The following is a 45,472-nucleotide window of genomic DNA, read 5'->3' as shown; positions in this document are numbered from 1 at the left end:
GCCGCCCGCGCCCGCCGCAAGCGTCAGGTGGCGCGCAACCGCCTGATCTTCTGTGCCGTCTGCCTTGTGCTGATCGCCGCGGTGGGCTTCGGCGTGTTCAAGCTGGTGGGCGTTCTCACCGACGGGAAGGAGAACAGCGGCGCCTCGGGCCAGAGCACCAGCCAGACCACCAGTTCCTCCGGCTCCGCTTCCACCTCTTCCAGCGAACCGGCCAGCGAGCCCGCCAGTGAGCCCGCTTCCTCCGGCGAGACCGTCACCCCCGCCACCGACGGCGACTGGCGGCTGACCCTGGTGAACAACAACGTGGCCCTGCCGGAGGACTGGCAGATCACCACCAAGGTGGCCGAGGCCTCCACCCAGAAGGAGCTGGCGGACGAAGCCGCCGACGCCTACATGCAGATGAAGCAGGCCGCCGCCGTGGACGGGGTGGAGCTGCTGCTCTGCTCGGGCTACCGCACGGTGGAATACCAGCAGAACCTCTTTGACCAGGAAAAGCAGAAATGGCTGGACCAGGGCATGTCTGAGGAGGAAGCCTACGACAAGGCCAAGACGGTGGTGGCCGTGCCCGGCTATTCCGAGCACAATTCCGGCCTCGCGGCGGACATCGTCACCCCCGACCACCAGACCCTGGACTCCGCCTTTGCAAATACCGACGCAGCCAAGTGGCTGTTCGAGCACGCGCCGGAATACGGCTTCATCCTGCGCTATCCCGAGGACAAGCAGGCCATCACCGGCATCATCTACGAGCCCTGGCACTACCGCTATGTGGGTGTGGAGAACGCGAAAGCCATCACCGAGAGCGGCAAGTGCCTGGAAGAATACCTGGACGGGCTTTCCGCCTGACCGAAAAGGAGACCTATGAGCTTACACACCGAATCCATCGCCCCCGGCGTGCAGCTGCACACCCTGCCGGCGGATAAATTCAACCGCTGCCGCCTTTCCATCCACTTCCGCTTCGCCGCCGCCCGGCCCGCGGCCACCGACCACGCCCTGCTGCCGCTGGTGCTGGAGCGGGGCTATTCCGCCTGCCCGGATATGACCGCCCTCTCCCGCAAGCTGGCCAGGCTCTACGGCGCGGACCTCACCGTGGCCACCTTCATGCAGGGCGCCTGCCGGGTGCTGAGCGTCAGCGTCACCGGCATCAAGGACGAGTTCGCCCTGGAAGGAGAGCACCTCTCCGCCGAGTACGCGGCGCTTGCCTTCGGCGTGGCCTTTGAGCCCTATTTTGAGAACGGCGCGTTTTCCGCCGAGGCGGTGAACATCGAAAAGGCCACCCTGGCCCGCCAGCTGGAGAGCGAGATCAACGACAAGCGCCTTTACTGCGTGCGGCAGGCCCAGCGCCGCTTCTTTGGGGATTCTGCGGCGGGCGTCGCCCGGGACGGCTATCTTGAGGACCTGCCCGCCGTCACCCCCGCCAGCCTCACCGCAGCCTACAAGGACATCCTGCGCACCGCCTCCATCGACGTGATGGTGCTGGGCATGGACGAGGCCGCCGTGCGGGCAAAGCTGGCTTCGGCGCTGGAAGGGCTGCGCCGCGAACCGGCCCCGCTGCCCTCGTTCCTGGCCATGCCCGCCGTTCCGACGCAGCATTTTGAGGAAAAGCTGGACCTTGTGCAGGCAAAGCTGTGCATGCTGTTCACCATGGGCCGCCCGGCGGACCCGGAAGAACTGGACGCCTACCGCATGGCCATGTGCGTGTTCGGAGGCCTGCCCTCCAGCCGCCTGTTTTTGAACGTGCGGGAAAAGCAGAGCCTCTGCTACTACTGCGCCAGCCGCATCACCGCCGCCTCCGGCTGCATGATGGTGGACAGCGGCGTGGAGCCCGCCAATGCCAAAAAGGCCGAGGCGGCCATCCTGGCGGAGCTTGAAAAACTGCTGGAGGGCCCCATCGCCCCCGAAGAGCTGGAAAACGCCCGCCTTGCCCTTGCCAGCAGCATGGCCGGCGTGGGCGACAGTCTGGCAAGCATGGAGAACTGGTATTTCGGCGAGATCATGCGGGGCGGCCGTGTCAGCACCCCCGAAGAGGCCGCCGCCCGGCTGGAGACCATCGGGGCGGACAAGGTGCGGGACATCCTGTGCCGGTTCACCCTGTCGGTGAGCTATCTTGTGACCCAAAAGGAGGAGACCCATGGCTGAGAACTTTGAAGCCGTGCGCCGCGCCGTCGGCTGCCAGAGCGCCGTGCTGGAAAGCGGCCTCACCGTGCTGGTGCGCCCCATGCCGGGTTACAGCAGCACCTACGCCATCTACGGCACCCGTTTCGGGTCCATCGACCTGGACTTTGAGGTGGATGGAAAGACCGTCCATCTGCCCGCCGGCACCGCCCATTTTCTGGAGCACAAGATGTTCGAGAGCGAGGAGGGCGACGCCTTCGCCCGCTTTGCCAAGACCGGCGCTTCCGCCAACGCCTACACCAGCTTCGACAAGACCTGCTACCTCTTTTCCGCCACCGACAAGGTGGACGAAAACCTGGACATCCTCCTGAGCATGGTGAACGAGCCCTACTTCACCGAGGCCACCATCCAAAAGGAACAGGGCATCATCGGCCAGGAGATAAAGATGTACGACGACAGCCCCGACTGGCGGGTGATGACCGCCATCTTCGGCTGCCTGTATCAGAACCACCCCATCCGCCACGACATCGCCGGCACGGTGGAGAGCATCGCCTCCATCACGCCGGACATGCTCTACGACAGCTGCCGCGCCTTCTATAACCCCGGCAACATGGTGCTGGCGGTGGCGGGCAACGTGACCATGGAGCAGGTGCTGGCCGCCTGCGAGCGGGCGAAACTGCCCGCCCGCCCCGGCAGCGTGCGGCGCATCGAAGCCGACGAGCCCGCGGCCATCGCCCGGCCCGAGGCCCGCTTTTCCATGCAGGTGGCAAAGCCCTGCCTTGGCGTGGGCTTCAAGGAGGCCCCGGTGCGCGGGGTGAAGTTCGAGGTCATCTGCGACATGCTCACCGAGGTCATCTGCGGCGGCATGACCCCCCTCTACCGCACCCTCTACGACCAGAATCTGGTGAACCCCGGCTTTGACGGCGAGTTCCTGGCGCTGGACGGCCTGTGCTGCTTCATGTTCACCGGCGAGACCGACCAGCCGGAAAAGGTGCGGGACATGCTGCTGGCCGAGATCGAGCGGCTGCGCACCGAAGGGGTGGACGAGGAACTGTTCACCCTGTGCAAGAACCAGCTCTACGGCGAGATGGTGCAGGACCTGGAGAGCACCGAGAGCGCGGCCTCGCTTCTGGCGGGCAGCTTTTTGCGGGGCTGCCGGCCGGGCGAGGAACTGGAAGCCCTTGCCAGCGTGACCAAACAGGACCTGGACGACGCCTTGCAGACCATGCTTCGTCCGGAGCGAAGCGCCACCGTGATGGTGGACCCCGCCTGAGGGCAGAAAAGGAGAAACAGCTTATGATGACGAATCTGGTCCAGTTCCCCCGTCTGGGGCTGGAGCTTGAAATTGACCGGGTGGCCTTTACCCTGGGCGGCCTGAACATCTATTGGTACGGCATCATCATCGCCGCGGGCCTGCTGCTGGCGCTGGTGTTCGCCTTCCACTACGCGGCGGACTTCGGCGTGGACGCCGACCGCCTGGTGGACGTGGTTCTGGTGGGCACGGTGTGCGCCATCATCTGCGCCCGGGCCTACTATGTGGCCTTCGCTCCCTTCAAATACGACTCCATCTGGGACATGATCAACCTGCGGGACGGCGGCATCGCCATCTACGGCGCGGTGATCGGCGCGGCGGTGTTCGGCGGCCTTGCCTGCAAGTGGCGCAAGGTGCCCATCCTGCCCACCTTCGATCTGGTGGCCATGGGCTTCCTCATCGGCCAGGGCATGGGCCGCTGGGGCAACTTCTTCAATCAGGAGGCCTTCGGCACCAACACCAACTCCCTCTTCGGCATGTACAGCCAGGGCACCCACGACTATCTGGCCCGCTGGCAGAGCCAGCTGGCGGCGGAGGGCGTCATGGTGGACCCCTCCATGCCGGTGCACCCCACCTTCCTCTACGAGAGCGTCTGGTGCTTCGTGGGCTTCTTCGCCCTGTGGGCCTTCATGAAAAAGCGCCGCTTCAACGGCCAGATCGCCCTGCTCTACGCCGTGTGGTACGGCGCGGGCCGCTTCTGGATCGAGGGCCTGCGCACCGACTCTCTGCTCATCCCCGGCTTGGGGCTGCGGGTGAGCCAGGTGGTTGCCCTTGTGTGCGTGGTGGCGGGCCTTGTGCTGCTGGCCGTGCTGGGCAAAAAGTACAAGAACGTTCCCTTTGAGGTGCAGCTGGCGGTGAGCGGCGACACCCTCAAACAGGCAAAGGCCGCCGGCCTCACCGACGAGCAGGTGGCCTCCATCGCCGGCAAGCTGCCGGTGGGCGCGTCCCACGCGGCCTTCGCGGCCCAGACCGCCCAGATCGCCCAGACCAACTGGGAAGCCCGGGCCGCCGCGCTGGCCCAGACAGCCCCGGCTGAGGAAGCCGCCCCGGCGGAAGAGACCGCCCCGGCAGCCGAACAGCAGGAGACAGCGGAAGAATAACCACCCGAACGAAAGGGGGAAAAACGCCATGGCGGCGCAGATCATCAGCGGAAAAACTCTGGCAGCCCAGGTCAAGCAGCAAGTGGCCGAAGAGGTGGCCCGGCTCAAAGGGCAGGGGATAACCCCCTGCCTCGCGGTGATGCTGGTGGGCAACGACCCGGCCAGTGAGGTGTATGTGCGGGGCAAGCAGAACGACTGCCATGAGTGCGGCATCGAAAGCCGCCTTGTGCGCATGGACGAAAGCGCCACCCAGGCCGAGGTGCTGGAGCAGCTGGGCCTTCTGGCAAACGACCCGTCGGTGCACGGGGTGCTGGTGCAGCTGCCGCTGCCCGCCCACATTGACGAGCAGGCGGTCATCGCCGCCATCCCCCCCGAAAAGGACGTGGACGGCTTCACCCCGGTGAACGTGGGGCGGCTGACCATCGGCCAGCAGTGCTTTCTGCCCTGCACCCCCGCCGGCTGCATCGAGATGCTGAAAGCCGCCGGCGTTTCCATGGAGGGCAAGCGCGCGGTGGTGGTGGGCCGCAGCAACATCGTGGGCAAACCCGCCGCGCTGCTGCTTCTGCGGGAAAACGCCACCGTCACCGTCTGCCACTCCCGCACCAAAGACCTTGCGAAGATCTGCGCCGAAGCGGACATCCTTGTGGCCGCCATCGGAAAGGCGAAGTTCATCACCGGCGACATGGTCAAGCCCGGCGCGGCGGTGATCGACGTGGGCATCAACCGCGGCGCGGACGGCAAGCTCTGCGGCGACGTGGACTTTGAAGCCGCCGCCGAAAAAGCCGCCTTCATCACGCCGGTGCCCGGCGGCGTGGGCCTGATGACCCGGGCCATGCTGCTGTGCAACACGGTGCAGGCCGCCCGCATGGCCGCCGGGCGCTGAAAAATCGCCCCATCCCGCCGGGCCTTTGCCCGGGAAAGGACTGAACCACATGGAAAAACGCATCGCCATCTGCCCCGGCAGTTTTGACCCCATCACCAAGGGTCACCTGGACATCATCCGCCGTGCGGCGAACCTCTTTGACGAGGTGATCGTCCTCATCATGGTGAACTACACCAAGACCAACACCGCCTTCACCGCCGCCGAGCGGGTGGAGATGGCCCGCCGGGTCACCTCTGACATCCCCAATGTGCGGGTGGACTACTACGCCGGCCTGCTGGCGGATTACGCCCGGCAGCAGGGGGCCTGCACGCTGGTGAAGGGCCTGCGCGCGGTGACCGACTTCGAGTACGAGTTCCAGATGGCTCTCACCAACAAAAAGCTCTATCCCAATCTGGAAACGCTCTTCCTCACCACCGACATCCAGTACATGTACCTGTCCAGCTCGGTGGTGCGGCAGGTGGCCAGCTTTGGCGGCGACATCTCCGAGTTCGTCTGCCCGGAACTTCTGGAGGACATCCAAAAGCGCCTTGCCCCGGCTCCCGGGGTGCTGCCCAACGCCTGAGAACGCATAAAAATGCCGGCGGCTTCTCCCTGAACGGGGAAAAGCCGCCGGCTCTTTTTTGTTCCGCGGGTCAGTCCAGCGCCTCGGCGATGAAGCCGCCGCCCATCACCGCGTCGCCGCCATAGAACACGGCGCTCTGGCCGGGGGCGGGGGCGCGGGCAGGCTCGTCGAACCGCACCAGTGTCTCGCCGTCGAAGGTGCAGCCCACCGGCGCGGCGGCGCTGCGCACCTTCACTTCGTAATGCCCGGCGGGCAGGGGCGCGCCGTCGGGGGTGCACACATCCGAAAGACGCATGCCGCCGAAGAATTCCTCACCGGCCCAGCCCAGGGCCACGTCGCCGTTCTCCCGGATGGCCTTCACAAAAGCGGGCTTGCCCAAAGCGAGGCCTAGCCCCTTGCGCTGGCCCAGGGTGTAGCGCAGCACCCCCTTGTGGGGGCCCAGGTCCGCGCCGTCCGGGGCGATGAAATGCCCTTCTTTGCCCGCAAGGCCCCGGCCCTCGATGAAGGCCGCGTAGTCCCCGTCGGGGATGAAGCAGATCTCCATGCTGTCCGGCGCGTCGGCGCAGGGGAGAGCGGCCTCCCGGGCCATTTCCCGAACATCCTCTTTTTCAAACTCGCCCAACGGCAGGCACAGCCGGCTCAGGATGTCCTGCCCCAGCCGGTAGAGCATGTAGCTCTGGTCCCGGGCGGTGCTCACCGCTTTGCAGACGGTGTAGACCCCGTCGCCCCGGTCCTCCACCCGGGCGTAGTGGCCGGTGGCGATGAAGCGGCAGCCCAGCTTGTCCGCCTCGGCCGCCAGCAATTTGAACTTCACCGCAGGATTGCACAAAACGCAGGGGTTGGGGGTGCGCCCGGCGCAGTAGGCCGCGCAGAAGGGCTCCACCACTTCTTTCTCAAAGGCCTCGCCCGCGTCGATCACCGTCAGCGGCACGCCCAGCGCCGCCGCGGCCTTTTGGGCCTCGGCCACCGCCTTGTCGTGGGTGGGGGAGAAGCGGATGACCGCCCCCTGCACCTCAAAGCCCTGCTGGCGCAGCACATTCACGCAGACGGCGCTGTCCACTCCGCCGGAAAGCCCCACCAGCACCTTGTCCGCCGCCTCAAAGGTGGAAAACCCGTTGCCGGGCAAAAACGCATCGCTCATTGCTCAAAACTCCTTGATTCTTTTTCAGGCCTGCCGCCCGCCGAATTTTTTGCTCTCGGCCACCGCCAGCCGGTCGCACCGCTCATTCTCGGGGTGGCCGGCGTGGCCCTTGATCCACTTGTAGTGGATGACGTGGCCCTCGGTCAGATTCAGCAGTTTCTCCCACAGGTCGGGGTTCAAAGCGGGGGATTTGTCCGCCTTTTTCCAGCCCCGGGCGCGCCAGCCCTTGGCCCAGCCCTTTTCCAGGCCGTCGATGACATATTTGGAATCGCTGCACAGGGTGATCTCGCAGGGCTCCTTCAGCTGTTCCAGCGCCGCAATGAGGGCCGTCAGCTCCATGCGGTTGTTGGTGGTCTCGGCTTCGCCGCCGCTCAGCTCCTTTTCGTGCTGCTTGTAGCGCAGCACCGCGCCCCAGCCCCCCGGGCCGGGATTGCCGCTGCAGGCGCCGTCGGTGAAAATTTCGATCTGTTTCATGGGCTCCTCCGTCCTGCTGCCCCGCGGAGGCGGGGCGGATGCTCTTATTATACCCGCTTTGGCCCCGGTGGGCAAGGCCGGACGGCAGGCATTCCGCGGCGCTTTTTTGTCTATACTGTCGTGAGGCAGCCCACCCTTTTTGTTGACAATAACCGATATTCGGCTGTATAATAAACGTAACTTTAAGCATCTGCTTAAAACCCGAGTGCGTTACAAAAAAAGGGCCCGGTCGCATTGAACAAATGGACTTTTCGTGCCCGGCGGCGCTGCCGCGAGACCCACCCGAACCCCATCAGAGGGCTACATACGCCCATTCACCCCGCGCCTTGCCCCGGCCCGCGTTCCGCGGCGGCCCGGGCATCTTTCGCGCACCATTTTACGGAGGAAATTTATGAATCAACCCAATCCCGAAAAGAACGCCCGCAAACCCAGAGCGCCCCGCGTCCCCAAAGCCGCGGCCCAGTCAAAGCCCGAAGCGGGCAAGAACGGCAAGGCAAAGCCCGCCCCCAAGGCGGCCCAGCCCGCCGAGAACCGCCCGGCGGACAATGCCCGCCGCAAGCCTTTTTACAGCCGCACCCGCCGGCCCCAGCAAAAGCAGAAGAACGGCCCCGCCGCCACCCCCATGCACATCATCCCGCTGGGAGGCCTTGGCGAAGTGGGCAAAAACATCACCCTGTACGAGTGCCAGGGCGACATGCTCATGGTGGACTGCGGCCTCGTCTTCCCGGACAGCGACATGTTCGGCATCGACCTTGTCATCCCCGACTTCACCTATGTGGTGCAGAATAAAGACAAGATCAAGGGCGTCATCATCACCCACGGCCACGAGGACCACATCGGCGCGCTGCCCTATCTGCTCAAGCAGGTGAACCTGCCGGTGTATGCCACCCGGCTGACCATCGGCCTCATCAAGAACAAGCTGGAGGAGCACGGCCTGCTGGGCCGCACCAAGCTGGTGGAGATCACCCCCCGGCGCAAGTTCAAGCTGGGCTGCTTTACCATCGACCCCATCCATGTGAACCACTCCATCCCCGACGCGGTGGCCTTCGCCATCGAGTGCCCGGCGGGCGTGGTCATCCAGACCGGCGACTTCAAGATCGACTACACCCCCCTCTCCGGCGGGCCCACCGATCTGGCCGCCTTTGCGGAATACGGCGCCAAGGGCGTGCTGGCTCTGCTCAGTGATTCCACCAACGCCGAGCGCCCCGGCTTCACCGCCACCGAGAAGAAGGTGGCCCAGAGCTTTGCGAACCTGTTCCGCCGGGCGGACAAACAGCGCATCATCATCGCCACCTTCGCCTCCAACCTCTACCGCATCCAGCAGATCATCGACCTGGCGGTGGAGAACGGCCGCAAGGTGGCAGTGAGCGGCCGCAGCATGGCCAACAACACCCAGATGGCCCTGGAGCTGGGCTACCTGCACGCCCCCGAAGGGGTGCTCATCGACATCGAGCAGCTGAACAAGTATCCGCCGGAAAAGATCGTGCTCATCACCACCGGCAGCCAGGGCGAGCCGCTGAGCGCGCTCTCCCGCATGGCTTCTTCCAGTCACCGCAACGTGCATGTGGGCCCCGGGGATTTCATCATCATCTCCGCCACCCCCATCCCCGGCAATGAGAAGATGGTCACCAAGGTGGTGAACGGCCTGCTTTTGCTGGGCGCGGAGGTCATTTATGAATCCATGTACGACGTGCATGTTTCCGGCCACGCCTGCCAGGAGGAGCAGAAGCTCATCCTCACCCTCACCGCGCCCAAGTTCTTTTTGCCGGTGCACGGCGAGTACAAGCAGCTGAAAAAGCACGCCATGACCGCCGAGAGCCTGGGCATCCCGGCCAAGAACATCCACATCGCCGAGATCGGCCAGGACATCCGCCTGTCCGCCGACGGGCTGGAGACCTGCGAGCCGGTGCCTGCCGGCGCGGTGATGGTGGACGGCCTGGGCGTGGGCGACGTGGGCAACGTGGTCCTGCGGGACCGCCGCCACCTCTCCCAGGACGGTCTGGTCATCGTGGTGGCCACCGTCTCCGCCGACGGCCAGCTGCTGGCCGGGCCGGACCTGGTCAGCCGCGGCTTCGTGTATGTGCGCGAGAGCGAGGAGCTGATGGACGAGGCCCGCAAGCTGGTCATCCAGTGCTTCGAGCGCTGCCGCGCCGAGCGCACCCACGACTGGAACAGCGTCAAGACCCGCGTGCGGGAGACGCTCTCCGCCTATATCTACCGGCGCACCAAGCGCAGCCCCATGATCCTTCCCATTCTGATGGAAGTCTGACCCTTTCCCCCAAGGAGGCGAATGTCCCATGCGTGACCGACCCCGTCTTACCCTGGAACTTGTCTGTGCGGCACTGCTGGCGCTGTGCTGCGTGCTCAGCGCCGTTCTGGCGGTGCTGGAGCCGGCCAGCCTTCTGGTGCTGGTGCCCGCCCTGGTGCTTATCGCCGTCGCCCTCATCCTGGGCGGGCGACATATCCGCCGGGCGGTCTGCCGGGCCGTCAGCTGCACCAAATTCGAGGGCAGCGAGCTGCAGCTGAGCCTTGAGTCGCTGCATCTGCCCGCGGCGCTGCTCAGCGGCAAGACGATGGTGTGGTACAACGACGCCTTCCGCCAGCGGCTGCTGGCAGGGGAGGACGCCTTCCTCCAGCCGGTGAGCCGGGCTCTGCCCGGCCTGGACCTGCGTCAGTGCGCCGAGGAAAAAGGCCAGAACCTGGAGCGGGCGGGCCGGCGCTACACCGCCTTTTCCGCCCCCGGCGCGGGCGGCTACGCCATTTTGTATCTGACCGACGACACCGAGCTGAAAAACGCCGCCGCCGAATACGCCGCCAGCCGCCCGGCCTACCTCATCATCGAGGTGGACGGCTACCAGGAGCTGGTGGCCGACCTGCGGGACTCCGAGCGCAGCCATGTGATGGAGGCGCTCAACCGCACGCTGGAACAGTACTTTGCCCGCACCAACGGCTTTTTGCGCCGGGTGTCGGTCTCCCGCTACATCGCCGTGGTGGAAGAGCGCCACATGAAGGAGATCGTGGCCGCCCGCTTCGATTTGCTGGACAAGGTCCGCTCCCTGAACGAAGGGGTGCAGCTGACCCTCTCCATCGGCGTGGGGCGGGGCGGCGGCTGCCTCAAAGAGTGCCAGCAGATGGCCCAGCAGTCGCTGGACATGGCCCTGGGCCGCGGCGGCGATCAGGCGGCGGTGAAGACCCCCGACGGATTCGAGTTTTACGGCGGCGTGACCCGCAGTGTGGAAAAGCGCAGCCGGGTCAAGAGCCGCATCCTGGCCAACGCCCTGGTGGACCTGGTGCGTCAGGCGGACAGCGTGGTCATCATGGGCCACCGCATGTCCGATCTGGACGCCCTGGGCGCCGCGGTGGGCGTGCTGCGCATCTGCAAAGGGCTGGATGTGCCCGCCGTCATCGCGGTGCGCCGCAAGGCCACCCTGGCGGCCAACCTCATCGAAGAGTTTGAGAAGGCGGGCTTCGGCGAGGATTTCATCGAGCCGGAAAAGGCCGCCGAACTGGTCACCGAAAGCACCCTGCTGGTGGTGGTGGACACTCACATCACGAACCTGGTGGAAAGCCGCGAACTGCTGGAAAAATGCGGTCAGGTGGCGGTCATCGACCACCACCGCAAGGCCGTGGGCCACATCGAGACCCCGGTGCTCTTCTGCCACGAGCCCTACGCCTCCTCCACCTGCGAGCTGGTGTGCGAGCTTTTGCAGTATGTGCCCGGCGAAGCGACCAATCCCACCCCGCTGGAGGCCCAGGCCATGCTGGCGGGCATCATGCTGGACACCCGCAGCTTTGCCCTTCACACCGGCGTGCGCACCTTTGAGGCCGCGGCCTACCTGCGGCGGATGGGCGCGGTCACCGAGGAGGTGCGGCTGCTCTTCAACTCCTCGCTGGAGGAATACACCGTCAAATCCAACCTGGTGGAGAGCGCCCGGCTGTACATGGGGTGCGCTGTGTCGGTGTCCGGCGAGCTGCCTTCCGGCATGGCGGTGGCGGTGCCCCAGGCCGCCAACGACCTGCTCACCATCAACGGCGTGGGCGCCAGCTTCGTGGCGGTGCAAAAAGGGGACGGGGTGAACATCTCCGCCCGCAGCATGGGCAAGGTGAACGTGCAGGTGATTCTGGAGCAGCTGGGCGGCGGCGGTCACATGACCATGGCCGGCGCGCAGCTGAAGAACGTCAGCCTGGACCACGCCGAGCAGATGCTCTGCGACGCCATTGCCGACTATCGCCGCCAGCAGCAGGCCAGCGCAAAAAATCAGCAGCCGGCGCAGCTGTAAAGGCCGCCCGCCTGCTCACATAAAAGGAGAAAACGAACCATGAAGGTCATTCTGAAACAGGACGTCAAAACCATCGGCAAAAAAGACGAGATCCATGAAGTGTCGGACGGCTACGCCCGCAACTTCCTGTTCCCCCGGGGCCTTGCCGCCCCGGCGGACGCCTCCGCTGTGAACATGGCCCGCACCAAGAGCGAGGCCCGGGAGCACCACGCCGCCGAGGCCCTGGCCGCGGCGCAGGCCCTGGCGGACAAGGTGAAGGACAAGACCGTCACCCTCAAGGCCAAGGGCGGCGCCTCCGGGCGGCTGTTCGGCAAGGTCACCGCCAAGGACGTGGCCGAAGCGCTGAGCAAGGTGGCCGAGACCGAGATCGACAAGCGGAAGGTGGAGCTGGAGCGGGACATCAAGGACTTCGGCACCTATTCCGCCACTGTGAAGCTGCACCCCGGCGTGAGCGCGGCGTTCAAGGTGAAGGTGGAGGAACTGTAAGCAGGCGGGCCCCGCGCCCGCGCAAGGCAAAAGCCGCCCCGCGCAGAGACGGGGCAAAGGATGAGGACTCATGCAGGATTTTACTTCCGTTGATCTTGAATCGCTGGGCGTCGCAAAGCCCTACAGCATGGAAGCCGAGCAGTCGGTGCTGGGCGCCGCGCTGCTGGAGAGCGAGTCTGTTCTGCCGGAACTGGTGGAGGCCTTGCGCCCGGAGATGTTCTATGTCCGCCAGAACGGCGAGATCTTCTCTGAGATGGTGCGGCTGTTCACCGCCGGCGAGCGGGTGGACCTGGTCACCCTGCTGGACGCGGTGGTGGCCGCCGGCGTGTTCGAAAGCCCCGACGCCGCCAAGGTGTATCTGGCGCGGCTGGGCGAGACGGTGCCCAGCATCAGCAACGTGGGGGCCTATGCCCGCATCGTGCAGGAAAAGTTTGTCTCCCGCCAGGTGCTGGAAGTGGCCCAGAGCATCCTGCAGCAGAGCGGCGAGGCCCCCAGCGCCGAGCTGCTTTTGGAGAACGCCGAGCAGAAACTTTATGAGATCCGCTCCGGCCGCGAGCAGAACAGCCTGACCAAACTCTCTTCCGCCCTGGTGGAGACCCTGGGCACCCTGCAGAAGATCACCGGGCCGGACAAGTCAAAATACGCGGGCATCCCCACCGGGTTTACTTATCTGGACACCATCCTCACCGGCCTGGGCCGTTCGGACCTGGTCATCCTGGCGGCCCGCCCCGGCATGGGCAAGACCAGCTTTGCCTTGAACATCGCCACCAATGTGGCCAAAAAGCAGCGGGTGCCGGTGGCTATCTTCAGCCTGGAGATGAGCAAGGAGCAGCTGACCAACCGCATCCTCTCCGCCGAGGCGGGCGTGGACAGCCACGCCTTCCGTTCCGGCGCGCTGGGCGACGCCGAGTGGGACGACCTGGCCCACGCCTCGGAGATCCTCCACGACGTGCCCATCTATATGGACGACACCTCCGGCATCACCATCCCCGAGGTCAAGGCCAAGATCCGCCGGGTCAACCAGGACCCCTCCCGCCCGCCCATCGGCCTGGTGGTCATCGACTACCTTCAGCTGATGACCAGCGGCAGGCGCACCGAGAACCGGGTGCAGGAGATCAGCGACATCACCCGAAACCTCAAGATCATGGCCAAAGAGCTGAACGTGCCGGTCATCGCTTTGAGCCAGCTGTCCCGCGCGGCGGAAAAGGCCAGCGGCCGGTCGGACCACCGGCCCCAGCTTTCCGACCTGCGCGACTCCGGCTCCATCGAGCAGGACGCCGACATCGTGCTGTTTTTGTACCGGGAGGGCTACTACGCCTCCATGAGCGGCCAGAGCCTGGAGGAGTCCGACGCCTCCACCGCCGAGTGCATCATCGCAAAGAACCGCCACGGCGAGACCGGCAAGGTGGACCTTGCCTGGGACGGCGCTCACACCCGGTTCATGAATGTGGATTATAACCATGGAACGATTTGAGGAAAGGGTGCTGGCAGCCTGCAAAGAGCTGCTGGCGCCCGGCGACAGGGTCATTGCGGCGGTCTCCGGCGGGGCCGACTCCATGGCCCTGTTGCAGTTTCTGCTGGAATATAAAGACGCTTTGGGCGTGGGGGTGGAGGCGGTTCATGTGGACCACCGCATGCGCGCGGATTCCGCCCGGGACGCCGCCTTCGTGGCGGAGTTCTGCAAAAAGAACGGCGTGCCCCTTCACGCCTTTGCCGCCGCCGCGCCGCCGGCCCGCCCCAGCGAGGAGTGGTGCCGCGAGCTCCGCTACGGCTTTTTCGAGACGCTGGCGGGCCCCGGCGTGAAGATCGCCACCGCCCACACCCTCTCCGACCAGGCCGAGACGCTGCTTCTGCGCCTTGCCCGGGGGGCCGGAGTGCGGGGGGCGGCGGGCATCCCCGCCGTGCGGGGATGCTACGTGCGGCCCATGCTGGGCGTCGCCAAGGCCGAGACGGAGGACTTCTGCCGCCGCCGGGGGCTCGCCTGGGTCACCGACGAGAGCAATTTTTCCGACGACTACGCCCGCAACCGGCTGCGCCGCCACGCCATGCCCGCCATCGAGGCGGCCTGCCCCGGGGCCGAAGCGGCTTTTGGGGAATTCTGCGCCCGCATGGGCCAGCTTGCGCAATATTTGCGCGGGCAGGGGGAACACTTGCTGATGAGCGCCGCCGCCGGCCCCGACGCCTGGCGGCTGGACGCGCTGGCCGCCGCCCCGCAGGCCGAGAGGGAAGAGGCCCTGCGCATCCTGGTGGAGGCCGAGCGGCCCCTGCGCAAGGGGGACATCCCGCGGCTGCGGGCGCTTGTGGAGCGCCGCGCAGGGGCGGTGCAGCTCACCGGCAGGGCGCTGCTGGCCGTGCGGGGCGAAGTGCTGGAACGCCGCCGCGTTGCGGAACACGCCGCCTTCGAACCGGTGACGGCGGCCCCCGGCGAATACCGGCTGCCCGGCGGCTTCGGGCTGCGGCTGCGGCTGGTGGAAGGGGACGATTGTGAAGAAACTATAAAATTTGCCCGAACTGCAAAAAAAACCTTCGACAATTGCGCAGATTATGATAAAATAGGCAGTAGCCTCTGTCTGCGCACCCGCCGGCCGGGGGACGTGTTCCGTCCCGCGGGGCGGAACGTGGACAAAACGCTGAAAAAACTGTTCAACGAAAAAAAGGTGCCGCCCTCCCGGCGCGGCGCGCTGCCGCTTCTGGCGGCGGGCGGCCGGGTGGTGTGGCTCTGGGGCGAGGGGTTCGCCCACGGCCTGCGGCCGGACGAAAGGACCCGGCGGCTGCTGGTGGCCGAGCCCTTTGACCGTGAACATGGGGAGGAAGAGGAATGAGCCAGAGAGACGACATCCTCAAGGTGCTGCTCAGCGAGGAGCAGCTGAAAGAAAAATGCGCCGAAATGGGCGCGCAGATCACCCGTGACTACGCCGGCAAGAACCTTCTGCTGGTCACCGTGCTCAAGGGGGCCGTGGTGTACATGGCCGACCTGATGCGCTGCATCGACCGGCCCTGCGCCATCGATTTCATGGTGGTCTCCAGCTACGGCAGCGGCACCAAGACCAGCGGCGTGGTGAAGATCGTGAAGGACCTGGACCAGGATCTTTCCGGCAAGGACCTCCTCATCGTGGAGGACATTCTGGACTCCGGCATGACCCTCTCCTACCTCAAGGGCCTTCTGCAGGGGCGCAACCCCGCCAGCATCCGCATCGCCACCCTGCTGGATAAGCCCAGCCGGCGCAAGGTGGACCTCGTGGCCGACTATGTGGGCTTTGAGGTGCCGGACGAGTTCGTGGTGGGCTACGGCCTGGATTACGATGAGCAGTACCGCAACCTGCCCTTTGTGGGGGTGCTCAAGCCCCACGTCTACGGCGGTTGACCAAAATGAAACGCGGGGGAAAGACCCCTGCGGATAGGAGATGAGCTTTTGCAGCACAGACCAAAATTCAACGGCGTCTACATCGCCGTGCTGCTGGCGCTGGCCCTGCTGGCGTTCAACCTGTGGACCACCTTCTCCACCGCTTCCAGCGGGGCGAGCATGCCCTACTCCAAGGTGGTGGACTACTTCGAGGCCAACCAGGTGGTGGGCTTCGAGATGGACCTGAACACCGGCAACCTGCGCCTGGCCCTGAAAGAGGGCGAGGTGCCTCTGCCGGAGGGCGTGAAGGAGGCCGCCGCCGAGCAGCAGCAGGCCCTTGACACCACCCAGGGCCTGCTCAGCGCCATGATGGGCAGCCAGCAGACCACCCAGGACATCCTTCCCACCGGGGAAGGCATCTACCACATCACCTACCGGCTGCCCTATCCGGGCATGTTCGTGAACTACGTGCAGGACTACATCGACCAGTACAACGAGGCGAACCCCTCGTCGCCCATGGTCTATGACTACATCGCGGCCCGGGCCGAGGTGCCCTGGTTCGACATCCTGCTGATGGTCATGCTGGTGGGCAGCATGGTGTTCGTGTTCTACACCATGTACCGCGGCAGCCAGGGCGGCGGCATCATGAACGTGGGCCGCGCCAAGGTCAAGGACCAGACCGAGGACAAGCGCAAGACCACCTTTGCCGACGTGGCCGGCGCCGACGAGGAGAAGAACGAGCTGGAAGAGATCGTCCAGTTTTTGAAAAACCCCGGCCAGTTCAACAGCCTGGGCGCCCGCATCCCCCACGGCGTGCTGCTGGTGGGCCCTCCGGGCACCGGCAAAACGCTGCTGGCCCGGGCCTGCGCCGGCGAGGCCGGCGTGCCCTTCTACTCCATCTCCGGCTCCGACTTCGTGGAGATGTATGTGGGCGTGGGCGCTTCCCGCGTGCGCGACCTCTTTGACAAGGCCAAAAAGACCGCCCCCAGCATCATCTTCATCGATGAGATCGACGCCGTGGGCCGCCAGCGCGGCACCGGCCTCGGCGGCGGCCACGACGAGCGGGAGCAGACCCTGAACCAGATGCTGGTGGAGATGGACGGCTTCGGCGCCAACGAGGGCGTCATCGTCATCGCCGCCACCAACCGCGCCGACATCCTGGACCACGCCCTGCTGCGTCCCGGCCGTTTTGACCGTCAGGTGTATGTGGGCCTGCCGGACATCAAGGGCCGCGAGGAAATTCTGAAGGTGCACACCCGCCACAAGCCCCTCGCTCCCGACGTGAACCTCAAGACCATCGCCCGCACCACCGTGGGCTTCTCCGGCGCCGACCTGGAGAACCTGGTGAACGAGGCGGCCCTGCTGGCCGCCCGCCGGGGCAAGAAGGCCATCACCGAGCAGGAGATCGAGGAGGCCAGCATCAAGGTGGTGGCCGGCCCCGAGAAAAAGAGCCGCGTGGTCACCGAGAAGGAAAAGCGCCTTACCGCCTACCACGAGGCGGGCCATGCCATCACCCATTACTACTGCAAGACCGCCGACCCGGTGCATGAGATCTCCATCATCCCCCGCGGCATGGCCGGCGGCTACACCATGAGCCTGCCCGAAAAGGACCAGAGCTACGTCACCAAGACCCAGATGCAGGAGCAGATCGTCACCCTGCTGGGCGGCCGCGTGGCCGAGCTGCTGGTGCTGGACGACATCTCCACCGGCGCTTCCAACGACCTGGAGCGGGCCACCAAGACCGCCCGGTCCATGGTCACCCGCTACGGCTTCTCCGAGCGGATGGGCCCCGTGGTCTACGGCTCCGACCCGGGCGAGACCTTCCTGGGCCGTGACTTCACCCAGGGCCGCGGCTATTCCGAGACCATCGCCGCCGAGATCGACAGCGAGATCCGCGACATCGTGGACGAGGCCTTCGAGACCGCCCGCCGCATGCTCACCGAGCACCGCGACCAGCTGGAAGTGGTGGCCCAGGCCCTGATGCGCCGCGAAAAGCTCAGCGGCGAGGAGTTCAAGACCCTGATGGAGGGCGGCCAGCTGCCCGAGGAAGCGGCGAAGCCTGCCGCCCCCGCCGCGGCCGAGGAGCCCGCCCAGCCTCAGGCTCCTGAAGCGCCGCAGCCCGTGAAGACTGCCGAGCCTGCTCAGAGCGCTGAGCCCGCCGAACCCGCACAGAGCGCCGAGCCCGCCCAGACCCCGGACGACGAGCCCCGGGCCTGACGCGGATTTCGCGCAACGGTATGGAAAGGAGCGATCCTTCATGGAAGAAAATTTTGACCTGTTGGCCCAGTCCCGCGCCAACTACTTCACCAAGGGCAGCCCGGTGCAGTTCGTCAAAGTGGAGCTGCTCAAGGGCGACGTGACCGGCGACATCGCCGTCTGCCTGTCCTTCAAGAACATCTCCGCCGCCCGCCTCACCCAGCTGCAGATCACCTTCAAGTGCAAGGACCGCAGCGGCGCGGTGGTCTGCCAGGACCAGTTCGTCTACGAAGACCTGAACGCCGCCCACGGCGAGGTCTTCGGCGCGGACGACGCGGTGTATATCAGCTCTTCGCCCATCGGCAGCGTGGAGGTGGAGCTGGGCACGGCCCGCTTCGCCGACGGCAGCTCCGTGGACCTGACCGGCTATCCCCGGGTGCGTCTGGCTCCGCCCAAAAAGCTGCCCGCCGAGCTGGCCGCAAAGCTGTGCGAGCGCACCCACAAAGAGGGCCTCACCGTGGTGCCTCAGGTGCTGGACGAGGGCTGGTACTGCGCCTGCGGCGCATTCCATCCCCGCGAGGAGGACGGCGTGTGGTGCAGCGAGTGCGGCTCTGACCGCATCCTGCTCCAGAACACCCTGTCCAGCCTGCTGCAGGGCGGCTCCAGCGAGCCTGTCACCGACGACGAGCCCACCCGCATGGTGCCGCCCGTCCGCCAGGAGGAGCCCACCCGCACCGTGCCGCCCATCTCGGGGCGCCCCGTGGCCGCCGAGCCTCTGGACGAGGAGGACGACGACGTGATCGTGGCTCCGCCCCGCCGCGCTGCCCGCCCCGCCGAGCAGGCGCAGCCCTCCCGCAGCCGCTACCAGGCCCGGGAGCAGTACGAGGAACAGTATGAGGAGCAGTACGACCAGGGCGAGGAAGATCCCCGCGACGTCATCGCCGGGCGCATCATCCGCTGGGCGCCTCCCATCACCGCTGTGCTGTGCGCCATCATCGCCGCTGTGGGCTTCCTGCTCACCCTGTGACACAAACCAAAAATAAAGCCGCGGTCCCTTCGCAAAGCGCAAGGGGCCGCGGCTTTTCCATCCCTTGACATTTTGTGGTCGGGCGTGGTTAAATAAATTTGTATGCGCAAAATATAGAAGAACGACCCCGCCTTGTGCCGGGGCAAAGAGGAGAGAACGGTTTGGCAAAAAAACAGGAATACTCAAACGAGAGCATCGTCAGCCTCAAGGGCGCCGACCGGGTGCGCAAACGCCCGGCAGTCATCTTCGGCTCCGACGGGGTGGAGGGCTGCGCCCACGCCATCTTCGAGATCCTCTCCAACTCCATCGACGAGGCCCGGGAGGGCTACGGTACCCGCATCACCCTCACCCGCTTCAAGGATGGCAGCATCCAGGTGGAGGACGGCGGCCGCGGCATCCCGGTGGACTACAACCCCAAGGAGGACCGCTACAACTGGGAGCTGGTCTTCTGCGAGATGTACGCCGGCGGCAAATACACCGCGGGCGAGGATAACTATGAATACTCCCTGGGCCTGAACGGCCTGGGTCTTTGCGCCACCCAGTACGCCAGCGAGTGGATGACCGCCGACGTCTGGCGGGACGGCTTCCACTACCACATCGACTTCAAAAAGGGCGAGCCGGTGGGCGGTTTGAAAAAGGAGCCCGCCACCCGCCGCAAGACCGGCACCACCATCCGCTGGAAGCCGGACGCCGAGGTGTTCACCGATGTGAACGTGCCCGCCGAATACTTTGCCGACACCATGAAGCGGCAGGCGGTGGTGAACGCCGGCCTGGAACTGGTGCTGGTGGACGAGACCGGCCCGGAAAAGACCACCACCACCTTCTGCTACCAGAAGGGCATCGAGGACTATGTGAACGAAATTGCCGGTCTGGACGGCCTGACCCCGGTGGTCTACTGCGAGTCTACCGCCATGGCCCGCGACCGGGAGGACCAGCCGGAATACAAGGTCAAGATGAGCGCGGCCTTCTGCTTTTCCAACAAGAACCAGCTGCTGGAATACTACCACAACTCCAGCTGGCTGGAGCACGGCGGCAGCCCCGACCGTGCGGTGCGCACCGCCTTTGTGAACCAGATCGACGCATTCCTGAAGGCGAAGAGCATGTACAAGAAGGGCGAGAGCAAGATCACCTTCGCCGACGTGCAGGACTGCCTCATCTACGTTTCCAGCAGCTTCTCCACCCGCACCAGCTACGAAAACCAGACCAAGAAGGCCATCACCAACAAGGGCGTGGCCCAGGTGATGACCGAGTTTTTGAAGCACAACCTGGAAGTCTATTTCCTGGAAAAGCCCGACGAGGCCCAGAAACTCTGCCAGCAGGTGCTCATCAACAAGCAGAGCCGCGAGCACGCCGAAAAGACCCGCCAGTCCATCAAAAAGACCATGGTCAGCCAGATGGACATCGCCAACCGGGTGCAGAAATTCGTGGACTGCCGCACCAAGGACCCCGCCCGGCGCGAATTGTACATCGTGGAGGGCGATTCCGCCATGGGCGCGGTCAAGACCAGCCGCGATTCCGAGTACCAGGCCATCATGCCGGTGCGCGGCAAGATTCTGAACTGTCTCAAGGCGGACTATGACCGCATCTTCAAAAGCGACATCATCACCGACCTCATCAAGGTGCTGGGCTGCGGCGTGGAGCTGGGCGGCAAGAGCAAAAAGGACCTTGCCACCTTCAATCTGGACAACCTGCGCTTCAATAAAGTGGTCATCTGCACCGACGCCGACGTGGACGGCTACCAGATCCGCACCCTCATCCTCACCATGATCTACCGGCTGGTGCCCACCCTCATCAAGGAGGGTTATGTCTACATCGCCGAAAGCCCCCTGTACGAAATCAACACCAAGGCCCGCACCTACTTCGCCTACACCGAGCCGGAGAAGGCCAGCATCCTTTCCCGCATCGGCGAGAAGGAGAAGTACACCATCCAGCGCTCCAAGGGCCTTGGCGAAAACGACCCCGAGATGATGTGGCTCACCACCATGAACCCGGAGAGCCGCCGCCTCATCAAGGTGGAGCCGGAGGACGCCGAGCGCACCGCCGCCGTGTTCGACCTGCTGCTGGGCGACAACCTCGCCGGCCGCAAGGAGCACATCGCCGAGCACGGGGCCGAGTATCTGGACGAACTGGATTTGTCCTGACGGCAGATTTGTGAGGTAAGACAAGAATGGCAAAAAAACAGACGAAAAAATCAGCGCCCGCCCGGCCCCAGCTGGGCGATAACGTGGAGATCCCCGGCGCCGGCGTGGTGGTGCGCTCGCCCATCACCGAAACGCTGGAACAAAACTACATGCCCTACGCCATGAGCGTCATCGTCAGCCGCGCGCTGCCGGAGATCGACGGCTTCAAGCCCGCCCACCGCAAGCTGCTCTACACCATGTACGAGATGGGCCTGCTCAAGGGCGCGCGCACCAAAAGCGCCAACATCGTGGGCAGCACCATGCACCTGAACCCCCACGGCGACGCCGCCATCTACGACACCATGGTGCGCATGGGCCGTGGCAACGAGAGCCTGCTGGTGCCCTTTGTGGATTCCAAGGGCAACTTCGGCAAGGCCTACAGCCGGGATATGGCCTGCGCCGCCAGCCGCTACACCGAGGCAAAGCTGGAGCCGGTGTGCGAGGAGCTCTTCCGCGACATCGACAAGGACACGGTGGAATTTGTGCCCAACTACGACGGCACCACCACCGAGCCCACCCTGCTGCCGGTGACCTTCCCCACCATCCTGGCCAACAACACCCTGGGCATCGCCGTGGGCATGGCCTCCAACATCTGCTCCTTCAACCTGGCCGAGCTGTGCGAGTCCACCATCGCCCTGATGAAGGACGAGAGCCACGACCTGCTCACCACCCTGCCCGCGCCGGACTTCGTGGGCGGCGGCGAGATCCTCTACAACGAGGACGAACTGCGCAAAATTTACGAGACCGGCCGGGGCAGCGTGCGGGTGCGCGCCATCTGGAACTACGAAAAAGACGGCAACATGATCGAGATCACCCGCATCCCGCCCACCACCACCGTGGAGGCGGTGATGGACAAAATTGCCGAGCTGGTGAAGGGCGGTAAGGTCAAAGAGATCAGCGACATGCGCGACGAGACCGACCTGAACGGCCTCAAGCTGACCATCGACCTCAAGCGCGGCCAGGACCCGGACAAGCTGATGCAGAAGCTTTTCCGCCTCACCCCCCTGGAGGACAGCTTCGCCTGCAACTTCAACGTGCTGGTGAGCGGTCAGCCCCGGGTGATGGGCGTGCGGGAGATCCTCACCGAGTGGGTGGCCTTCCGCGCCGAATGCGTGCGCCGGCGCACCTGGTTCGACCTCAAGGGCAAGGAAAAGCGGATGCATCTGCTGAAGGGCCTGGAGGCCATCCTGCTGGACATCGACAAGGCCATCTCCATCGTCCGCGAGACCGAGGAAGAGGAGGAAGTCGTCCCCAACCTGATGATCGGCTTCGGCATCGACCAGGTGCAGGCGGAGTACGTGGCGGAGATAAAACTGCGCCACCTCAACCGGGAGTACATCCTCAAGCGCACCAAAGAAATTGAAGAGCTGGCGGCGGAGATCGAGCGCCTGGGCGACATCCTGAAAAGCCCGGCCAAGATCCGCCGCATCATCATGGACGAGCTGGCCGCCGTGTCCAAAAAGTACGGCCAGCCCCGCCGCTGCCCCATCCTCTACGACGCCCCCGAAGCCGAGGAGGCCGTGGAGGAGGACACCATGCCGGACTACCCCGTCACCGTGTTCTTCACCCGGGAGGGTTACTTCAAAAAAATCACCCCCCAGTCGCTGCGCATGAGCGGCGAGCAGAAGCTGAAGGAAGGGGACGAGATCAGCTGGCAGTGCGAGACCCACAACACCGTCTGGCTGCTCTTCTTCACCAACCGGCATCAGGTCTACAAGTGCCGCGCCGGCGACTTTGCCGACACCAAGGCCAGCGTCCTGGGCGACTTCGTTGCCGTGAAGCTGGGCATGGAGGAAGGGGAGACCCCCATCTTTCTGGCGGTCACCGACGACTATAAGGGCCACATGCTCTTCTTCTTCGCCAACGGCAAGTGCGCCCGGGTGCCCCTTTCCAGCTACGCCACCAAGCAGAATCGCAAAAAGCTCCTCAACGCCTACAGCGACAAGGAGCCCCTGGCGGCCATGCTGCAATTGCCGGAGAGCGAGGAGCTGGCGGTGCGCACCAGCGCCGGGCGGCTCTTGCTGGTGCACTCCACCCAGATCAGCGAAAAGACCACCCGCGATTCGGCGGGCGTGTCGGTCATCACCCTGAAAAAGAACCAGACCATCGAGAGCGTCAAACCCGCCTCTTCCATGGAGCTGGCCAATCCCCACCGCTACCGGGTGCGCACCCTGCCCGCCGCCGGTGCGCTGCTGCGGGAGGAAGACCTGGCCGAGCAGCTGCAGCTCACTTTCTGAAAGCGGCCGCGGCCCAAGAATTTCCTTGCATTTTGCCGGGTCTTGTGCTATGATGTTCATTGCATAAAAGCGTGTAACAAAAGCTAAGGAGCGTTTATAGTATGAGTGTTATCGAGATCGTTTGCGGCGTCGTGCTGATGTTCGTGGCTGTGGCCATCATCTATCTCACCCTGGCGCAGGAGTCCAAGGGCAAGGGCCTGTCCGGCGCGATCATGGGCGAAGGCGGCATGATGGAAGCCGGCCGCACCCGCCGCAAGGACGCCAAGCTGGCCAAGGCCACCCGCATCCTGGGCGTTGTGTTCCTGGTGGTCATCCTGCTGGTGAGCGTCATCAGCGTCATGGAGTAAATCCGTAGTTTCAAGGGGGTTCGCAGACGGCGGGCCCCCTTTTTCTGAATCGTCCCTGTGTGGGGCATGGGGGAGAGTATATGTCCATTCGATCAAAAGTGCTGCGGGAGCTGGAAAAACGCCCCCGCCGGCTGGGAGAACTGAAAAGCATGCTGGGCAACGACAAGAAGGTCCAGCGGGCAGTGGAGGAACTGGCGTCCAGCGGGCGCATCCTGTGCAAAAACGGCGCGTGGTTCGCCGCCAAGGGCGGCCTTGCCGACGCGGCCATTCCCTGCAGGCTGGTCAAGCTGGGCGAGAACTTCGCCTTTGCCGCCCAGGCCGAAGGCCCGGATGTCTTCATCCCCGGGCGGGGGTTGAACGGCGCGATGCCCGGCGACGAGGTGCTGGTCAAGCTGTTCGACAAGCCCCGGGTGCCCGGCAGCCTGGAAGGCGAGGTGCTGGCGGTCACCAAGCCCCGCGCCACCTTTGTGGGCGTGGTGGTGGCCGAGGGCGGCAAGCTGTTCCTCTCGCCGGACGACTGCCCCTTTCTGCGCCTGCAGATCAAAAAGAGCGCCGCCGGCGGTGTGCGGGCCGGCGACAAGGCGGCGGTGGAGCTGCTGGAGCGGGGCGGCGACTACGCCGACCACCGCGCCGGCGTGGCCATGCGCTTTGGCAGCGCCGACAAGGCCCGTCAGTGCGTGCGGGCGCTGCTCTACGCCGCGGGCCGCACCCGCCAGTTCCCCGACAAGGTGAAGGCGGAAGCCCGCGCCGTGGCCGAGCCCGGCCCGTCGGACTTCAAAAAGCGGCTGGACCTGCGGGCCGAGCCCATCTTCACCATCGACTCCGCCGAGACCAAGGACATCGACGACGCCATCAGCGTCACCGCCTGCGCCGACGGCTGGCAGCTGGGGGTGCACATCGCGGACGTGAGCCACTATGTGCGCGCCGGCAGCGCCATGGACAAGGAAGCCATGCAGCGGGGCACTTCGGTCTATTTTGCCGACAGCGTCGTCCCCATGCTGCCCCGGCAGCTGTCCAACGGGGTGTGCAGCCTCAACGAAGGGGCCGACCGGCTGGCCTTCTCCTGCATCATGCAGCTGGACAAGACCGGCGCGGTGCAGAATTTCCGCTTTGAAAAAACCGTCATCCGCAGCCGGGTGAAGGGCGTCTACTCCGAGATCAACGCCCTGCTTGCCGGCACCGCCGACGAGGCGCTGGTGGAAAAATACGCCCCGGTGGCCAGCCAGCTGCCGGTGATGGCCCAGCTGTACCAGCGGCTGGATGCCGCCCGCAAAGCCCGGGGCGCCATCGACATCGAGACCGACGAGGCAAAGCTCCTGCTGGACGAGGACGGCCGCTGCATCGGGCTGGAAAAACGCCAGCGCGGCCTCTCCGAGCGGATGATCGAGGAGTTCATGCTGCTGGCCAACCAGTGCGCGGCAAAGCTTGCCCGCAGCCATCATCTGCCCTTTGTCTACCGGGTGCACGAGAGCCCCGACGCTGAAAAGACCGAGCGGCTGAAGGACCTGCTGCACATCGCGGGCCTGAACGCGGATTTCAAGGGCGAAGCCCCCACCGTGGCGGAGCTGGGCGCTATTCTGGACGCCACCCGCGGCCAGCCCCTGGAGCGGGCGGTGCACATGGACGTTCTGCGCAGCATGGCCAAGGCCTGCTATCAGCCCGTGCCCAAGGGGCACTTCGGCTTGGCCCTGGAGGACTACGCCCACTTCACCAGCCCCATCCGGCGCTACCCGGACCTTGCCATCCACCGCATCCTCAGCGACTTCTGCGCCGGGGTCAGCGGGCGGGAGCTGGAAAGCCGCTACACCGACTTCGCGGCCCAGGCCAGCGAGGCCTCCAGCGCCGCGGAGGTGACGGCTATGCAGCTGGAGCGCAGCGCCGACAGCTGCTACAAGGCGGAATATATGGCCGCCCATCTGAACGAGACCTTCCCCGGCCGGGTGTCCGGCGTGAGCCGCCACGGCTTCTTTGTGGAGCTGGACAACACCGCCGAGGGCTTTGTGAAAGCCGAGACCCTGGGCGGCGAGCCGGAACTGGTGGAGGGCTTCAGCCTGCGGGCCGGCGGCCGCCGCTGGCAGCTGGGCGACCAGGTGCTGGTGAAGGCCGTGGGGGCCGACGTGGCCCTGGGCCGCGTGGATCTCGAACTGGCGGAATAACCAAGGGAATATTTGCCTAAACTGGTGGCATAAACCTTTTTTGAAGGAAAGGGGAGTGCACACCATGGGCCTTGCGCTTTTGTTTGCAAAGTCCGCCCCGGTCTCATCTGAACTGGCCGCATTGAAGCCGCCCTGCCGCGGCCCGCAGCAGCTGGAACAGGACCTGCGGGACTGCATGGCGGACATGCGCCAGAACCAATTGCTGTTTGACATGGAGACCGAGCCGGAGCTCATCGACCAGCGCATCTACGAGTATCAGGCGATCCAAAGCCGCTACCGCTATCTGCAGCGGCAGGCCCGGGCCGCGGGGCTCCGGGCCATCCTGTGAGCGGGGCGCCCTGGCCGGTGTGGGCCGCCGCGGCGGCGGTCCTGCTGGCGGTGGGGCTTGCCGCGGCACGGCACCGGCGGCCCGCGGGGGCGGCACTCTCCAGCGCGGTGGCGGGCGTTGCCGCCCTGGGTGCGGTGAACATGCTGGCCCCCTTCACCGGCGTGGGCCTTGCCCTCAACTGGTTCACCTCCTTCGCGGCGGTGGTGCTGGGGGTGCCGGGGGTCATCTGCCTGCTGGCCATGCGGCTGATTTTTCAGACATAACGACAAAAAGGGCGTTCCCGTTTTCAGGGAACGCCCTTTTTGTAAGAAAACGACCGGACCGTAAGCCGGGTTCTGTATTAAACGGCAATCTATCTTGGCCTTGCGTTGCCGCAAGGCTCACGCCACCTCCGGGGCGCGCGGGGAGCGCATATGCCCCATACGGGTGTTGCTTCTGGTAGGGTTTACATAGCCGCAAAGTCGCCAGTGCGCTGGTGAGCTCTTACCTCGCCTTTCCATCCTTACCGCGAAAAACGCGGCGGTTTCTTTCTGTTGCACTATCCCTGGGGTCGCCCCCGGCTGCCGTTAGCAGTTACCATTCCCCTGTGAAGCCCGGACTTTCCTCAGAGCGGACGTGATGCCGCCCCGCTGCCGTATGTTCCACTCGTTTTCCTGCATGATATTGTAACACAAACGCCCGCCCGCCGCAAGTTTTTTGCGCCGCGCGGGCGTTTGCGGCCCAAATTTTTCTTGCAATGCGGCAAAAGCGGTTTTATAATGACACTATGGGCCGCTAAAGCGGCAGAGGGAAAGTATAGAAAGGGGTTTTATCCATGTTGAAAAACGAGTATCTGGCCCGTGTGTACGCCCAGGTGGAGCAGCGCAATCCCGGCGAGAAGGAGTTCTTGCAGGCAGTGCGCGAGGTTCTGGAGAGCCTGCAGGTCATCTGCGAAAAACACCCCGAATATGAAAAGAACGGCGTTCTGGAGCGCATCGTGGAGCCCGAGCGCTTCATCCAGTTCCGGGTGTCCTGGGTGGACGACGCCGGCAAGGTGCAGGTGAACCGGGGCTACCGCGTCCAGTTCAACAGCGCCATCGGCCCCTACAAGGGCGGCCTGCGCCTGCATCCCAGCGTGAACGCCTCGGTCATCAAGTTCCTGGGCTTCGAGCAGATCTTCAAGAACAGCCTCACCGGCCTGCCCATGGGCGGCGGCAAGGGCGGCAGCGACTTTGACCCCAAGGGCAAGAGCGACGGCGAGATCATGCGTTTCTGCCAGAGCTTCATGACCGAACTGAGCAAGCACATCGGCCAGTTCACCGACGTGCCCGCCGGCGACATCGGCGTGGGCGCCCGCGAGATCGGCTACCTGTTCGGCCAGTACAAGCGCCTGCGCAACGAGTTCACCGGCGTGCTCACCGGCAAGGGCCTCAAGTGGGGCGGCAGCCTGGTGCGCACCGAGGCCACCGGCTACGGCCTGTGCTACTTCACCCAGGAGGCTCTGGCCTTCATGAAGGGCGACAGCTTCGCCGGCAAGACCGTGGTCATCTCCGGCAGCGGCAACGTGGCCATCTACGCCTGCGAAAAGGCCGCGCAGCTGGGCGCCAAGGTGGTGGCCATGAGCGATTCCTCCGGCTATGTCTACGACCCCGCCGGCATTGACCTGGACCTGATGAAGGAGGTCAAGGAAGTGCGCCGTGCCCGCATCGTGGAGTATGCCAACGCCCGCCCCGGCGCCACCTTCACCGCCGGCTGCAGCGACATCTGGACCATCCCCTGCGACATCGCCCTGCCCTGCGCCACCCAGAATGAGCTGGACGGCGAGAGCGCCAAGACCCTGATCGCCAATGGCTGCAAGGTGGTGTGCGAGGGCGCCAATATGCCCAGCACCCCCGAGGCCATCGAGGCCTTCCTGGCTGCCGGCGTGCTCTACGGCCCCGCCAAGGCTGCCAACGCCGGCGGCGTTGCCACCAGCGGCCTGGAGATGAGCCAGAACAGCCTGCGCCTGTCCTGGACCTTTGACGAGGTGGACGCCCGTCTGCAGGACATCATGAAGGGCATCTTCCATGCGGCCTACGCGGCCTCCAAAGAGTGCGGCGTGGAGGGCAACCTGATGGTGGGCGCCAACGTGGCGGGCTTCATCAAGGTGGCCGACGCCATGGTGGCCCAGGGCATCGCCTACTGATTTTTCAAACCGTGCGGCTGAAAGCGCCGCCTGCCGGGGACCCGGCGGGCGGCGCTTTTTCCTTTCGCTGGAAAAAACCACAGCAAATGGACGGAGCGGGGCGGTTGCGCGGCGGCGGCTTTTGTGCTAAAATGTAAAAGTACGTCACATGGTAAAAGGGGAGGTGGGCGCATGCCGCAGCAGACGCCCCAGGACCTCGCCTTCCCGGTGGCGCAGTCCTTTGACGGATACGCTTTGCGGGATTTCCTCGCGAAGATGGGCGTTTCGGCAGGCCTTGCGCGCCAGGTCAAGCGCACCGGCGGCTTCTTTGCCGACGGCAGGCCCCTGCGCACCTGCGACCGGGTGGCCGCGGGCATGACCGTGCGCTTCGCCCTCCCTCCCGAGCCGCCCACCACCGTGGCGGCGGAGGACATCCCCCTGCGCATCGCTTACGAGAGCGAGCACGCCGTGGTGCTGGACAAGCCCGCCGGCATGGCGGTGCATCCCACCCTGAACTACGCCGGCGGCACGCTGGCCAACGCCTGGATGGGCTGTTTGGCGGCGCGGGGCGAAACGGGCGTGTTCCGCCCGGTGAACCGCATCGACTGCAACACCTCGGGCCTTGTGCTCTGCGCAAAGAACGCCTTTGCCGCGCCGCTGCTGGCCGAAAGCGCCGAAAAGTGGTATCTGGCATTGGTGGAGGGCGCGCCGCCGGAGGAAAAGGGCGTTATCGACGCGCCCATCGGCCGTGCGCCGGGCAGCATCATCCTGCGCTGTGTGTGCGCCGAGGGCAAACCCAGCCTCACCGAGTATGAGGTGGTGCGCCGCTGCGGCGCCCACACGCTGGTCAAGGCCCGCACCGTCACCGGGCGCACCCATCAGCTGCGGGTCCACTTTGCCCACGTCGGCTGCCCGCTGGCGGGGGACGACCTCTACGGCGGCAGCCGGGCGCACATCGCCCGCCACGCGCTCCATTGCGCCTGCATCCGCTTCACCGAGCCCGTTTCGGGCGGTGCTGTGGAGGTGGAAAGCCCCCTCCCGCCGGACATGGCAGCACTGGCGGAAATGTGACGGGGATTTGAAAATCCTGTGAAAAACCGCACCCGCGGCTTGTCCCCAAAAGGGCAAAAAGTGTACAATAAAATATGAACACGCGCACAGCGCGTGCATCTTTTGCAAGAAAGGAGGAGACAGCGCCCATGGCGATCAAGGAAAAAACGCCGCCGGAAGAAAAACAGCTGGAAGGCGGCCAGCCTGCCGCCGCGCCGGAACAGACCGGCCCGGAAACCGCCCAGGCGGCCCCGCCCGAGGTGAAGAAAAAGCGCAGGGCTGCTCCGCCTCCCAAGGTGAAGAAGGCGCTGGACCCCCTGGTCACCAAAGCCAAGCAGAAACCGCAGACCGCGGTGCTGGGCCAGTTCCTGTATGATGTGGGCTTCTGGGCCGAGTACACGGTGCTCCGCGCCGGCCGCCGGCTGCGCAGCATCGGCGAACGCATCCGCGAAAAGGCGTGCGCCGTCGGCCTGTTCATCAAGAACACCGTCGGCAAGGGCCTCGTCAACGCGTGGCATGAGCTCAGCGCTCCCTTTGTCCGCTTGTGGAACGGCTTCAAAAACATCGCCGCCCTGGTGCGGGAAGAAAAGAAGACCGTTGGCACCGCAAAGGCGGTGGGGGAGGGCCTGGCTTACTTCGGCCGGGGCGTGCGCCGCTATGCACCGCTCATCCGCCCGTCCTTCGCTTACGTGCTGCCGGTGCTGGCGCTGGGCCTCTTCGTCTATGTGGTCAACACCGTTTTGGGCTACAACTACGTGCTTGCGGTGGAGGTCAACGGCAAGGTCGTGGGCCATGTGCAGAGCGAACAGGTGTTCGATGCCGCCACCGCCGAGCTCACCCAGCGCATCGACGCGCTGGGCGACGAGAGCCGTGAGTTCACCATCACTCCCACCTACTCGCTGGACGTTTCCGACACGCTGATGGACGAGGCCCAGATGGCCAACGTGTTGCTGCAGGAATCCAGCGACGAGATCCAGGAGGCCACCGCCATCTATGTGGACGGCGAGCTGCTGGCGGTCACCACCGAGGGCGAGGAGCTCCACGAGTTCATCGACAGCCTCAAGGAACCCTATGAGGACCCGGACAACCCCAACCTGCGGGTGGAGTTCACCAAGGACGTGGAACTGCAGGACGGCAACCTCTACTTCACCGATTCCCTCACCGACCTGCAGAGCATCATCGACGTGCTCACCGGTGAGGAGCAGGGCGAGGTGACCTACACCGTGCAGCAGGGCGACGTGCCCAGCAGCGTGGCCAGCAAATTCGGCCTGTCGGTGAGTCAGCTGCAGGCCCAGAACCCCCAGCAGGACATCCTTACCAGCTTCTATGTGGGCGACGTGCTCACCATCAGCCAGGCGATGCCCTATCTGGAGGTCAAGCGGGTCATCACCCGCACGGTGCAGGAGGAGATCCCCTACGATACCGTCACCACCGATTCCGCCGACCTTCCCTTCGATACCTACAAGATCGAGCAGGAAGGCGAGAACGGACTGGACGAAGTGGTCTACGAGGATACTTATTACGGCGATTCCAACACCCCCGAGACGGTGGAGATCAGCCGCACCACCTTGAAGGAGCCTGTCACCCGCGTGCGCCTGCGGGGCACCAAACTGGCCAACGGCATGGTGGTCTCCGGCACCAACGGCACCTGGGTGTGGCCGGTGCCCAACTACAAGGGCATCAGCCGCTGGATGAGCTCCACCCACAAGGGCGTGGACATCCGCGCCAACTACGGCGCGTCCATCATTGCCTCCGACGGCGGCGTGGTCACCACGGCCGGTTGGCACTACAGCTATGGCAACTACGTCATCATCAACCACGGCGGCGGGCGGCAGACGCTCTATGCCCATGCCAGCAGCCTCGCCGTGCATGTGGGTCAGGCGGTGAGCCAGGGCCAGGTGATCGCCTATGTGGGCTCCACCGGCAACTCCACCGGCAACCACTGCCATTTCGAGATGTTCGAAAACGGCGTGCGCATCAGCGCGAAAAAGTATTTTGCCGGCATGTGACCCTTTCCAAACCGTCAAAGACGCCCTTCCCCCGGTATGGGGGAGGGGCGTTTTTGACGGAAAAAGGCGGTTTTGCCCGCTTTGGAGGGCGGCGCGGGCGGCGAAACTGCGCGAAACCGGGCGAAAAACAGGGCATGGCGTTGGGACTTTTGAGCATAGAAATTACAATTTCGGCAAATACTACCCCTAAGGGTTCCCTTTTTGCGCCGTTCGGTGTATAATATAGCAGTTACAGTGCCCGGCATGGCTCTATGGGAGCCTGCAAGTGTGCCTATGCGGAGGTCATCCAATTGGAGAAATTTGTGATCAACGGGGGCAAGCCCCTCACCGGCGAAGTTTCCATCAGCGGTGCGAAGAACGCGGCGGTGGCGATCCTGCCGGCTACCATCCTTGCGGCGGATAAGTGCATCATCGAAAATCTGCCCGACATCAGCGACGTGGCGGTGTCGCTGCAGATCCTCAGCGCCCTGGGCGCCCAGATCCGCATGCTCACCAAAAACAGCTACGAGATCGACACCAGCCACATCACCGCTACCCAGGTGCCGGACGAGCTGAGCCGCCAGATGCGGGCCAGCTATTATTTCCTGGGCGCTCTGCTGGGCCGTTTCGGCTCCGGCAAGGTGGCCATGCCCGGCGGCTGCAATCTGGGCCCGCGCCCCATCGACCAGCACCTCAAGGCCTTCTGTGCCCTGGGCGCGCAGGACTCGGTGGAGTACGGCATGATCGAGGTGTCCGGCCAGCCGCTGGTGGGCGCTCATGTATTCTTCGACACCGTCTCGGTGGGCGCCACCATGAACGCGATGCTCAGCGCCGTGCTGGCCGAGGGCCAGACCGTGCTGGAGAACGTGGCCAAGGAGCCCCACATCGTTGACCTGGCCAACTTCCTCAACATGATGGGCGCCGACGTGCGCGGTGCAGGCACCGACGTCATCAAGATCCGGGGCCGCAAGGCGCTGCACGGCTGCACCTACTCCATCATCCCCGACCAGATCGAGGCCGGCAGCTACATGGTGGCCGCGGCTATCACCGGCGGCAACGTGCTCATCAAGAACGTCATCCCCAAGCATCTTGAGCCCATCACCGCCAAGATGGAGCTGGCGGGCGTCATCATCGAAGAGTACGACGACGCGGTGCGGGTGGTACGCACCGGCGATCTGCTGCCGCTGAAGATCAAGACCATGCCTCATCCGGGCTTCCCCACCGACATGCAGCCGCTGATGACGGTGCTGCTCACCCTGGCCCGCGGCACCTCCATCATCACCGAGGGCATCTGGGAGAACCGCTTCCGCTATGTGGATGAACTGGTGCGCATGGGCGCGAACATCCAGGTGGACGGCCAGGTGGCGGTGATCGAGGGCGTGCCCGAGCTGCAGCCCGCGCCGCTGCGCGCTTCCGACCTGCGGGCCGGCGCCGCGCTGGTCATGGCCGCGCTGGCCGCCAACGGCACCAGCGAGATCGACGAGATCAGCCATATCGAGCGGGGCTACGAGGACCTGGTGGAAAAACTGCAGGGCCTCGGCGCCGACATCCGCCGGGTGGAAAAGCCCGTTTCGGTGCTGCCCCAGGCGCTCTAAAAACAGATCATCGGGGCTGTGGCGCGGCAAAGCGCCCACAGCCCTTTTCTGATACTTACTATAACGAGAGGTTTCCATGGCATTCTTCACATCTCTGTATTCCGGCTCCTCCGGCAACTGCTCGGTGGTGCGCTGCGGCGACGAATACCTCCTCATCGACATGGGCAAAAGCTGCCGCGTCACCCTGAACGCCCTCAAGGCGCTGGGCCTTCCGGTGAGCGGCATGAAGGGCCTGCTGGTGACCCATGAGCACAGCGACCACATCGCGGGCCTCAACGTCTTTTTGAAGCATTACAGCGTGCCGGTCTACGGCAGCGCCGCCACCCTCGACCACCTGGACGGCCTGGGCGTCACCCCGCCGGGGGCGGAACTCATTGCCATCGAAGGCCGCTCGGAGCCGGTGGGCGGCTTTTTGGTCAGCGCCTTTCCCACCAGCCACGACGTGCCCTGCTGCGGCTTTCGCATCACCGCGCCGGACGGCTCGGTCATGGCCATCGCCACCGACCTGGGCTGCCTCACCGACCCGGTGCACACCGCCCTTTCCGGGGCTGATCTGGTGGCGCTGGAGGCCAACTACGATCTGCATAGCCTGCGCTACGGCAGCTATCCCTATTACTTAAAACGGCGTATCGAGTCGCCCCGCGGCCACCTGGACAACAACGAGTGCGCCGCCAAAATTCTGGAACTGGTGCAGCAGGGCTGCAAAAAGTTTGCCCTGTGCCATCTGAGCAAGGAGAACAACACCCCGGACCTTGCCCTGGGCGCGGTGCGCAGCGCGCTGGTGGCGGCGGGCGTGACCCCCGGCCCCGGCGTGCGGGTACAGGCCCAGAAGCGCGCGGAGCCCAGCGACTGGATGGAGTTTTGAACGATGCAGAGGATCGACCTTATCTGTGTGGGCAAGCTGAACGCCGCCTATTGCGCCGAGGGCGTGGCGGAGTATCAGAAGCGGCTCAAGGGCCTGTGCGAGTTCCGCATCATCGAGCTGCCGGAGGTCACCGTCAGCGAGAAGAACGCCGGCCCCGCGGTCATTGAGAAAGCGCTGGAAAAGGAGGGCAAGGCCATCCTTGCCAGCGTGCGCAAGGGCGCGGCCATCGCGGCCCTCTGCGTGGAGGGCAAGCTGGTCAGCAGCGAAGACCTGGCCGACCTCATCGCCCGGCAGGCGGTGGGCGGCGCGGGGGACATGGCCTTTGTCATCGGCTCTTCCCACGGGCTTTCCCCCGAAGTGAAGCAGGCTGCCGCCTTCCGCATCAGCCTGGGCCGCATCACGCTGCCCCATCAGCTGGCGCGGCTGGTGCTCACAGAACAGCTTTACCGCGCTTTTTCCATCAACAATCACGGCAAATACCATAAATGACGTTTCGCAAAAAAAGGAGGTCGGACACCATGAAAAAAGTCCTTTCCCTGTGCCTCGCCGCCGCCCTGGCCCTGAGCCTTGCGGCCTGCAAGAACGAACCGGAGAGCTACCCCGTGGAGGTGGTGGGCCCCGAGCGCACCAGCGCCCCCGTGCCCACCGCGGACCCGGAGGCGTCCGCTTCGCCCCAGCCCGGCTGGGTGGTGGCGCCCCGCACCGACATCGACATCCAGAAGAGCCTGGCGGACTATGCTAAGCCCCAGGTCACCCAGCTTGCCCAGCAGGACCAGCTTGCCTTCTTCCTCCAGAACGATAAGATCGGCGTGATCGACCTGGACGGCACGGTGCGCATCCCCGCCGAAAAGGACGTGCATTGGTGCGGTGTGTGCGGCATCACCAACTCCGACGAGAGCGAGATCTACGAGCAGGACGGCACCGTGGTGGGCTCCGGCGGCCACGGCCTTGCCTCCGGCACGCTGTATTACGATGTGAACAGCAAAAAGGTCTACGCGGAGGACATGGGCTGGCTCTACTCCTGGGAGGAGATAAAGGCCAGCACCAACCAGCCCTTCATCGCGGACGCGGTGTCCATCACCCCGAAGGAGGGCGCCGGCGGCCCGGACGACACCTACATCAGCGCCACCGACACCCCTGTGGACGTGAGCGAGGTGCAGGGCAAGATCATCATCATGCCCGACGGCACCGCGCTGGACGGCGTGGTTTATGAGGACGTGACCAGCGCCTCCGAAGGGTTGTTCGCCGCCAAGATGGCGGGCCTGTGGGGCTTTGTGAACGCCACCACCGGCCAGCAGGCCGTGCCCTTCGTCTATGAGGCGGTGCGCCCCTTCAACGAGAGTCTGGCGGCGGTGAAGACCGCCACGGGCTGGGGCTACATCAACACCTCCGGCGCCGAGCAGACGGTGATGACCTTTGAGAACGCCCAGTCCGCTTCCGGCGGCAAGGCGTGGGTCAAGACCGCCGACGGCTGGGGCGTCGCCCTTCTCAGCGACTGGAAAGCCTGATACTTACTTTGAATAAAAAAGCCGCCCGCCGGATGCTCTCCGGCGGGCGGCTCGTTTTATTTATTTCAGGAACGCAAGGTCGATCTCGTAGGGGCTCTCGGTGGAGTGCTTCATGGGGGCTTCGACGCTGTACTTCGCCAGCGCTGCCGCGGCCTTGGCCGGGTCGGCCAGAGTGCCCGCGCCGCCCACACAGCCGCCGGGGCAGCCCATGCCCTCCAGCAGGTAGCCGTTGTACTTGCCCGCGCGGGCCATCATCAGCAGGCGCTTGCAGTCCGCGAGGCCCTGGGCGCTGGCCACCTTGATCTCCCGGTCGGGGTCCATCTGCTTGATGGCGTTCACCACGGCCTGGGCCACACCGCCGCTGGCGGCAAACCCGCGGCCGTCGGCGCTGGCATGCTGGAAGTCGTCGCCGGGCTCGGCCTTCAGGGTGTCAAAGTTGACGCCCTTGGCTTCAAACATGCCCATCAGTTCCTCAAAGGTCAGCACGAAGTCCACGTCGCTGCGGATGGTGCGGCGGCTGGCCTCCAGCTTCTTGGCGGCGCAGGGGCCCACAAAGGTGATCTTGATGTCCCGGCCCAGCTTGTTCTTGGCAAGGCGGGCGGTCAGCACCATGGGGGTCATGGCCATGCTGATGTACTGGGCCAGCTCCGGGAACAGCTTCTTGGCCATCACGCTCCAGCTGGGGCAGCAGCTGGTGGCCATGAAGGGCTGATACTCCGGCACCTCACGCATGAAGTCCTTCGCTTCCTCGATGGTGCAAAGGTCCGCGCCCACAGCCACTTCCAGCGTGTCGATGAAGCCCAGCTGGCGCATGGCGGCCTTCAGCTTGCCGGGGGTCAGGCCCGGGAACTGGTTGACAAAGGCGGGGGCCACGATGGCGTAGTTCTTGTCGCCCTGGCGGATGCTCTGGATCAGCTGGAAGATCTGGCCCTTGTCCACAATGGCGCCAAAGGGGCAGTTCACAAGGCACATCCCGCAGGAAACGCATTTGTCGTAGTCGATCTTCGCCCGGCCCAGTTCGTCCGAGCCGATGGCGTTCATGCCGCAGGCGGCGGCGCAGGGGCGCTCCATCTTGACGATGGCGTGATAGGGACACACATCCACGCACTTGCCGCACTTGATGCACTTGTCCTCATCGATCACCGAGCGGCCGCCGGGGGTGAAGCGGATGGCGTCCTTGGGGCAGACCTCCTTGCAGGGGTGGGCAAGGCAGCTGCGGCACATGTCGGTCACCTCCACCTTTTTGGGCGGGCAGGCCGAACAGGCGAACTTGATGATGTTGATGAGCGGCGGGTCGTAGTATTTGCTGGCGATCACGCTGTTCTCGATGCCCGCGTTGGCGGGCGCCTGCTGGTCCATCGGGCGCAGGGGCAGGCCCATGGCCAGGCGGATGCGCTCGGAAACGATGGCCCGTTCCAGAAAGATGCTGTTGCGGTGGGTGCCCACCTCACCGGGAATGATCTTGTAAGGCAGCTTCACCATCTCGGCGGCATAGTCCTGCCCCTCGTAGGAAAGACGGGCCACCTCGGTGAATACCTTGCGGCGGATGTCGGTCACGGTGGTGTAGATACCGCGCATTGTGCTCATAAACGAACTCCTTTCCGGAATTGGGATCGCGAACAGCCGCCACACGAGCGGCTCATATTAAAACTATACCATAAAGAACCCGCGCCGCCAAGGGCGCGGTTCACATTTTACAGGACGCATGCCAAACATCTAACGATTGCACAAAAACCGCAAACACCCGCCCGGACGCTTTGTGAAAGGTTGGGGCGGGAAAGGAAAAAAAGCCCGCCCCGGCGCGGTTTGTCCGGGGCGGGCGGCGGGCCGTGGTTTTAAAGGATCTTGTTGATCTGCCCGCCGGCCAGCCAGCAGTCCAGGCTGTGGAACACGATCTGGGCGCGCTTTTCCATGGACTGGGCGGTGGCAAAGGCCACGTGCGGGGTCACGATGGTGTTGGGGGTGTGCAGCAGGGGATGGTCCACGGACAGGGGAGGCTCGGTCTCGAACACGTCGATGCCCGCGCCGCCAAGGCGGCCTTCCTGCAGCGCGGCGGCCAGGGCGGCGGTGTCCACCACCGGGCCGCGGGCGGCGTTCAGCAGCAGTGCGCCGGGCTTCATGCGGGCGATGGCTTCGGCGCCGATGAGGCCCCGGGTGGAGTCGTTCAGCGGGCAGTGCAGGCTGAGGATGTCCGCCTGGGCCAGCACCTCGGTCATGGGCAGGTAGGTGATGAGGTCGGTGTCGGGCTTGTGGCTGTGGTCGCCGGAGGCGATGATGCGGCAGCCGAAGGCGCTGAACAGCTGGGCCACCCGGGAGCCGATGGCGCCGGTGCCCACCAGACCCACGGTCTTGCCCCGCAGTTCCTGGCCCACCAGACCGTCCTTGGTGCCGCCGGTGCGGCAGCGCTGCTCCACCTGGGGCAGGTTGCGCAGCAGCGCCAGCGCCATGCACACCGTCAGCTCCGCCACCGAATCGTTGGAGTAGCCGGAGGCGTTGCTCACCGCCGCACCCATCTCGCGGGCAGCGTCCAGGTCCACGTGGTCCACGCCGGTGAAGGCCACGTCGATGAATTTCAGATGCGTGCAGGCGCGGATGACCTCGCCGGGCAGGGGCATGTTGGCCAGCATCAGCACATCCGCGTCCTGCGCCTCTTCGATGAGGCGGGCGGTGTCCCCGGTGCGGGGATAAACGGTGAAGGTGTGCCCCGCGGCGCCGAGCTGCGCCGCGTATTGTTCCAGCAGGCTGTCCGAAATGCCCAGAGACTCCAGCAAAACGATGTTCATACAATAATAGCCTTCCTTTCTGATTCGGGTCGCTGCGGCCCGCAGGCGCGTTTGACTTTATTGTAGCACTGTGGGAAACAGTTGTCCATCGGATGTTTTGCCCTCGGCCGAAAGGCAAAAGAAAATGCGGAGCATCGTCAAAAGCTTTGACGATGCTCCGCATGGTCCGAGTGTAATTATAGGACTTGGAAAAATCCAGTCATATCAATGGTTTGCAAGCAGCAAGCAAGAGGTTCTTGTGTAAAAGATTTCCGGACTACACTCTAGTGCTGTCCATTTTCTTGGGCAGCACTCTTTTCATAGCAAATAAAACTACCAAAATAGAATCCGGGAAAATCCCTAATTAAGAATCAGTACTTACATTAATAATTTCTTTTCTAAGGCTAGCCGCCTTCCATGCGATATGCAAATCTTTTGCTGGATCAGAGTGCTTATCGCACACTTGAAGAATCATATCGAAGTATGGCTCTCTTTTGTTAAGCCCTAGTTCTCCTTTGAGGTTTTTTCTATTCATTTTAAAGTACACAGAGGTAACCGCAGTCTCGGCACTAGTAATAGCTTCAATTTCATAATCACGCTGATCCATCTCGTTCCTGCATTGTCTTGCCAGAAGACAACAAATAAGGGAAGTAGTAAGGGCCGCCTTCGCCTGTATGCGAGAATCCCCATCGCTTGCAGACTTTTTTGCATATTGATATGCGGTTTTTAATTTAGAGTAGTTTTTGGGGTATATTCTGTAAATACTCTTTGATCGCTGCAGCCAGTAATCCATATCTTGATTCAAATCAGGTTCTAGTTCTTCGTATATGTCAAGAATTAATTTCCCGGCACCTTTGGCATGGCCAAAAAGTTGGTTTAAGGTATCAAAAAGAACGGTTTCAATATACAACCGCCTTTTGGCCCTGTCTTTTGAAAGTTTTGACACAATATATTTAATTGTATTGATAATTTCTTCGCTATCAAGATCCCTCATAAGTGATAACAAATAGTACTTGCTATTGTGGACCAACTTTTCACTTGAGTGGCGAGCTTTTTCACCCTTAGACACAGGAACTCGTTCTATAATACCGTGCATCCGTTCAATAAAATCATCCACATTACGAAATCGCATATTAAGTGCACTAATATCGCTGAAGTATAGTTTATCTTTAATGCACAGCAACATAAGTAATACCAGTTCTTGCTGACTAAACTTTTTGGGAAGGCTATCGAAAATTGAAAAATCAATTTTTTGATCATCACTAAGTCTTTTGAGATAATCAATGTTGGTTTCTTTTGTTTTTCTCCGACTTAATCCATATTTATCACAAGCAGGGATCAGTTGCTTTATCTCGTCACCTTCAAAACTGGGCGGCAACAATACTGTTTCAGCGTTAAGAGTGTCTGGCAAATAAATATCATTAGTATTTGTAGCAACTACCAATTTATTGTTTTTCTTTTTTAGCAATTTTTCAGAATGAGCCACCAATTGATAAGCGTAATCAGATAATGAGTTGCTATCGAATAAAAAAAGAGTCTCTGTACTGTTTTCCAAAATAGAGTGTAATAAATCCTCATCAACCATAAACTCAGAGGGGAAAAAAAGTACAGTGTATTTTTGATATCTTTCTGCCAAGATGCTTAGAACAACAGTCTTTCCACTAAAGCGTCGTCCTCGAACGATAACACTATTGTTATTAGACAGATAAGTTTCAATATTGCCAACACATTCACGCATGACCCGTAGGCTTGATTTATAAAATTGATTTTTTGCGGGATTGAAGATATTTTCACCTGAAAGATATTTAATATTTAAATTTTTATCATCCGGATTTATATCAATGGTTCGAGGGTTGGTGAACTGGTATTTAGCTCCAGCGTCTTGGGCAGCAATCTTTTCATATTCAGATACAAATTCACGATAAAATAGTTCATAATCATTTACAATAATGACTGTGTTAATTCCGTACTCTTCAAGATCAAATTCTTCCTCAGCTTCTAGTTGCTTTGTACGGATGATACAACGCAGGATATTAGATGATATATCTTCTTTTACTTGCGAATAAATATATTTTAAATCTGGTTCATTTGCTAAGCTGCAACCTATGTAAAGAATATTTGTTTGAGAATAATCGCTACTTATAGCATTGTAAATTGTCCTGTTGCTACTTGAGGTCAAAAATTCAATGTACTGATTTACACTAAATACAATATTCTTTTGCACTTTATATAGTACTTCATGCACTGCATCTCCATGAAGTTTATATACTAACTTCATGGATCTATTAGGCACATTAGCATCCTGATATGGCAATACTGGTGTGTATAAGCCAGTCCTCTCAATTCCGTCATCAACATTTAATGTATAAATATATGCCCATGGTAGCGCAAGGAAAGCAGATAAATACTCAGGAAGTGTAACTTGTGTAAAATAGGTCTCAAAAAAATCCCACTGTTTTTCTTTCGGCACGATGGAAAAAAAGCGTTCGGAAATTTTATTAAAATCAGCACTTGATAAATTGATTTGCCGAATTTCATTTATCATTTTTTTCATAATCTCTGTTGCCTGATTACCATCAGGAACAGTCGCTTTTTTTGACGAACAATTTCTTGTGAACCCCGCCCCAATTATCGGAGTCAATTTTTCGTCGTAGAGCATTTTAGCAAGCAATTTAATGCCATCGGTGTGGCTGTAATATGTGATACTCATACGGTGGCCTCTTTTCATATTTTCAAGTATAGCAATAAGAAAAATTATATTTATTATACCAAATCAAGCCAACAATGTCACTCTTTACTGCCTGATTTTTGTGTTTCACTACCTAACGAGACTACGGGTAGTGGCTTCATATATTTTTAACCAGAAAGGAGGGAGATTCCCCACGAGCCAGCCATCGGGCTGGCTTTTTCTATTTCACAACGAAGGAGGTTTTTAGGTGGCTGACGATAAAAAGAATATTCCCGACGCCGGGAAGGTAGACGAGCCCCCCAAGCCGGAAAAGGTGGAGCCTGTCAAAGCCGATTCCCCGGTGCAGGATCAGCCCACCCCGGCCAGGGCGGAGGCTCCCGTGACAGAAGATGCTTCCAAGGTGGTAACACCCCCTGCAGAGGAAAAGCCCGTTGAGGGAAAGACAGTTCCCGACCCTGCGGCGGAGCAACCGGCTCCGGCGGGTAAGGAGGCTCCCAAAGACAAGGACGCCCCTGCTCCGTCTAAGGAGGGTGCGCCGCAGCCGGGCAAGGACGAGAAGCAGACCACGATCCCCGGCATGGGAGATCCCGCCCCCGCTGGAAAGGTGGTGGATTTTACCGCTGCCCGGGATGGGGCGACGAAGGGCAAGCCCCCGGAAAAGGCTGCGGCCCAGGATAAGGGCAAGCAGGCGGATAAAGCGAAGGATGCGGCCAAGCCCCGCAGGGGCCGCCCACCCAAGGCTGACAAGGCGGCCCACGACAAGGCCAAGCCGCAACCTCGGGACAAAATGTCCCAAAGTAAACCGCCTGCCGGGAAAGGCGCTCCCGTCAAAGCAGAGGCCCCGGCTGCAACCGAGCAGCTGCCCGCCCCTCGGGACGCTGCCCGTGGCGTGAAAGAGGAGATCGTGTATCTCAATCTTGCCGAGCTGCACCCGTTCAAAAATCACCCCTTTGGCGTCCGGGACGATGCGGAAATGCAGGGACTGGTGGAGTCGGTCAAGGCTGCTGGGGTCAATCAGCCTGCGCTGGTGCGGCCCCGTGAGGGCGGCGGATATGAGATCATCGCCGGACACCGCCGCCAGCGGGCCAGCGAACTGGCCGGGTTTGTCAATATGCCCTGTATCGTCCGCAACATGACCGATGACGAGGCTATCCTCGCCATGACGGATGACAACCTGCGGCATCGGGAGAGGATTTTACCCACGGAAAAGGCCGCTGCGCTGAAACAGCAGGTGGAGGCCATCAAGCACCAAGGAGCCCGCCCCGGCGAGGATGACCGGGATGCTGGAAAACGCTCCACGCAGATTGTCGGGGATCGCAACGGCATGAATTACAAGCAGGTGCAGCGGTATATCCGCCTGACCGAGCTTGTCCCTGATCTGCAAAAAATGGTGGACGAGAAGCAGCTCTCCTTTACCCCTGCCGTGGAGATTTCTTTCATCCGCCCCAGGCACCAGAAGTATATCGCCGTTGCCATTGAGGGGCAAGCGTCCTCCCCGTCCCTTTCACAAGCCCAGAAGATGCGGGAGCTGGACAAGGAGGGCAAGCTGAACGGCGATGTGATCGACGGCATTTTGAGCGAACAGAAAAAGGAGGTTGACAAGGTGATCATCAACAGCGCCGAACTGGAAAAGTATTTTGGCAAGGACAAGACGCCCCGGGAGATGAAGGACACCATTCTGGCCCTGCTGGACGAGTGGAAGGAGAAGCAGCCCCCGGAGCTGGGCAAGCCCGACAAGAAAAAGGATATGGAGAAGTAACCGACCTTGGGACAATTTGTCCCGAGGTCTTTTTCGTCCCCTCGTTTAAGGCTCTGGTGCTTGATCCCCCGTCGCCGCCTTTTACACGGCATGGCTGGGCGCTGTCCGTCAAGGGTGCACGGCACCGCCGCCCTGCGGCGGCTTGCCCTTTACGGGCGGCCCCGGCTGTGCCATTCTCGGAGGCGTGACGGGGGCATATCCTCCAGAGCCGCCCCCTTTCCCATGAATGGGAAAGGGCGGGGGGAAAGGGTTGAACACAACGGAACGGAGGTTTTCTATGAAAAGGCCCCTTGCGTATATCACCGCCGCATGGTGCGGCGAGGACTACAAGAACACGGAACAGGCGGCCCGGTATTGCCGGGCGGTGTATGAGGCGGGCTTTTCGCCCATCTGCCCTACACTGTATCTGCCCCTGTTCCTCAACGATGCCGTCCCAGAGGAGCATAAGAGCGGCATCGATATGAGCCGAGACCTGCTGCGTCGCTCCCATGTGCTGGTGGTGTGCGGCCAGACCGTTACCGAGGCCATGAAGAATGACATCGCCGTGGCCCAGCGGCTGGGGATTACCGCCACAACGCTGGAGGGCATCCTCACCGTCAAAGGACAGGGACGGCGCTGATGCCCGCCCTGTTTGAAGCCTATGTCACCAATTTGGGGAAGTACAACGAAGGTGAACTGGTAGGCGAATATCTGAAATTCCCCACGACACCCGAGGAGGTGCAGGCTCTCTTAAAGCGCATCGGCATTGACGGGGTGCGGTATGAGGAAATCTTCATCACCGACTTTGATGGGGATGTGCTGGGGCTATACGACCACTTGGGTGAATATGAGGACATCGACGAGCTCAACCATCTGGCCTGTGTGATCTCCGAGCTGGATCAAAGCGATCTGGAGAAGTTTGAAGCGGTCATTGACAGCGGCGAATACACCGGCAGCGTGAAAGAGCTGATCAATCTGGCGCAAAATCTGGATTGCTTCGAGTTTTATCCAGGTGTGACAGACGATGAAACGCTGGGGCGCATCTATGTGGAGGACATGGAGGCCATCGATGTGCCGGAACACTTACTCAACTATTTCGACTACGAGGCGTACGGGAGGGATATTCGGCTCAACGAGGATGGACACTACGCCCCCGGCGGATATGTGCTGAACAATGGCGGCAGCTTCATTGAACACTACCACGGGCGGGAGGACATTCCCGACGAGCACAGGGTTTTCTCCATGCCCAAGCTCAACATCCGGGAACAGATGGCCGCTTACAAAGAGGTCATAGACCGTTCCTCGTTGGAAGGAGAGCGGCTGCACCCGAGAAAGGAGGTGCCGGAGCGATAACAACACTTCGGGACAATTTGTCCCAAAGAAAGGGGTGGTTTGATTGGTAGATGAAGATATTTCCCGGCGCACGATTGCCGTTTCCGTGAAGGCGTCCAAGCTGACCGCCCTGGGCCTTGCCTATGTCGTGCGAGGTGTGGGCCGGAAAATAGCCAAGCACCACCGGGCCAAGCAGACGCCCCACGGCAAGCAGAGCGTGAAAAAGCTCATGGCCCACGGCGCATCGGCGTCCAGCATTGAGTTGTCCGGCGATACCAAGTTGTTTGACCGGGTGGCCCGGAAATGGAATGTGGACTACGCCTTTTATAAAACCGGGCCGGACAAATATCTGCTGTTCTTCAAGGCTGGGCAGGCCGACGCCATGACCGCCTGCTTCTCGGAGTACTCCCGCAAGGTGCTGAACAAGTCCAAGTCCCGGCGCATCCCCATCCGAGATCAGCTCAAACGGGCATCGGATCAGCTTGCCCAGGAGCGGCCCCGCCTCAAAGAGCGGGTACAGGAGGTGGCTCATGCCGACAGATAAGATCCGAAAGTACATTCTTCCCAACATTCCCTATCTGTTCATCGGCTGGGCCTGCCTGAAGCTGGGGACGGCCTACCGTCTGGCGGCAGGGGCTGGGTTTGGGGAAAAGCTGCTGGGGCTGGGCCGGAGCATCGGCCCGGCCTTTGCTGACTTTGCTCCGGGGCTTGATCCCTTTGACTGGCTGGTGGGCCTTATAGAGGCGGTGGCCTTTCGCCTGCTGATCTACTTCAAAAGCAAAAACGCAAAGAAGTACAGGCGGGACGAGGAATACGGCTCCGCCCGGTGGGGCACCGAAAAAGACATCAAGCCTTTTGTCGATCCTAAGTTTGAAAATAATATCATTCTCACCGGGACAGAGCTGCTCACCATCAACACCCGGCCCAAAAATCCGGCCAACGCCCGCAACCTAAACGCCTGCGTCATCGGCTCGTCCGGCTCCGGCAAAACCCGGTTCTGGCTCACGCCCCAGCTGCTCCAGGCTCATTCCTCGTATGTCTGTGTCGATCCGAAAGGAGGAGTCCTCGGGCAAGTAGGCCACTTTCTCCAACAGCGGGGATACAAAATCAAGGTATTCAACAGCATAGATTTTACAAAATCCATGCACTATAACCCGCTGGCCTACATCAAGAACGAGGCGGACATCTTGAAGTTTGTAAACGCCCTGATTTCCAACACCAAGGGCGAGGGCAAAGAGGGCGATCCGTTCTGGACGAAGGCCGAAACGCTTTTGTATTGCGCCCTGCTGGGGTACATCATTTTTGAGGGCTCCGAGGAGGAGCGCAACATGAATACGCTGGTTGACATGATCTCCGGCATGGAAGTGAAGGAGGATGACGAGGACTTTCTCAATGCCGTGGACTATATGTTCAAGGGACTGGAACAGCGCAAGCCAGATTGCTTTGCGGTGAAACAGTACAAGAAGTACAAGCTGGCCAGCGGTGATATATGCTCTAAGTGACTTCTTAATCATGATTGTGTCATGGTTAGTGAAGCAATCACTTAGAGCATTTTTGTTTCAGGAGGTACAGCCATGAGAAATGAAAAAATTACCCCACTGTACGAGCGCCTGAGCCGGGACGATGAGTTACAGGGCG

Annotated in this window: 36 protein-coding genes, 1 other RNA gene and 1 pseudogene; 32 read left to right on the top strand and 6 right to left on the bottom strand. The window is 62.5% G+C overall.

Annotated features, from left to right (window positions below):
* The 6 genes from ACMI1Q_RS00470 to coaD all read left to right on the top strand — a co-directional run.
* The coding region (locus ACMI1Q_RS00470) for a M15 family metallopeptidase (protein ID WP_419502419.1) at positions 1–843 on the top strand (843 nt) is incomplete at its 5' end.
* Positions 844–858: 15 nt separating this feature from the next.
* Positions 859–2,136: a M16 family metallopeptidase gene (locus ACMI1Q_RS00465; protein ID WP_419502418.1), complete on the top strand. Its 1,278-nt coding sequence runs from the start codon at positions 859–861 to the stop codon at positions 2,134–2,136.
* Positions 2,129–3,385 (top strand): EF-P 5-aminopentanol modification-associated protein YfmH, encoded by a 1,257-nt coding sequence (yfmH, locus tag ACMI1Q_RS00460; RefSeq protein ID WP_419502417.1) that lies wholly within the window; start codon positions 2,129–2,131, stop codon positions 3,383–3,385. Before ACMI1Q_RS00465 ends, yfmH begins: the two co-directional genes overlap by 8 nt.
* Positions 3,386–3,408: 23 nt before the next feature.
* Entirely contained in the window at positions 3,409–4,524 is a 1,116-nt protein-coding gene (gene lgt, locus ACMI1Q_RS00455) for a prolipoprotein diacylglyceryl transferase (RefSeq protein WP_419502416.1), read from the top strand.
* 28 nt (positions 4,525–4,552) lie between these two features.
* A complete protein-coding gene (gene folD, locus ACMI1Q_RS00450; RefSeq protein WP_419502415.1) occupies positions 4,553–5,407 on the top strand; it encodes a bifunctional methylenetetrahydrofolate dehydrogenase/methenyltetrahydrofolate cyclohydrolase FolD in 855 nt (284 codons plus the stop codon).
* A gap of 49 nt (positions 5,408–5,456) precedes the next feature.
* Positions 5,457–5,969 (top strand): pantetheine-phosphate adenylyltransferase, encoded by a 513-nt coding sequence (gene coaD / locus ACMI1Q_RS00445; RefSeq protein ID WP_394980797.1) that lies wholly within the window; start codon positions 5,457–5,459, stop codon positions 5,967–5,969.
* A gap of 70 nt (positions 5,970–6,039) precedes the next feature.
* Here coaD and mnmA read toward each other — a convergent pair whose 3' ends face one another.
* Entirely contained in the window at positions 6,040–7,110 is a 1,071-nt protein-coding gene (gene mnmA, locus ACMI1Q_RS00440; RefSeq protein WP_419502414.1) for a tRNA 2-thiouridine(34) synthase MnmA, read from the bottom strand.
* Between the two features lie 24 nt (positions 7,111–7,134).
* A complete protein-coding gene (gene rnhA, locus ACMI1Q_RS00435; protein ID WP_330058461.1) occupies positions 7,135–7,584 on the bottom strand; it encodes a ribonuclease HI in 450 nt (149 codons plus the stop codon).
* A 391-nt stretch (positions 7,585–7,975) separates the two neighbouring features.
* On the opposite strand from rnhA, the gene ACMI1Q_RS00430 reads away from it, so the two are divergent.
* The 14 genes from ACMI1Q_RS00430 to ACMI1Q_RS00365 all read left to right on the top strand — a co-directional run bounded on the left by ACMI1Q_RS00430 (position 7,976) and on the right by ACMI1Q_RS00365 (position 26,427).
* Positions 7,976–9,853, top strand: coding sequence for a ribonuclease J (locus ACMI1Q_RS00430; protein ID WP_419502413.1), 1,878 nt, complete (start codon positions 7,976–7,978; stop codon positions 9,851–9,853).
* Positions 9,854–9,881: 28 nt separating this feature from the next.
* Complete coding sequence (locus tag ACMI1Q_RS00425; protein WP_419502412.1) at positions 9,882–11,864, top strand: DHH family phosphoesterase; 1,983 nt, start codon at positions 9,882–9,884, stop codon at positions 11,862–11,864.
* A 39-nt stretch (positions 11,865–11,903) separates the two neighbouring features.
* Positions 11,904–12,350, top strand: a complete 447-nt coding sequence (gene rplI, locus ACMI1Q_RS00420) for a 50S ribosomal protein L9 (RefSeq protein WP_330058467.1) — start codon at positions 11,904–11,906, stop codon at positions 12,348–12,350.
* Positions 12,351–12,420: 70 nt separating this feature from the next.
* The gene (gene dnaB / locus ACMI1Q_RS00415) at positions 12,421–13,824 is read left to right on the top strand and encodes a replicative DNA helicase (RefSeq protein ID WP_419502411.1); all 1,404 of its coding nucleotides are present in this window, start codon (positions 12,421–12,423) and stop codon (positions 13,822–13,824) included.
* Positions 13,811–15,172, top strand: coding sequence for a tRNA lysidine(34) synthetase TilS (gene tilS, locus ACMI1Q_RS00410; RefSeq protein ID WP_419502410.1), 1,362 nt, complete (start codon positions 13,811–13,813; stop codon positions 15,170–15,172). Before dnaB ends, tilS begins: the two co-directional genes overlap by 14 nt.
* Entirely contained in the window at positions 15,169–15,714 is a 546-nt protein-coding gene (gene hpt, locus ACMI1Q_RS00405; RefSeq protein WP_419502409.1) for a hypoxanthine phosphoribosyltransferase, read from the top strand. The genes tilS and hpt overlap by 4 nt, the downstream gene beginning before the upstream one ends.
* Before the next feature lie 159 nt (positions 15,715–15,873).
* Complete coding sequence (gene ftsH / locus ACMI1Q_RS00400) at positions 15,874–17,910, top strand: ATP-dependent zinc metalloprotease FtsH (protein ID WP_419502422.1); 2,037 nt, start codon at positions 15,874–15,876, stop codon at positions 17,908–17,910.
* A gap of 40 nt (positions 17,911–17,950) precedes the next feature.
* Positions 17,951–18,916, top strand: coding sequence for a hypothetical protein (locus ACMI1Q_RS00395; RefSeq protein WP_394981369.1), 966 nt, complete (start codon positions 17,951–17,953; stop codon positions 18,914–18,916).
* 161 nt (positions 18,917–19,077) lie between these two features.
* A complete protein-coding gene (locus ACMI1Q_RS00390; RefSeq protein ID WP_419502408.1) occupies positions 19,078–21,057 on the top strand; it encodes a DNA gyrase/topoisomerase IV subunit B in 1,980 nt (659 codons plus the stop codon).
* A 26-nt stretch (positions 21,058–21,083) separates the two neighbouring features.
* Entirely contained in the window at positions 21,084–23,333 is a 2,250-nt protein-coding gene (locus ACMI1Q_RS00385; RefSeq protein ID WP_419502407.1) for a DNA gyrase subunit A, read from the top strand.
* Positions 23,334–23,434: 101 nt separating this feature from the next.
* Complete coding sequence (gene secG, locus ACMI1Q_RS00380) at positions 23,435–23,680, top strand: preprotein translocase subunit SecG (RefSeq protein ID WP_177522582.1); 246 nt, start codon at positions 23,435–23,437, stop codon at positions 23,678–23,680.
* 80 nt (positions 23,681–23,760) lie between these two features.
* Positions 23,761–25,836: a ribonuclease R family protein gene (locus tag ACMI1Q_RS00375; RefSeq protein WP_419502406.1), complete on the top strand. Its 2,076-nt coding sequence runs from the start codon at positions 23,761–23,763 to the stop codon at positions 25,834–25,836.
* A gap of 40 nt (positions 25,837–25,876) precedes the next feature.
* Entirely contained in the window at positions 25,877–26,164 is a 288-nt protein-coding gene (locus ACMI1Q_RS00370; RefSeq protein WP_419502405.1) for a DUF2508 family protein, read from the top strand.
* A complete protein-coding gene (locus ACMI1Q_RS00365; protein WP_177522579.1) occupies positions 26,161–26,427 on the top strand; it encodes a pro-sigmaK processing inhibitor BofA family protein in 267 nt (88 codons plus the stop codon). The genes ACMI1Q_RS00370 and ACMI1Q_RS00365 overlap by 4 nt, the downstream gene beginning before the upstream one ends.
* Positions 26,428–26,473: 46 nt before the next feature.
* Here ACMI1Q_RS00365 and rnpB read toward each other — a convergent pair.
* Positions 26,474–26,812, bottom strand: an RNA gene (gene rnpB / locus ACMI1Q_RS00360) — RNase P RNA component class A.
* Between the two features lie 166 nt (positions 26,813–26,978).
* Here rnpB and gdhA point away from each other — a divergent pair.
* The 7 genes from gdhA (at position 26,979) to ACMI1Q_RS00325 (ending at position 35,313) form a co-directional block, all read left to right on the top strand.
* Entirely contained in the window at positions 26,979–28,328 is a 1,350-nt protein-coding gene (gene gdhA / locus ACMI1Q_RS00355; RefSeq protein WP_419502404.1) for an NADP-specific glutamate dehydrogenase, read from the top strand.
* 171 nt (positions 28,329–28,499) lie between these two features.
* Entirely contained in the window at positions 28,500–29,378 is an 879-nt protein-coding gene (locus ACMI1Q_RS00350; RefSeq protein WP_419502403.1) for an RluA family pseudouridine synthase, read from the top strand.
* A 128-nt stretch (positions 29,379–29,506) separates the two neighbouring features.
* Complete coding sequence (locus tag ACMI1Q_RS00345) at positions 29,507–31,366, top strand: peptidoglycan DD-metalloendopeptidase family protein (protein ID WP_419502402.1); 1,860 nt, start codon at positions 29,507–29,509, stop codon at positions 31,364–31,366.
* A gap of 290 nt (positions 31,367–31,656) precedes the next feature.
* Entirely contained in the window at positions 31,657–32,940 is a 1,284-nt protein-coding gene (locus ACMI1Q_RS00340; protein ID WP_177521784.1) for a UDP-N-acetylglucosamine 1-carboxyvinyltransferase, read from the top strand.
* A gap of 76 nt (positions 32,941–33,016) precedes the next feature.
* The gene (locus ACMI1Q_RS00335; protein WP_419502401.1) at positions 33,017–33,805 is read left to right on the top strand and encodes an MBL fold metallo-hydrolase; all 789 of its coding nucleotides are present in this window, start codon (positions 33,017–33,019) and stop codon (positions 33,803–33,805) included.
* A 3-nt stretch (positions 33,806–33,808) separates the two neighbouring features.
* Positions 33,809–34,294, top strand: a complete 486-nt coding sequence (locus ACMI1Q_RS00330) for a 23S rRNA (pseudouridine(1915)-N(3))-methyltransferase RlmH (protein WP_177521782.1) — start codon at positions 33,809–33,811, stop codon at positions 34,292–34,294.
* Between the two features lie 29 nt (positions 34,295–34,323).
* Positions 34,324–35,313 (top strand): WG repeat-containing protein, encoded by a 990-nt coding sequence (locus ACMI1Q_RS00325; RefSeq protein ID WP_419502400.1) that lies wholly within the window; start codon positions 34,324–34,326, stop codon positions 35,311–35,313.
* 60 nt (positions 35,314–35,373) lie between these two features.
* Here ACMI1Q_RS00325 and ACMI1Q_RS00320 read toward each other — a convergent pair whose 3' ends face one another.
* The 3 genes from ACMI1Q_RS00320 to ACMI1Q_RS00310 all read right to left on the bottom strand — a co-directional run bounded on the left by ACMI1Q_RS00320 (position 35,374) and on the right by ACMI1Q_RS00310 (position 40,785).
* Positions 35,374–36,891, bottom strand: coding sequence for a 4Fe-4S dicluster domain-containing protein (locus ACMI1Q_RS00320; protein ID WP_419502421.1), 1,518 nt, complete (start codon positions 36,889–36,891; stop codon positions 35,374–35,376).
* A 257-nt stretch (positions 36,892–37,148) separates the two neighbouring features.
* Positions 37,149–38,096: a 2-hydroxyacid dehydrogenase gene (locus tag ACMI1Q_RS00315; RefSeq protein WP_419502399.1), complete on the bottom strand. Its 948-nt coding sequence runs from the start codon at positions 38,094–38,096 to the stop codon at positions 37,149–37,151.
* Between the two features lie 343 nt (positions 38,097–38,439).
* Positions 38,440–40,785 (bottom strand): SIR2 family protein, encoded by a 2,346-nt coding sequence (locus ACMI1Q_RS00310; protein WP_419502398.1) that lies wholly within the window; start codon positions 40,783–40,785, stop codon positions 38,440–38,442.
* 226 nt (positions 40,786–41,011) lie between these two features.
* Here ACMI1Q_RS00310 and ACMI1Q_RS00305 point away from each other — a divergent pair, with 226 nt between their 5' ends.
* The 5 genes and pseudogenes from ACMI1Q_RS00305 to ACMI1Q_RS00285 form a co-directional block, all read left to right on the top strand.
* Positions 41,012–42,523, top strand: coding sequence for a ParB/RepB/Spo0J family partition protein (locus tag ACMI1Q_RS00305; protein ID WP_419502397.1), 1,512 nt, complete (start codon positions 41,012–41,014; stop codon positions 42,521–42,523).
* A gap of 277 nt (positions 42,524–42,800) precedes the next feature.
* A complete protein-coding gene (locus ACMI1Q_RS00300) occupies positions 42,801–43,142 on the top strand; it encodes a hypothetical protein (protein WP_297212966.1) in 342 nt (113 codons plus the stop codon).
* Positions 43,142–43,855, top strand: coding sequence for an antirestriction protein ArdA (locus ACMI1Q_RS00295; protein ID WP_419502396.1), 714 nt, complete (start codon positions 43,142–43,144; stop codon positions 43,853–43,855). Before ACMI1Q_RS00300 ends, ACMI1Q_RS00295 begins: the two co-directional genes overlap by 1 nt.
* 100 nt (positions 43,856–43,955) lie before the next feature.
* The gene (locus ACMI1Q_RS00290) at positions 43,956–44,378 is read left to right on the top strand and encodes a PcfB family protein (protein WP_419502420.1); all 423 of its coding nucleotides are present in this window, start codon (positions 43,956–43,958) and stop codon (positions 44,376–44,378) included.
* Positions 44,365–45,318: pseudogene (locus ACMI1Q_RS00285) on the top strand (type IV secretory system conjugative DNA transfer family protein); the annotation flags it as partial. The gene ACMI1Q_RS00290 and the pseudogene ACMI1Q_RS00285, both read left to right, overlap by 14 nt.
* Between the last annotated feature and the right edge of the window lie 154 nt (positions 45,319–45,472).

This window comes from Candidatus Allofournierella excrementavium, assembly GCF_048526665.1.
GTDB lineage: Bacteria > Bacillota > Clostridia > Oscillospirales > Ruminococcaceae > Allofournierella_A > Allofournierella_A excrementavium.
Note: the sequence above shows the minus strand (reverse complement) of the source record. Positions and strands in the feature narration are given on the sequence as shown.

Bases quoted from the DNA above. Each gene is read 5' to 3' on its own strand.
- ACMI1Q_RS00320 (WP_419502421.1), bottom strand. From the start codon at position 36,891: ATGCGCGGTATCTACACCACCGTGACCGACATCCGCCGCAAGGTATTC.
- ftsH (WP_419502422.1), top strand. From the start codon at position 15,874: ATGCCCTACTCCAAGGTGGTGGACTACTTCGAGGCCAACCAGGTGGTG.
- rnhA (WP_330058461.1), bottom strand. From the start codon at position 7,584: ATGAAACAGATCGAAATTTTCACCGACGGCGCCTGCAGCGGCAATCCC.
- ACMI1Q_RS00295 (WP_419502396.1), top strand. From the start codon at position 43,142: ATGCCCGCCCTGTTTGAAGCCTATGTCACCAATTTGGGGAAGTACAAC.
- ACMI1Q_RS00330 (WP_177521782.1), top strand. From the start codon at position 33,809: ATGCAGAGGATCGACCTTATCTGTGTGGGCAAGCTGAACGCCGCCTAT.
- gdhA (WP_419502404.1), top strand. From the start codon at position 26,979: ATGTTGAAAAACGAGTATCTGGCCCGTGTGTACGCCCAGGTGGAGCAG.
- secG (WP_177522582.1), top strand. From the start codon at position 23,435: ATGAGTGTTATCGAGATCGTTTGCGGCGTCGTGCTGATGTTCGTGGCT.
- lgt (WP_419502416.1), top strand. From the start codon at position 3,409: ATGATGACGAATCTGGTCCAGTTCCCCCGTCTGGGGCTGGAGCTTGAA.
- ACMI1Q_RS00345 (WP_419502402.1), top strand. From the start codon at position 29,507: ATGGCGATCAAGGAAAAAACGCCGCCGGAAGAAAAACAGCTGGAAGGC.
- ACMI1Q_RS00465 (WP_419502418.1), top strand. From the start codon at position 859: ATGAGCTTACACACCGAATCCATCGCCCCCGGCGTGCAGCTGCACACC.
- ACMI1Q_RS00335 (WP_419502401.1), top strand. From the start codon at position 33,017: ATGGCATTCTTCACATCTCTGTATTCCGGCTCCTCCGGCAACTGCTCG.
- ACMI1Q_RS00300 (WP_297212966.1), top strand. From the start codon at position 42,801: ATGAAAAGGCCCCTTGCGTATATCACCGCCGCATGGTGCGGCGAGGAC.
- ACMI1Q_RS00385 (WP_419502407.1), top strand. From the start codon at position 21,084: ATGGCAAAAAAACAGACGAAAAAATCAGCGCCCGCCCGGCCCCAGCTG.
- ACMI1Q_RS00395 (WP_394981369.1), top strand. From the start codon at position 17,951: ATGGAAGAAAATTTTGACCTGTTGGCCCAGTCCCGCGCCAACTACTTC.
- ACMI1Q_RS00425 (WP_419502412.1), top strand. From the start codon at position 9,882: ATGCGTGACCGACCCCGTCTTACCCTGGAACTTGTCTGTGCGGCACTG.
- ACMI1Q_RS00325 (WP_419502400.1), top strand. From the start codon at position 34,324: ATGAAAAAAGTCCTTTCCCTGTGCCTCGCCGCCGCCCTGGCCCTGAGC.
- coaD (WP_394980797.1), top strand. From the start codon at position 5,457: ATGGAAAAACGCATCGCCATCTGCCCCGGCAGTTTTGACCCCATCACC.
- rplI (WP_330058467.1), top strand. From the start codon at position 11,904: ATGAAGGTCATTCTGAAACAGGACGTCAAAACCATCGGCAAAAAAGAC.
- ACMI1Q_RS00350 (WP_419502403.1), top strand. From the start codon at position 28,500: ATGCCGCAGCAGACGCCCCAGGACCTCGCCTTCCCGGTGGCGCAGTCC.
- yfmH (WP_419502417.1), top strand. From the start codon at position 2,129: ATGGCTGAGAACTTTGAAGCCGTGCGCCGCGCCGTCGGCTGCCAGAGC.
- ACMI1Q_RS00315 (WP_419502399.1), bottom strand. From the start codon at position 38,096: ATGAACATCGTTTTGCTGGAGTCTCTGGGCATTTCGGACAGCCTGCTG.
- tilS (WP_419502410.1), top strand. From the start codon at position 13,811: ATGGAACGATTTGAGGAAAGGGTGCTGGCAGCCTGCAAAGAGCTGCTG.
- folD (WP_419502415.1), top strand. From the start codon at position 4,553: ATGGCGGCGCAGATCATCAGCGGAAAAACTCTGGCAGCCCAGGTCAAG.
- ACMI1Q_RS00430 (WP_419502413.1), top strand. From the start codon at position 7,976: ATGAATCAACCCAATCCCGAAAAGAACGCCCGCAAACCCAGAGCGCCC.
- hpt (WP_419502409.1), top strand. From the start codon at position 15,169: ATGAGCCAGAGAGACGACATCCTCAAGGTGCTGCTCAGCGAGGAGCAG.
- dnaB (WP_419502411.1), top strand. From the start codon at position 12,421: ATGCAGGATTTTACTTCCGTTGATCTTGAATCGCTGGGCGTCGCAAAG.
- ACMI1Q_RS00310 (WP_419502398.1), bottom strand. From the start codon at position 40,785: ATGAGTATCACATATTACAGCCACACCGATGGCATTAAATTGCTTGCT.
- ACMI1Q_RS00375 (WP_419502406.1), top strand. From the start codon at position 23,761: ATGTCCATTCGATCAAAAGTGCTGCGGGAGCTGGAAAAACGCCCCCGC.
- mnmA (WP_419502414.1), bottom strand. From the start codon at position 7,110: ATGAGCGATGCGTTTTTGCCCGGCAACGGGTTTTCCACCTTTGAGGCG.